Origin of the sequence: Pseudomonas sp. QC2 (assembly GCF_002859085.1) — a bacterium.
GTDB lineage: Bacteria > Pseudomonadota > Gammaproteobacteria > Pseudomonadales > Pseudomonadaceae > Aquipseudomonas > Aquipseudomonas petroselini.
The window spans coordinates 113,448-170,382 of record NZ_PKKS01000009.1 but is presented as its reverse complement, the minus strand read 5'-3'; the positions used below and the strand labels follow the sequence as shown (position 1 = coordinate 170,382).

Annotated in this window: 52 protein-coding genes and 1 pseudogene (2 of these 53 only partly in view); 19 read left to right on the top strand and 34 right to left on the bottom strand. The window is 63.4% G+C overall.

Features of this window, described 5'->3' with window-relative positions:
- From QCBJ_RS09450 to QCBJ_RS09435, 4 genes are all read right to left on the bottom strand, one after another.
- Window positions 1-291 carry the beginning of a glucose/quinate/shikimate family membrane-bound PQQ-dependent dehydrogenase gene (locus QCBJ_RS09450; RefSeq protein WP_102060653.1) on the bottom strand. The gene continues 2,118 nt to the left of window position 1, outside the view, so only the first 291 of its 2,409 coding nucleotides appear in the window; its start codon is at window positions 289-291; its stop codon lies off the left edge, out of view.
- Window positions 292-561: 270 nt separating this feature from the next.
- The gene (locus tag QCBJ_RS09445; protein ID WP_046035381.1) at window positions 562-1,308 is read right to left on the bottom strand and encodes an IclR family transcriptional regulator; all 747 of its coding nucleotides are present in this window, start codon (window positions 1,306-1,308) and stop codon (window positions 562-564) included.
- A gap of 90 nt (window positions 1,309-1,398) precedes the next feature.
- Window positions 1,399-2,718 (bottom strand): MFS transporter, encoded by a 1,320-nt coding sequence (locus tag QCBJ_RS09440; RefSeq protein ID WP_012723535.1) that lies wholly within the window; start codon window positions 2,716-2,718, stop codon window positions 1,399-1,401.
- Between the two features lie 82 nt (window positions 2,719-2,800).
- Window positions 2,801-3,778: a hydroxyacid dehydrogenase gene (locus QCBJ_RS09435; RefSeq protein ID WP_102060652.1), complete on the bottom strand. Its 978-nt coding sequence runs from the start codon at window positions 3,776-3,778 to the stop codon at window positions 2,801-2,803.
- 316 nt (window positions 3,779-4,094) lie between these two features.
- Between QCBJ_RS09435 and QCBJ_RS09430 the strand changes: the two genes are divergently transcribed.
- Window positions 4,095-4,769 carry an RraA family protein gene (locus QCBJ_RS09430; protein WP_102060651.1) on the top strand — a complete coding sequence of 225 codons (675 nt, stop codon included), beginning with the start codon at window positions 4,095-4,097 and terminating at the stop codon, window positions 4,767-4,769.
- Window positions 4,766-5,986, top strand: a complete 1,221-nt coding sequence (locus QCBJ_RS09425) for an MFS transporter (protein WP_102060650.1) — start codon at window positions 4,766-4,768, stop codon at window positions 5,984-5,986. Before QCBJ_RS09430 ends, QCBJ_RS09425 begins: the two co-directional genes overlap by 4 nt.
- A gap of 30 nt (window positions 5,987-6,016) precedes the next feature.
- Here the strand turns inward: QCBJ_RS09425 and QCBJ_RS09420 are convergent, their stop codons facing one another.
- Complete coding sequence (locus QCBJ_RS09420) at window positions 6,017-7,060, bottom strand: LLM class flavin-dependent oxidoreductase (protein ID WP_064052580.1); 1,044 nt, start codon at window positions 7,058-7,060, stop codon at window positions 6,017-6,019.
- A gap of 188 nt (window positions 7,061-7,248) precedes the next feature.
- Between QCBJ_RS09420 and QCBJ_RS30685 the strand changes: the two are divergent.
- Window positions 7,249-8,337, top strand: a pseudogene (locus tag QCBJ_RS30685) (cache domain-containing protein); the annotation flags it as partial.
- A gap of 90 nt (window positions 8,338-8,427) precedes the next feature.
- On the top strand, window positions 8,428-9,195 hold the full coding sequence (locus QCBJ_RS30680; protein ID WP_371916663.1) for a methyl-accepting chemotaxis protein: 768 nt from the start codon (window positions 8,428-8,430) through the stop codon (window positions 9,193-9,195).
- Window positions 9,196-9,476: 281 nt separating this feature from the next.
- On the opposite strand, the gene QCBJ_RS09410 is transcribed toward QCBJ_RS30680, so the two are convergent.
- Entirely contained in the window at window positions 9,477-9,962 is a 486-nt protein-coding gene (locus tag QCBJ_RS09410) for a flavin reductase family protein (protein ID WP_012723540.1), read from the bottom strand.
- A 321-nt stretch (window positions 9,963-10,283) separates the two neighbouring features.
- Between QCBJ_RS09410 and QCBJ_RS09405 the strand changes: the two genes are divergently transcribed.
- Window positions 10,284-11,690, top strand: a complete 1,407-nt coding sequence (locus QCBJ_RS09405) for a cytosine permease (protein WP_102060648.1) — start codon at window positions 10,284-10,286, stop codon at window positions 11,688-11,690.
- Here QCBJ_RS09405 and QCBJ_RS09400 read toward each other — a convergent pair.
- The 7 genes from QCBJ_RS09400 to QCBJ_RS09370 form a co-directional block, all read right to left on the bottom strand.
- Window positions 11,678-12,244, bottom strand: a complete 567-nt coding sequence (locus tag QCBJ_RS09400; RefSeq protein ID WP_012723542.1) for a sarcosine oxidase subunit gamma — start codon at window positions 12,242-12,244, stop codon at window positions 11,678-11,680. The genes QCBJ_RS09405 and QCBJ_RS09400 overlap by 13 nt on opposite strands.
- A 3-nt stretch (window positions 12,245-12,247) precedes the next feature.
- Entirely contained in the window at window positions 12,248-15,145 is a 2,898-nt protein-coding gene (locus QCBJ_RS09395; protein WP_102060647.1) for a 2Fe-2S iron-sulfur cluster-binding protein, read from the bottom strand.
- Window positions 15,142-15,441 carry a sarcosine oxidase subunit delta gene (locus QCBJ_RS09390; protein ID WP_012723544.1) on the bottom strand — a complete coding sequence of 100 codons (300 nt, stop codon included), beginning with the start codon at window positions 15,439-15,441 and terminating at the stop codon, window positions 15,142-15,144. Before QCBJ_RS09390 ends, QCBJ_RS09395 begins: the two co-directional genes overlap by 4 nt.
- A gap of 13 nt (window positions 15,442-15,454) precedes the next feature.
- Window positions 15,455-16,696, bottom strand: coding sequence for an FAD-dependent oxidoreductase (locus tag QCBJ_RS09385; protein ID WP_093546961.1), 1,242 nt, complete (start codon window positions 16,694-16,696; stop codon window positions 15,455-15,457).
- Complete coding sequence (folD, locus tag QCBJ_RS09380; protein WP_012723546.1) at window positions 16,678-17,583, bottom strand: bifunctional methylenetetrahydrofolate dehydrogenase/methenyltetrahydrofolate cyclohydrolase FolD; 906 nt, start codon at window positions 17,581-17,583, stop codon at window positions 16,678-16,680. The genes QCBJ_RS09385 and folD overlap by 19 nt, the downstream gene beginning before the upstream one ends.
- On the bottom strand, window positions 17,580-18,446 hold the full coding sequence (gene purU / locus QCBJ_RS09375; RefSeq protein ID WP_064052586.1) for a formyltetrahydrofolate deformylase: 867 nt from the start codon (window positions 18,444-18,446) through the stop codon (window positions 17,580-17,582). Before purU (QCBJ_RS09375) ends, folD begins: the two co-directional genes overlap by 4 nt.
- A gap of 421 nt (window positions 18,447-18,867) precedes the next feature.
- A complete protein-coding gene (locus QCBJ_RS09370) occupies window positions 18,868-19,467 on the bottom strand; it encodes a helix-turn-helix domain-containing protein (RefSeq protein WP_027603577.1) in 600 nt (199 codons plus the stop codon).
- Window positions 19,468-19,749: 282 nt separating this feature from the next.
- Between QCBJ_RS09370 and glnT the strand changes: the two genes are divergently transcribed.
- From glnT to QCBJ_RS09345, 5 genes are all read left to right on the top strand, one after another.
- The gene (gene glnT, locus QCBJ_RS09365; protein WP_012723549.1) at window positions 19,750-21,084 is read left to right on the top strand and encodes a type III glutamate--ammonia ligase; all 1,335 of its coding nucleotides are present in this window, start codon (window positions 19,750-19,752) and stop codon (window positions 21,082-21,084) included.
- A 22-nt stretch (window positions 21,085-21,106) separates the two neighbouring features.
- Window positions 21,107-22,015: a glutamine amidotransferase family protein gene (locus QCBJ_RS09360; protein ID WP_012723550.1), complete on the top strand. Its 909-nt coding sequence runs from the start codon at window positions 21,107-21,109 to the stop codon at window positions 22,013-22,015.
- A gap of 11 nt (window positions 22,016-22,026) precedes the next feature.
- Complete coding sequence (locus QCBJ_RS09355; RefSeq protein ID WP_102060646.1) at window positions 22,027-22,701, top strand: protein glxC; 675 nt, start codon at window positions 22,027-22,029, stop codon at window positions 22,699-22,701.
- Window positions 22,702-22,715: 14 nt separating this feature from the next.
- Entirely contained in the window at window positions 22,716-24,038 is a 1,323-nt protein-coding gene (locus tag QCBJ_RS09350; protein WP_012723552.1) for an FMN-binding glutamate synthase family protein, read from the top strand.
- Window positions 24,039-24,219: 181 nt separating this feature from the next.
- Complete coding sequence (locus QCBJ_RS09345) at window positions 24,220-25,545, top strand: ammonium transporter (RefSeq protein ID WP_043205169.1); 1,326 nt, start codon at window positions 24,220-24,222, stop codon at window positions 25,543-25,545.
- A 1,147-nt stretch (window positions 25,546-26,692) separates the two neighbouring features.
- Here the strand turns inward: QCBJ_RS09345 and QCBJ_RS09335 are convergent.
- From QCBJ_RS09335 to QCBJ_RS09295, 9 genes are all read right to left on the bottom strand, one after another.
- Window positions 26,693-27,628, bottom strand: coding sequence for a bifunctional 5,10-methylenetetrahydrofolate dehydrogenase/5,10-methenyltetrahydrofolate cyclohydrolase (locus QCBJ_RS09335; protein WP_177410654.1), 936 nt, complete (start codon window positions 27,626-27,628; stop codon window positions 26,693-26,695).
- 73 nt (window positions 27,629-27,701) lie between these two features.
- Complete coding sequence (locus QCBJ_RS09330) at window positions 27,702-29,381, bottom strand: APC family permease (protein ID WP_102060644.1); 1,680 nt, start codon at window positions 29,379-29,381, stop codon at window positions 27,702-27,704.
- Between the two features lie 74 nt (window positions 29,382-29,455).
- Window positions 29,456-31,765, bottom strand: coding sequence for a DUF1989 domain-containing protein (locus QCBJ_RS09325; RefSeq protein ID WP_102060643.1), 2,310 nt, complete (start codon window positions 31,763-31,765; stop codon window positions 29,456-29,458).
- Window positions 31,766-31,767: 2 nt separating this feature from the next.
- Window positions 31,768-33,135, bottom strand: a complete 1,368-nt coding sequence (locus QCBJ_RS09320) for an NAD(P)-binding domain-containing protein (protein ID WP_102060642.1) — start codon at window positions 33,133-33,135, stop codon at window positions 31,768-31,770.
- A 20-nt stretch (window positions 33,136-33,155) separates the two neighbouring features.
- On the bottom strand, window positions 33,156-34,022 hold the full coding sequence (gene purU / locus QCBJ_RS09315; RefSeq protein ID WP_012723558.1) for a formyltetrahydrofolate deformylase: 867 nt from the start codon (window positions 34,020-34,022) through the stop codon (window positions 33,156-33,158).
- A gap of 30 nt (window positions 34,023-34,052) precedes the next feature.
- Window positions 34,053-35,183, bottom strand: coding sequence for an aminomethyltransferase family protein (locus QCBJ_RS09310; protein ID WP_102060641.1), 1,131 nt, complete (start codon window positions 35,181-35,183; stop codon window positions 34,053-34,055).
- 30 nt (window positions 35,184-35,213) lie between these two features.
- Window positions 35,214-36,230, bottom strand: a complete 1,017-nt coding sequence (locus tag QCBJ_RS09305) for a DUF3445 domain-containing protein (RefSeq protein WP_102060640.1) — start codon at window positions 36,228-36,230, stop codon at window positions 35,214-35,216.
- An 11-nt stretch (window positions 36,231-36,241) separates the two neighbouring features.
- On the bottom strand, window positions 36,242-37,171 hold the full coding sequence (locus tag QCBJ_RS09300; protein ID WP_102060639.1) for a PDR/VanB family oxidoreductase: 930 nt from the start codon (window positions 37,169-37,171) through the stop codon (window positions 36,242-36,244).
- Window positions 37,168-37,614, bottom strand: a complete 447-nt coding sequence (locus QCBJ_RS09295) for a dimethylamine monooxygenase subunit DmmA family protein (RefSeq protein ID WP_012723562.1) — start codon at window positions 37,612-37,614, stop codon at window positions 37,168-37,170. The genes QCBJ_RS09300 and QCBJ_RS09295 overlap by 4 nt, the downstream gene beginning before the upstream one ends.
- 250 nt (window positions 37,615-37,864) lie before the next feature.
- On the opposite strand from QCBJ_RS09295, the gene QCBJ_RS09290 reads away from it, so the two are divergent.
- From QCBJ_RS09290 to QCBJ_RS09280, 3 genes are read left to right on the top strand one after another with little or no spacing between them, the layout of a single operon-like run.
- Complete coding sequence (locus QCBJ_RS09290) at window positions 37,865-38,911, top strand: ATP-binding protein (protein WP_043206208.1); 1,047 nt, start codon at window positions 37,865-37,867, stop codon at window positions 38,909-38,911.
- Window positions 38,880-39,539, top strand: a complete 660-nt coding sequence (locus QCBJ_RS09285; RefSeq protein WP_046035758.1) for a response regulator — start codon at window positions 38,880-38,882, stop codon at window positions 39,537-39,539. Before QCBJ_RS09290 ends, QCBJ_RS09285 begins: the two co-directional genes overlap by 32 nt.
- A complete protein-coding gene (locus QCBJ_RS09280; protein ID WP_102060638.1) occupies window positions 39,540-40,280 on the top strand; it encodes a PAS domain-containing protein in 741 nt (246 codons plus the stop codon).
- Between the two features lie 114 nt (window positions 40,281-40,394).
- Here the strand turns inward: QCBJ_RS09280 and QCBJ_RS09275 are convergent, their stop codons facing one another.
- From QCBJ_RS09275 to ribBA, 5 genes are all read right to left on the bottom strand, one after another.
- Window positions 40,395-41,549, bottom strand: a complete 1,155-nt coding sequence (locus QCBJ_RS09275) for an ABC transporter ATP-binding protein (protein ID WP_012723566.1) — start codon at window positions 41,547-41,549, stop codon at window positions 40,395-40,397.
- 17 nt (window positions 41,550-41,566) lie between these two features.
- Complete coding sequence (locus QCBJ_RS09270; protein ID WP_010567348.1) at window positions 41,567-42,376, bottom strand: ABC transporter permease; 810 nt, start codon at window positions 42,374-42,376, stop codon at window positions 41,567-41,569.
- 6 nt (window positions 42,377-42,382) lie between these two features.
- The gene (locus tag QCBJ_RS09265; RefSeq protein WP_064052598.1) at window positions 42,383-43,300 is read right to left on the bottom strand and encodes an ABC transporter permease; all 918 of its coding nucleotides are present in this window, start codon (window positions 43,298-43,300) and stop codon (window positions 42,383-42,385) included.
- Entirely contained in the window at window positions 43,297-44,322 is a 1,026-nt protein-coding gene (locus QCBJ_RS09260; RefSeq protein WP_027603596.1) for an ABC transporter substrate-binding protein, read from the bottom strand. Before QCBJ_RS09260 ends, QCBJ_RS09265 begins: the two co-directional genes overlap by 4 nt.
- Window positions 44,323-44,550: 228 nt before the next feature.
- Window positions 44,551-45,660: a bifunctional 3,4-dihydroxy-2-butanone-4-phosphate synthase/GTP cyclohydrolase II gene (gene ribBA / locus QCBJ_RS09255; protein WP_102060636.1), complete on the bottom strand. Its 1,110-nt coding sequence runs from the start codon at window positions 45,658-45,660 to the stop codon at window positions 44,551-44,553.
- A 69-nt stretch (window positions 45,661-45,729) separates the two neighbouring features.
- On the opposite strand from ribBA, the gene QCBJ_RS09250 reads away from it, so the two are divergent.
- On the top strand, window positions 45,730-46,023 hold the full coding sequence (locus QCBJ_RS09250; protein WP_012723570.1) for a DUF1330 domain-containing protein: 294 nt from the start codon (window positions 45,730-45,732) through the stop codon (window positions 46,021-46,023).
- Between the two features lie 129 nt (window positions 46,024-46,152).
- Here QCBJ_RS09250 and QCBJ_RS09245 read toward each other — a convergent pair whose 3' ends face one another.
- From QCBJ_RS09245 to QCBJ_RS09220, 6 genes are all read right to left on the bottom strand, one after another.
- Window positions 46,153-46,716, bottom strand: a complete 564-nt coding sequence (locus QCBJ_RS09245) for an NUDIX hydrolase (protein WP_093546739.1) — start codon at window positions 46,714-46,716, stop codon at window positions 46,153-46,155.
- A gap of 2 nt (window positions 46,717-46,718) precedes the next feature.
- Entirely contained in the window at window positions 46,719-47,471 is a 753-nt protein-coding gene (locus QCBJ_RS09240) for a GntR family transcriptional regulator (protein ID WP_012723572.1), read from the bottom strand.
- 143 nt (window positions 47,472-47,614) lie between these two features.
- Entirely contained in the window at window positions 47,615-48,100 is a 486-nt protein-coding gene (locus QCBJ_RS09235; RefSeq protein ID WP_102060635.1) for a flavin reductase family protein, read from the bottom strand.
- Window positions 48,101-48,112: 12 nt separating this feature from the next.
- Complete coding sequence (locus QCBJ_RS09230) at window positions 48,113-49,594, bottom strand: aldehyde dehydrogenase (protein ID WP_012723574.1); 1,482 nt, start codon at window positions 49,592-49,594, stop codon at window positions 48,113-48,115.
- Window positions 49,591-50,424, bottom strand: coding sequence for an alpha/beta fold hydrolase (locus QCBJ_RS09225; RefSeq protein ID WP_043205174.1), 834 nt, complete (start codon window positions 50,422-50,424; stop codon window positions 49,591-49,593). The genes QCBJ_RS09230 and QCBJ_RS09225 overlap by 4 nt, the downstream gene beginning before the upstream one ends.
- Window positions 50,425-50,466: 42 nt before the next feature.
- A complete protein-coding gene (locus QCBJ_RS09220; protein ID WP_012723576.1) occupies window positions 50,467-51,057 on the bottom strand; it encodes an amino acid synthesis family protein in 591 nt (196 codons plus the stop codon).
- 187 nt (window positions 51,058-51,244) lie between these two features.
- Between QCBJ_RS09220 and ltnD the strand changes: the two genes are divergently transcribed.
- The 5 genes from ltnD (at window position 51,245) to otnI (ending at window position 56,529) form a co-directional block, all read left to right on the top strand.
- Complete coding sequence (gene ltnD, locus QCBJ_RS09215; protein ID WP_256581479.1) at window positions 51,245-52,219, top strand: L-threonate dehydrogenase; 975 nt, start codon at window positions 51,245-51,247, stop codon at window positions 52,217-52,219.
- A 10-nt stretch (window positions 52,220-52,229) separates the two neighbouring features.
- Window positions 52,230-53,522, top strand: a complete 1,293-nt coding sequence (gene otnK, locus QCBJ_RS09210; RefSeq protein WP_012723578.1) for a 3-oxo-tetronate kinase — start codon at window positions 52,230-52,232, stop codon at window positions 53,520-53,522.
- On the top strand, window positions 53,519-54,163 hold the full coding sequence (locus tag QCBJ_RS09205) for an aldolase (RefSeq protein ID WP_102060634.1): 645 nt from the start codon (window positions 53,519-53,521) through the stop codon (window positions 54,161-54,163). Before otnK ends, QCBJ_RS09205 begins: the two co-directional genes overlap by 4 nt.
- A 104-nt stretch (window positions 54,164-54,267) precedes the next feature.
- Window positions 54,268-55,728, top strand: a complete 1,461-nt coding sequence (locus tag QCBJ_RS09200) for an SLC13 family permease (protein WP_102060633.1) — start codon at window positions 54,268-54,270, stop codon at window positions 55,726-55,728.
- Window positions 55,729-55,743: 15 nt separating this feature from the next.
- Entirely contained in the window at window positions 55,744-56,529 is a 786-nt protein-coding gene (gene otnI, locus QCBJ_RS09195) for a 2-oxo-tetronate isomerase (RefSeq protein WP_102060632.1), read from the top strand.
- 302 nt (window positions 56,530-56,831) lie between these two features.
- Here otnI and QCBJ_RS09190 read toward each other — a convergent pair whose 3' ends face one another.
- Window positions 56,832-56,935, bottom strand: the final stretch of a protein-coding gene (locus QCBJ_RS09190; RefSeq protein WP_046035749.1) for a DeoR/GlpR family DNA-binding transcription regulator. Its footprint extends 718 nt past the window's final position; 104 of the gene's 822 nt are visible here — the last part of the coding sequence; its start codon lies beyond the right edge, outside the window; its stop codon occupies window positions 56,832-56,834.

Below are 56,935 nucleotides of genomic sequence, written 5' to 3'. Positions count from 1 at the left end.
GAACACCCGCGAGAACAGCGGCCAGAACACCAGGCCCACGTCGGCCACGGCCCAGATCGCGGTGCCCAGCAGAAACGCCGCGAATAACCACGCGCCGGCCGGTTTGCGCAGGGCAATCAGCAGGCCGGAAACGGCCATCACCGCACCGCCGACCAGGAAGTACCAGGAACCTCCCAGGCTGACCAGTTTAACGCCGCCGACGGCAAGCGCGAGGCCGAGCAAGGCGATGATCACGCCCAGGCCCAGGAGTAAGAATCTAGAGACGCCAGTGGCGCGCGATGCTCGTTTCATATCGAAAAGACTCGAGTGAGAGAGGGCAAAGACGCGATTTTAGCAAGATAAGTAACTGGTTAGTACATTAGAGTCCTGCAATAGACTATTACAGGTTCTGCGAGGGTAGGCTGAGGCTAAATGTCGCGTGTGTTGAGAGAGTGTAGGCAAGCTTGGAGGAAAATGTGGGAGGGGGCTGGCGCCCGATGGCAATGGCTCAGTTACCCAATAAGTTGACTGACACACCGTCATCGGGGCACGCCCCCTCCCACATTTGAGCCGGGTAGGGCTTCAGCCCGTGGTGGTTTTTTTGCTGCGAGGTTTTTTCTGTGGGGTTTCTCCACCCGCCAGTGCATCGCCACCCAGGCTGCGGGTCAGCTCAACGGCGGCCTGCTGGAACAGCGGATGCAGGGTTTGCGCCTGTTCTGCAGTCAGGCGGCTGGCCGGACCGGACAGCACCAGGGCGCCGATCAGGTTTTCCCCGGGGCCGAAAATCGGCAGGGCCATCGACGAGGCGTGGGGGTCGGTGGCGCCGTGGGAGAAGATCGGTTTGATCATCCTGGCGGCCAGGGAATAGGGGGTGCGCAAGGCTTCGGCACCGGCGGCGCCATCCATGGGGCGGGTGTCGCCCGGTTGCAGGTGCAGGCGCAGATGGTGGGGCGAATTGACCCGGTACAGGCACATCCGGTAGGCGCCATGGCGCACATAGAACGAGGCGGTTTCCCCGGTTTCCTGCGTCAGGCGGTGCAGCAGCGGGGTAATGTGGCGCTCCAGGTCGAGGCCGTCCTGATACACCGTGTTCAGTCGCATGATCTCGGTGGCCAGTTGATAACGGCCATCGGCCAGGCGCGTGATCAGGCCGTGGTCTTCCAGGGACACCATCAAACGCATGATGGTGCTTTTGATCAACCCGGTGCGCGCCGCCAGCTCGGCCAGTTCCAGCGCGGTATCGCCCATTTTGAACGCCGTGAGCACGGTCAGCACCCGATCAGCCGAAGCAACCCCGGTGACTGCGGGGCGCGGGCGGGTTTTTACCATGGGGTTGCTCCTTGTGGTTGGGCGGGTACGCTGCAAAATACTGGCATTGCCCGCGAGGGGCAATGCCAAGCAATTGACTGCGCAGCGATTTCAGGACAAAGCCGGCGCGCCGGCCAATTCCTTCATCTGCTTGCGGCCCATCAACAACACCATCACCGCGCCGGCCGCACACAGCGCTGCCAGTGGCAAGAGTGCCAGGGCATAGCTGCCGGTGGCGTGATGAATCGTGCCGTAAACGTTGACCATCACGCCCCCGCCAATCAGGTTGGCCATTGCCCCCACGGCGGCCAGGCCGGCAGCGGCGGTGGAGGACGAGAGCCAGGTCGACACCAGCGCCCAGAACGGCCCCTTCATCGAATACGCGCCAATCAGCACCATGGACAGCATGATTACCGTGGCCACCAGCGACGACGTGACCAACGCCAGCAGCAAGCCCGCAGTGATCAACAGCAAGGTGGTCGCGGTGTGCCAGCGGCGCTCACCGGTCTTGTCGGAGCTGCGCCCCCACAGAATCATAAGGATCGATGCGAGCCCGTAGGGGATGGCATTGACCAGGCCGATTTCCAGGTTGTTCAGGCCAAAGGTCTTGAGCAATTGCGGGGCCCAGACGCTCATGGTGCTGCCGGCCGCCGAGGCGCCCGAATAGATCAGCGCCAGCACCCAGATGTGCTTGTGGCGCAGCAGTTTCCACAGAGAGATATGCCCGATGGCGGTCTTGCGGCTGCGCTCTTCATCGAGACGGCCGGTGAGCCAGCCGCGTTGCTCGCTGCTCAGCCATTTGGCCTGCTCGGGGCGATCGGTCAGCACGAACAGGCAAGCGATACCCAGCAGCACCGCCGGGATGCCTTCGATGATGAACAGCCAGTGCCAGCCTCGCATGCCAAACCAGCCGTCCAGGCTCAACAGCAGTCCGGACAGCGGCGAGCCGATGAAGTTGGCACCGGGAATGGCGACCATGAAAATCGCCACCATGCGCCCTCGGTATGCCGCCGGCAGCCAGTAGGTGAGGTACAGCAGCACGCCCGGGAAAAACCCGGCTTCGGCCGCGCCCAGCAAAAAGCGCATCACGTACAAGGAATTGGCGCCGGTCACAAACGCGGTGCCGGCGGAAATAATCCCCCAAGTGATCATGATCCGCGCAATCCATACCCGCGCGCCGAACCGTTGCAAGGCCAGGTTGCTGGGGACTTCCACGAGGAAATACGACACAAAGAACAAGCTGCTGGCAAAGCCGAAGATCGCCGGGGTGAGGCCCAGGTCCTGGTTCATCTGCAGGGAGGCCATGCCGATGTTGCCGCGATCAATGATTGCCAGCAGGTAGCAGAGGATCAGGAACGGCAGTAGCCGCCACGCCACCTTGCGCATGGTTGAGCGCTCAATGGCGCTGATGTCGGTGGAACTGGTAGACATGACTCTCTCCCATTTTGTTTTTTTTGGAGAAGCGTGATGAGCCTGTCCTTCTTTACGCGAAGGCCGGGCGATGTGCGTTCAATCAGTCTGCGAACAGTTGGCGATTAACCACTGCGCGCGGTTCCAGCGCGTTGCCGTCCCAGAAATCGATGATTTGTTGCAAGGCCAGCAGGCCCACGCGATCCCGCGCTTCGGCGGTGTTGGCGCCCACGTGCGGGGTGGCCACCAGGGTCGGCAGGCCCCACAGCGCGGAGTCAGCCGGTGGCGGTTCGGGGTTGAAGGTGTCGAGGCCGGCGCCGGCGATCTGGCCGGTGCTCAGCGCCTGCACCAGCGCTTCGGTGTCGATCAGCTCACCGCGCGCGGTATTGATCAGGATGCTGCGCGGGCGCATGCGCTTGAACTGTGCCGCGCCGAACAGGTTGCGGTTCTGCTCGGTCAGCGGGCAATGCAGGCTGATGATATCGCAGCTCTCCAGCAAGGCGTCGAAGTCCTCAGCGCGCTCGACGTTCGGCAGGTCCGGCAGGCTGCTCAGGTACGGGTCAAAGACCTTGACGGTCATGCGCAGCGGGGTCACCAGGTCCATCAGGATTCGCCCGATGGCGCCCAGGCCGACCAGCCCGAGGGTCTTGCCGGACAGCTCGATGCCCACGCTGGTGGCTTTGTCCCAATGCCCGTCACGCATGCGCGCATCGAGCAGTGCGGTCTGGCGCGCCACGCTGAACATCAGTGCCAGTGCGTGCTCGGCCACCGATTGCGCATTGGCGCCCAGGGCGATGGTCACCGGGATGCGGCGCTCGGCGGCGGCGGCAATGTCGATGGTGTCGTAGCCCACGCCGTGCTTGGCGATGATCTTCAGCGCGGGCGATGCGTCGATCATCGCTCGGGTCAGTTTGCCCTGGCGCACGATGATTGCGTCGGGTTGCTCGCGGGCAATGATCGCAGTGAGTTCGTCGGCAGGTGCATAGGGCGTGGTGGGGATCACGCGTACGCCGTGGGAGGCGGCGTGGGCCATGGCGTCGGGGGTGAGTTCCGGGCCGGTCAGCAGCAGGGTTCGGGTCATTGTGCGCACCTTGGTTTTCTTATCTGTGTGCAGTTGAGGACTCGTCGTAGCGCTCAACAGTGATTGAAAGCTACCATAATGAAATGGCGTTTCAATAAATAATTTTTGCTCTGAAACAAAAAACTCACTGTTACGGTTGTCTGCGACCCAGTGATTACCCATGTTTTATAGAGTTTAAGGTGCGATTTGTGCTACTCGTCGCCTGCCGAATGGCTGCGAAGGGTGTCTTGTCAGTTTTAAAAGGTGGTGTTAATTTTGAAATATCGTTTCATTTTGAACAAATAACACTTAATAAAAACCACCAGAGGAATGCCCCATGTCCATCGGATTCAGAGTGCTCAAGCAGCAACGCAAGGTCGCTGCCGAGTGGGTCGAGCGTTACCGCACCGTGCCGGTCGCCAACATCAGCGATTCGATGAATCGGATGACCGCCGGTGGCGCCAGCCTGCAGCCGATGCACCACAAGGGCGTACTGGTGGGGCCAGCGCTGACCGTCAAGGCGCGCCCCGGCGACAACCTGATGCTGCATCACGCGCTGGATATCGCGCAGCCCGGTGACGTGATCGTGGTGGATGCCGGCGGTGACCTGAGCAACGCGCTCATCGGCGAAATGATGGTGGCGTACGCGATCAAGAAGGGCGTGGCCGGCATTGTGATCAACGGCGCGATTCGCGATGCGGCGAGCATCGGCGCCGGTGACTTTCCGGTGTTCGCCGCCGGTATCACCCATCGCGGCCCTTACAAGGATGGTCCGGGCGAGGTCAATGTACCGATTGCGCTCGGTGGCATGGTCATCGAGCCCGGAGACCTGGTGATCGGTGATGAAGACGGCTTGCTCTGCGTGCCTTTCGATCAGGTCGGCGAGGTGTATGATCGCGCCTACGCCAAGCATGCCGCTGAACAGAAGCAGCTTGAACAGATCGCGCTGGGCGAGAACGACCGCACCTGGGTCCTGAAATCGCTCACACAAAAGGGCTGCGAGTTTATTTGAATCCTGCTTCCCCCTCCCGCTGGCCGGCGCCTGTACGCGCGCTGCGCCATCGCAATTTCCAGATCTACTTCGTCGGCCAGGGCCTCTCCACCCTCGGCAAGTGGGTGCAACAGGTCGCGCTGTCGTGGCTGGCCTACCACCTGACGGGCTCGGCCGTGCTGCTGGGGGCGATTGCGTTTCTGACGCTGTTGCCGCAGTTGCTGGTGGGCCCGCTGGCGGGGGCCTGGTCGGACCGCCACGACAAGCGCCGCCTGCTGATGGCCGTGCAGGCCACGCTGGCCCTGCAATCCCTGGCCTTGGCCGTGCTCACGTGGCAGCAGTGGATGGGCCGCGAAGTGATCATCGCCATGGCGCTGTTGCTGGGGTTGCTCAACGCCCTGGAAACGCCGCTGCGCCAAGCCTTGATCGCCAGTTTTGTCGACGATCCCAAAGACCTGCCCAACGCCCTTGTGCTCAATGCGATGCTGATCAATGCCGCACGTTTTATCGGCCCGCCGTTGGCCGGTTTGCTGATCAACTGGAGCGGCGAGGCTGGTTGCTTCCTGCTGACGTCCATCGCCTTCGGCATGTTGCTGATTGGCCTGGGCAAGGTGCAAAGCCGGGCGCAGGCCAGGGCCCAAGGTTCCACGGCGCAAATTTTCCGCGAAGGTTTGCACTACCTTTGGAGCACGCTGGCAATCCGGCGGCTGCTGATCAGTGTGGTGATGGTCAACCTGTTGGCCTCCTGCTACACGGTGCTGCTGCCGATTCTGGCCAAGCACGTGTTCAGCGGCGATGCGCAAACCCTCGGCTGGTTATGGGGCGCGGCGGGTGCCGGTGCGTTTGTGGCCACGATTTTCCTGGCGTTCGCCGGCAGTCACTCGCGGCTCAGCCGCATCATCGTGCTGGGTACGTTGGTGTGTGCGATGTCGCTATGTGCGGTGGCCGCCAACCCGCCGTTGGGGTTCACCCTGGCGGCGCTCGCCGGGCTGGGGTTCGGGATTACGGTCAGTAATGTCAGCAGCAACATGACCCTGCAAAGCGCCGCGCCGGAAACGCTGCGGGGCAGGGTGATCGCGTTTTACATCGCCATGCGTTTCGGCTTTGAAGCCATCGGCGGGTTGTTGGCCGGCCTGTTGGCGGCGGCGCTGAGCGTGCAATGGACATTGCTGCTGGCGGGGAGCTTGTTGGGGGGTTATCAGTTGGTCAGTTGGCACTTGGGCCGCAGGCGTGGTTGAAAGCAACCAGTGGCCTGCGGCTGGGCTGACTCAACGAAACGCCGGCACCACCTGCTCGATAAACAGCGCCAGCGACTTCTTCTTCTCGGCATGGGGCAGGCTGTTGTCGCACCAGAAGCTGAACTCATCCACCCCCAGTTCCTGGTAGTAGCGGATGCGCGGGATGATTTCTTCGGCGGTGCCGATCATCGCGGTCTTGTGCAGGCTGTCCAGTTCGAACTCCGGGCGGGCGGCGAATTTTTCTTCCGGGCTCGGCGCCAGGAAGCCATTCACCGGCACCTCTTTATTGCCGAACCAGGCATCGAAGGTGCGATAGAACTTCGAGATCGCCTTGGCCCCGACTTTCCAGCCGTCCGGATCATCGGCGGCATGCACGTGCGTGTGGCGCAGCACCATCAGTTGCGGGCGTGGTACGCCGGGGTTGTTGTCGAGGGCGGCCTGGAATTTGTTTTTCAGGTCGAGGACTTCTTCGTCACCCTTCATCAGCGGCGTGACCATCACGTTGCAGCCGTTGGCCACCGCGAAGTTATGCGAGTCCGGGTCGCGGGCGGCGATCCACATCGGCGGGTTGGGCTGCTGGATCGGCTTGGGCACGCTGGTGGAAGTGGGGAATTTCCAGATGTCGCCGTCGTGGGCGTAGTCGCCTTTCCACAACGCACGCACCACCGGCACCATCTCGCGCAGCGCCTGGCCGCCGCTGGAGGCGGGCATGCCGCCGGCCATGCGGTCGAATTCGACTTGGTAAGCACCACGGGCCAGGCCGACTTCCATGCGCCCGTTGCTGATCACGTCGAGCAAGGCGCATTCACCCGCCACCCGCAACGGGTGCCAGAACGGCGCGATGATGGTGCCGGCGCCCAGGTGAATGGTAGTGGTCTTGGCCGCGAGGTAAGCCAGCAGCGGCATCGGGCTCGGCGAGATGGTGTATTCCATGGCGTGGTGTTCGCCAATCCATACGGTACTGAAACCGCCGGCCTCGGCCATCAGGGTCAGTTCGGTCAAGTCTTCGAACAACTGCCGGTGGCTGACACTTTCGTCCCAACGTTCCATGTGTACGAACAGGGAAAACTTCATGACGCTTACCTCGGATCTATTGTGATCGGCCTGTCGGCTGCGGGCCCTTAAGTACTCTCGCCACGTTGAAGCATGCCAGTGATGACGGCTGTTCGGCGGATTGATTGTTGGTATACCATAATACGGAATATCCGCAAAACTTTTCTCTCCAACGGTCGCACCGTCACCTCACAAGGAAAGCGAGCTAGATGAACATAAAACAAAAACTGATCCTGGCCTTTGCGGTGATCGCCAGCCTGCCGGTAGTGCTGGTGGCTGTGCTGATCATCCTCAATGTGCGTCATGAGGCACGGGATGGCTTTATCGACAGCAGCGGGCGCGAGATCCGCCAGGTCGACAACGCGATGCAGTTGTTTTTCGAAGGCATCAGCCAGAACGTCAGCTACCTGGCCGCGCACCCGCAACTGCAGAGTATCAAGGGTGATGTGAAACGCTACCTGGCCAGCGATGCCGCGCAAGTCGCACCCGGCGAGCGCGACGAGCAGGTGTTCAAGCTGTTCGAAGGCTTGGCCCAGAGTCATTCGGCCTACACCTACCTGTCCCTGGGCACCGAGGACGGCGGTTATGTGTTCTGGCCCGGCGACCCCAAGCTGGCCAGCTACGATCCGCGCACACGCCCCTGGTACAAGACCGCCATGGCCCAGCCGGGCAAGACCCTGCGCACCGAGGCCTATTACTGGGCTGCCGACGATGTGGTGCTGGTCAGCACCGTGCAAAGTTTCAACGACCGCCAGGGCAAGGTGAGCGGGGTGGTCAACATCGACGTGTCCCTCAAGCAACTGACCGACCTGGTCAAGCAGATCAGGCTGGGCGAAAGCGGCTACCTGATGCTGATGGAAGCCAACAACACGGTGCTGGTGGACCCGAATGACCCGTCCCATAATTTCAAGCCTCTCGGCCAACTGGGCGATGGCTATCGTCAGTTGAGCGAAGCCGACCAGGGCCTGGTGCAGGTCGAGCTGGCGGGTGAGCGCTATATGGCGCTGGTGTGGCCGTCCAAGGCCTTGGGCTGGCGGTTTGTCGGGTTGATGCGCGAGAGTGAAGTGATGGCCGGCGCGGCGCGCCTGACCTGGCTGATTGCAGCCATCGCGCTGGTGTGTGGTGTGCTGTTTGCGGTGGCGGGGGCCTGGTTTGCCGGGCTGATCGTCAAGCCGATTCGCGGCGTGGCGAGCGGCCTGGAAGGCATCGCCCAAGGTGAAGGTGACTTGACCGCGCGCCTGGAAGTGAAGGGGCGTGACGAGACGGCGCAACTGGCCGGCTGGTTCAACCAGTTCCTCGAAGCGATCCGCACGCTGATCCAGCGCATCGGGCAGGCGGCCGGGCAGATCCACAGCAGCTCCGGGAGTGCCACCGAAGTCTCGGTGGAAATGGCCGAAGTCGCCGAGCGACAGCGCGAAGCGGTGGATATGGTCTCGACGGCGTTTCATGAAATGGTTGCCACCTCCAACGAAGTCGCGCGCTCCTGCAGCCAGGCTGCCGACTCGGCCGACAACGGCCAGCGCCAGGCCCACACCGGGCAGCAACAGATCGACGCGGCGGTGAGCAGTGTCGGGCGCTTGAGTGTAGAGATCGGCCAATCCGCCCAGGCCATGGAGCAATTGGAAAAAGACAGCAATGACATCCAGTCGATCCTCGGCACCATCCGCTCCATTGCCGAGCAGACCAACCTGCTGGCCCTGAACGCCGCCATCGAAGCCGCGCGGGCCGGCGAGCAGGGCCGCGGTTTTGCGGTAGTGGCGGACGAGGTGCGCGCGCTGGCCAAGCGCACCTCGGACTCCACCGGTGAAATCGACGGGCTGCTCGGCAACCTGGCGCGCCGCACTCATCAGATGGGCAAGCAGATGCATGCGAGCCTGGAGGTGTCCCAGGAAACGGTGGTGTCGATCAACGACGCACGGGCCAGCTTTGGCCTGATCCGTGAGTCGGTCGACGTGATCCGCGACATGAACACGCAAATCGCCACCGCCGCCGAAGAGCAGCACCAGGTGGCCGAAGACATCAATCGGCATATCAGCCAGATTCATGGGGATGCGCAATTAGTGGCAAGCTTGGCCGACTCTACACGCCAGGATGCGCAGCAATTGACGGCGTTGTCGCAGACGTTGAATCAGCTGGTCAGCCGCTTTCGAACCTGATTGATACCGCAGCCCTTTGGGGGACGTTCGAATGAGGGAGCGGGCAAGCCCTACTACCAGTCAGTTAAGAAGCAGCAAGAGCGAAAAGTAACCTGTGGCGAGGGAGCTTGCTCCCGTTGGACTGCGTAGCAGTCCCAGTTGTTTTAAACAAAGAGCTGGGGCCGCTTCGCGGCCCAACGGGAGCAAGCTCCCTCGCCACAGGTACAGTGTTTGCCTTAACTGACTGGCATTAGGGCAAGCCTCACATTTGATCTTCGGTGTTTTCAGAACGGTGTCGGGGATCAGGCCGGCAGTGGCAGGGCGCCCATCTTGCCGTGGCAATACACCAGTGGCCCGGCGTTCTGCCGGGGCACGATCAGGTTCTTCACCGCGCCGACCATGATCGCGTGGTCGCCGCCTTCATATTCGCGCCACAACTCGCACTCGATCACCGCCGTGGCATTGGCCAGGATCGGGTTGCCCAACTCACTGAGCGTCCATTCGATGCCCTGGGCCTTGTCCTTGCCTTTGCGCGCAAAGGCATAGGCTTCGGTTTGCTGCCCACCGGAAAGCACATGAATGGCAAAGCGCTTGTTCTTGATCAACACCGGGTACGAGTCGGAGCTGTAGTTGGGGCAGAACAGCACCAGGGCCGGGTCCATGGACAGTGAACTGAAGGCACTGGCGGTCAACCCGACGATTTGCCCCTCGTCATCGAGCGTGGTGATCACGGTGACACCGGACGGAAACGAACCCATCACTTGTTTGTAGATAGCGGCATCGATCATGGGACGGTCCTCTGCGGTAAAGCGGTTTTTATGAGTTTGTAGGTCTGATGGTATACCGTAATACAGTCGATGCAACCGCTTTTTCAATCGCCCGATGAACGTCAATTCTCGGGTTTATCACCCATAAATACGGGGGCTATGGCGGGAAATAACGGGGTGCGCTGTGGCACACTTGCGGATCAGATGCGCGCTAAGACTACGGATCAGTCTTGTGAAAATGTTGGAATACCATAATATGGTGTTCATCTGAGGGGCGGCCAAAGAGCTCCCCCGGTTTGGCGTCAAACAACTATAAGATCAGACAAACGCGAGTTCATTTCCATGCCCCAGATGTCCCGGCAAGACCCCCTGATCGAGCATCACACGGTCGATTACGTCCCCCTCGCAGAGCGCCATGGAAAGGCCCGCGACCTGTTCACCTTATGGTTCAGCACCAACATCGCGCCGCTGCCGATCGTCACGGGCGCCATGGTGGCCCAGGTGTTCCATCTCAATCTGGCGTGGGGGCTGCTGGCGATTGCCCTCGGGCACCTGCTCGGCGGCATCGTGATTGCCCTCGCATCGGCCCAAGGCCCGCGCATGGGCATCCCGCAGATGGTGCAGAGCCGTGGCCAGTTCGGCCGTTACGGCGCGCTGCTGATTGTGTTCTTCGCCGCGCTGATCTACATCGGTTTTTTCATCTCCAATATCGTCCTGGCCGGCAAGTCCATCGTCGGCATCGTGCCGTCGGTGCCGGTGCCGGCGAGCATCCTGATCGGCGCCCTCAGCGCCACCGCCATCGGCGTGATCGGCTATCGCTTTATCCATACCCTCAACCGCATCGGCACCTGGGTGATGGGCAGTGCTTTGCTGGCCGGTTTTATCTACATTTTTGCCCATGACCTGCCGGCAGATTTCCTTACCCGTGGCGGCTTCAACGCAGCTGGCTGGTTGGCTACCGTGTCGCTGGGGGTGATCTGGCAGATCAGCTTTTCGCCCTACACCAGTGACTACTCGCGCTACCTGCCGGCGGACATTGGCATCACCCGGCCGTTTCTCGCCACCTACCTGGGCGCGACCCTCGGCACCATCCTGTCCTTCGCCTTTGGCCTGGTCGCTGCACTGGCCACGCCCGAAGGCACCGAAGCCATGGTCGCGGTCAAGCACGCCACCGGCTGGCTGGGGCCGATCCTGATGGTGCTGTTCCTGCTCAATATCATCAGCCACAACGCCCTGAATCTGTACGGCGCGGTGCTGTCGATCATCACCTCGGTCCAGACCTTCGCCAGCCACTGGACCCCCAGCATCAAGGTGCGCGTGGCGCTGTCGGGCGTGATCCTGGCCGGTTGCTGCGTGGTGGCGTTGGGCGCGTCGGCGGACTTCATCTCGCAATTTATCGGCCTGATCCTCGCGCTGTTGCTGGTGTTGGTGCCGTGGGCGTCAATCAACCTGATCGACTTCTACGTCATCAAGCGCGGGGTCTATGACATTGCCTCGATCTTCCAGGCCGATGGCGGGGTGTATGGGCGTTTCAACCTGCATGCGATCGTGGCGTACTTCATCGGCATCATCGTGCAACTGCCGTTTGCCAATACGTCGCTGTATGTGGGGCCGTGGGCCAACCTGGTGGAAGGCGCGGACTTGTCGTGGCTGGTGGGGTTGGTGGTGACGTGCCCGTTGTATTACTGCCTGGCGACACGTCAACACACCCAAAAGGTCAGGGCGGCGCGGTTGGGCTACACCGACTGACCCACCCCGCCGAACTCCTCCAGCGCATCCCGCAACGCGCCCTCGAAGTATGCCTTCGAGGCGCGATCCCAGAGGATATGAAACGCCGGCAGCTCCCCACTGCCTGTGTGGATGACAATCGCATTGACCCGCGCCACCGAGGTCTGCGCCACCATCCCCGGCTTGAAGGCCGGAAAACTGAGATCCACCCCGCACAGCTTCGCCATCACCTGCGCAATCACCTCCCCGCTGAGCCGCACACAGGCATGGCTGTCCTGGCGTGGCAGCAGGTAGTTGGCGCGGTGGTCCAGTTCCCAACGCGCTTCTTCATCGGCAATCCGTTGCCCCTGATCCTGCGGGCTGCCCAGCACCAGGTATTCGTTCTGCGACAGGCGCGCCACCCAACTGCCGTCCGCTTGCGCGCAGGCTTGGTTGGGCCCGCCCGGCAACGTGAAGCCGCGCGCCGTGAGGTACTCGGCGCTTTGTGCGCCGCGAAAGCCGACCCGGGGCAGGTCGGTCTGGTCCTGCAGTTGGCAGGGCGGCGTGAACAATTCGTGGGCCTTCAGACTGGTCATGGCTTAACCCTCCTGGCGTTGGTTAGTGGGGTCGAAGAACGGCAGTTGCACCACCTCGGCCTGGACGACGATGCCGCCTTCGACGCGAATCGGAATGCGCTGCCCCGGTGTGCTTTGGTCGATCCCGGCGTAGGCCAGCCCGATGATGCGGCCCAGGCTGGTGGAGTATTCGCAGGAGGTGACGTTGCCGCTGATGTCCGCGCCGTTGAGCACCAGGTGGCCTTCCAGCGGTTGCACACTGCCCTTGGGCAGGCTGAAGCCCACCAGTTTGCGTTTCAGCGGCTGGGCTTCGAGGATGTCCACCGAGCGGCGGCCGACGAAGAACGGCTTGGTGCGGCTGACTGCCCAGCCCATGTCGATTTCCGCCGGGTGGGTCATGCCATCGGTGTCCTGGCTGATGATCACGTGGCCTTTTTCCAGGCGCAGCAGGCGTTGGGTTTCCACGCCGAAGGGGCGAATGTCAAAGGCCTTGCCGGCCGTCATCAACGCGTCCCACAACGCCAGGCCGTGGCGTGCCGGTACGTGGATTTCATAGCCCAGTTCGCCGACGAAACCCACCCGCAGCAGGCGTGCCTTGATCCCGGCCACCGTACCCTGGCGCACGCCCAGGTAGGGGAAGCCTTCGGCACTGAGGTCGAGATCGCTGCATACCTGTTCCAGCACCTTGCGCGAATCCGGCCCGGCCACGTTCACCGCACAGATCGCGGCGGTGACGTTGGTCACGTCCACGTCCAGGCGCCACTGCGCGTTCCACTTGAGCATCTGCTGGTAAATACGATCGACGCCGCTGGTGGTGGCGGTGACGTAGAAGTGGTTGTCGGCCAGCCGCGCGCACACGCCGTCGTCGATCACCACGCCGTGTTCGTTGGTCATCAGCGCATAACGCGAACGGCCCACCGGCTGCTTGAGGAACGCGAAGGTGTAGAGGCGGTTAAGCAATTCGGCGGCGTCCGGGCCGCGCACGTCGAGGCCGCCGAGTGTGGACACATCGATCAGCCCGACCTTGTTGCGCACGTGCAGCGCTTCGGCCTGCATGCACGCTTCGCGGTCCTGGGCCTTGCCGTAATAGGCCGGGCGCTGCCAGATACCGGCGGGCATCATCTTCGCCCCGGCTTGCACATGGCGCGCGTGCATCGGCGTTTGGCGGTAGGGGTCGAAGGCGCGTCCGGCGACATGCGCGAGTTTCTCCGCCACGAACGGCGGCCGTGCGGTGGTGACCCCGGTTTCGCTGATAGTACGCTGGGTCGCCCAGGCCACCAGCCGTGCGGTCGGCAGCGCTGAGTGGCGCCCCTGGGACGGGCCCATGCCGACCGTGGAATAACGCTTCACCAACTGCACATCGCGGTAGCCAATGCGGGTGGCGTTGACGATGTCCGCCACCTGCAGGTCTTCGTCGAAGTCGACGAAATCCTTGCCCTTGGGGTGCGGGAAGATCGGCCAGGGGAAGTTGACCTGGGCTTCTGGGCGCAGCGCTGCGTGCGGGCTGGTGCTGTTCAATCCGAGGGCGAGCAGGCTGCCGGCGGCGGCGTTGGTCGCATCCGCCAGCACATTGTCCAGTTGATGCCGACCGTTTACGGAGCCGGCCACGCCCAGATTGCGCGGCAGGCCACTGAGGCTGAACTCTGCCCGCGAGTCTTCATAGGCCAGCTTGCCACCGGCCTGGCACAGCAACTGATAGACCGGCATATAACCGGCCGACATGCACAGCAGGTCGCAGTCGATCACTTGCCCGCTGGCGCTGACCTGGCCCTGGCCAGTGATCTGGCGCACGTCGACGCCCTTCACATGGCGCAGGCCTTTTTCATGCAGGGCCTCGAACACCGTACTGTTGCTCAGGCACGCGATCTTGCGCTGGGCCAGGGCACTCGGCAGGGCTTTGTCCGCCGGGGCGTGACGCAGGTCGATCACGGCGGCCACGTCCACGCCCTGGTCATGCAGGTCGAGGGCGGCCAGGTAGCCGTCATCGTTGCCGGTAAGCACCACCGCGCGCTTGCCGGGCTTGACCGCATACAGCTTCATCAGGCGTTGCGCCGCGCTGGTGAGCATCACCCCCGGCAGGTCATTGTTGCGGAAGACCACCGGTTGGTCGAACGAACCGCTGCACACCAGGCACTGCTGCGCGCGCACTTTGTACAGGCGCTTGCCCTGGATCACCGGCAGGTAGTTGTCGGTGAACCAGGCATTGCAGGTGGCGTCGGTGAGTACCTGGATATTCGGGTGTTGCTGCACCGCGCCCAGCAACTCGCGGCGCAAGGTGTCGGCGCGGGTGCCGGCAATATCGAAGCGCGCGTAGGTCAGCGACCCGCCGAGGATCGGTTGCTGCTCGATCAGCAGCACCTTGGCGCCGGCATTCGCGGCGGTCAGCGCGGCCTGCAAGCCAGCGGGGCCGGCGCCGATCACGGCGAGGTCGGTAAACAGGTAGGCCTTGTCGTAGTACTCGGGTTGGAACGTCAGGTCGAGCACGCCCAGGCCGGCCTTTTTGCGAATGATCGGCTCCCAGACTTTCCACATGCCCTTGGGCTTGTAGAACGAACGGTAGTAGAAGCCCACCGGCATGAACTTGGAGAACTTGCCCAGGTAGGCGTCCTTGTCGTTGTCCAGCGAGCCGTTGACGTTCTGCGCCGTCACCGCCAAGCCGGCGGACAGCGCGTGGGCGTCGGCTAATACGTTGGGTTCGCGAGGCAGTTGCACCAGGCTGTTGGCGTCCTGGCCGGCCATGGTCAACGGGCCGCGTGGGCGGTGGTATTTGAACGAGCGCGACATCAGGAAGCGCCCGTTGGCGAGCAGGGCGCTGGCGATGCTGTCGCCCTGCAAACCTTGGTAGGGCAGGCCGTCGAAGCTGAAGTCGAGTGGCTGGTCACGCTGGATCAGCAGGCCCATGGGGGCGGGGAGGCGGTTCATCCGGCGATCTCCTTGGCGGTGGTGAAGTCGACGCGGGTGGTGAACACTTCGCGCGGATCGAAGGTGCGCACGATCTCGTCGGTGACCGTGTGGCGCTCGGCGAGGAACCAGTAGCTGGACGGTGTGTGCATCCACCATTCGCGCACCACGCCGGCAAGGTTATCGGTGTTGAACACGTAGTCGGCCCATTCGGCATCGCTGCAGGTCAGCGGGTCGGGCATCGGTTTGAATTCACCGCCGTAGGTGAACTCGCTGATATTGCGCGGCCCGTTGAGCGGGCAAATCATGATTTTCATCGTCTGCTCTCCGTCAGTGGCTGGCCGCTGTGGCGCCCATTTCGTTGACTTGCTGGAAGGTCGAAAAGCGCTCGAGACCGAAGGGTTTGATCAAGTCCGGCACCTTGCCGCCGCTGGCGACCAGCTCGGCCATGGTCTTGCCGCAGATCGGCGTGGCCTTGAAGCCCCAGGTGCCCCAGCCGGCGTCGAGGTAGTAATTCTTCACCGGCGACAGGCCCATGATCGGGCTGTAGTCGGGGGTCATGTCGGTGATCCCGGCCCACTGGCGCATCAACTTGGCGTTGGCCAGGAACGGGAACATCTCGATGGCATGGGCCAGCAGGCTTTCCTTGAGGTCCAGGGTCGAGCGCGTGTTGAACAGCGGGTACGGGTCGGAACCGCCACCGAACACCACTTCGCCACGGCTGGTTTGTTGCACGTAGCAGTGCAGCGCCGAGGAACTTACCAGCGGATCGAGGAACGGCTTGAACGGCTGGGTGACCATGGCCTGCAGCGGGAACGTCTGGATCGGCGAGCGGATGCCGGCCTTGGCCATCAGCAGCGAGCTGTGCCCGGCAATCGCCTGCACCGCGCAACCACACTTGATGGTGCCGCGATTGGTTTTCACCGCGGTGATGGCGCCGTTTTCGATGATCAGGTCCTGCACTTCGGTAAGCTGGTGGATTTCCACGCCGCGCTTGGCCGCCTGCTTGGCGTAGCCCCAGGCCACGGCATCGTGGCGCGCGGTGGCGCCGTCGATATGCCAGAGCCCGGCGATCACTGGCAGGTGGCCGGGGTCGAGGTTAAGGCTGGGCACCAGCTCGCGGATCTGCTGGCGATCGATCATCTCGGTACGCCCGCCGAAGTGCTTGTTGACCTCGGCGCGCTGGCGGAACGAACGCACGGTGGCGTCGGTGTGGGCCAGGGTCAGTTGGCCGCGCTCGGAGTACATGATGTTGAAATCGAATTCGTTGGACAGCGACTGGAACATCTTCACCGACTCGGCGTAGAAACGAACGCCTTCGCTGGTGAGGTAGTTGGAGCGGATCACCGCCGTATTGCGCGCGGTATTGCCGCCGCCCAGGTAGGCCTTTTCCAGCACCGCGATATTGGTGATGCCGTGGTACTTGGCCAGGTAGTAGGCCGTCGCCAGGCCATGGCCACCGGCGCCGATGATCACCACGTCGTAACTCGACTTGAGAGCCTTGGGCGGTGGCAGGTCCACCTCCACCGGGTACTCGGAACTCAGCCCGTATTTCAATAGATTGAATGGCATACGGCCTCCGATTGGCTGCGTAGGGCGTGGTGTTGCGCCTGGGCGGCGGCCACGGTGTTTTTCATCAGGAAGGCAATGGTCATCGGCCCGACACCGCCGGGCACCGGGGTGATGGCGGCAACATGGGGCAGGGCGCTGTCGAAGTCGACATCACCCACCAGGCGGCTGCGGCCGTCGTCGTCGATGCGGTTGATACCGACATCGATCACCACTGCGCCGGGTTTCAACCAGCTCGCGTCAATCAAGCGAGCGCGGCCCACGGCAGCGATCACAATATCGGCCTGGCGGCACAGGGCCTGGGCGTCGTGGCTGCGTGAGTGCAGCACGGTCACCGAGCAATCCGCCTTGAGCAGCAGCGCGGCCATGGGCTTGCCAACGATGTTCGAACGGCCGATCACTACCGCGTGCTTCCCGCGCAGGTCGCCGCAGGTGTGTTCCAGCAGGTACAGGCAACCGCTCGGCGTGCACGGCGTGAGCACCGCGCGCCCCTGGCTGAGGCCGCCGACGTTCTGGCTGTGAAAACCGTCGACGTCCTTGTCCGGCGCGATGGCCTCCAGGGCGCGCAGTTCGTCCATCTGCGCCGGCAACGGCAATTGCAGGAGGATGCCGTGGATCGCCGGGTCGGCATTTAATTGGCCGATCAGGATCAACAATTGTTCGGTGCTGGTATCGCTGGGCAGGCGATGCTCCACGGAGCGGATGCCCACCTCTTCGGCGCGCAGGATCTTGTTGCGCACATACACCTGGCTGGCCGGGTCGTTGCCCACCAGGATCACCGCCAGCGCCGGTTGAATAGCCTGCCCATGCAGGCGCGCCACGTCTTCGCGCACTTGCAGCAGCACCCGTGCGGCGGCGGCTTTGCCGTCGATCAGTTTATGCGCGTTCACCGGAACACCACCGTTCTGTCCTGATTGAGGAAGACCCGGTGCTCCAGGTGGTACTTGACCGCCTTGGACAGGGCCACGGTTTCGGTGTCGCGACCGATGGCGACCAGGTCGTCAGGCTTGTACACGTGGTCGACGCGCTGCACTTCCTGCTCGATGATCGGGCCCTCATCCAGGTCGCTGGTCACGTAGTGCGCGGTGGCACCGATCAACTTCACGCCGCGTTGATAAGCCTGGTGATAGGGCTTGGCACCCTTGAAACCGGGCAGGAACGAATGGTGGATATTGATCGCCCGCCCCGACAGTTGCCGGCACAGGTCGTCGGAGAGGATCTGCATGTAGCGCGCCAACACCACCAGTTCGGTGCGGGTGTCGTCGACGATCTTCATCAACTCGGCTTCCTGCGCGGCCTTGTTGTCCTTGGACACCGGCAGGTAGATAAAGCGAATGCCCTCGCGCTCGGCCATCGGCCGCAGATCGAGGTGGTTGGAGACGATGGCGGTGAGGGTCATGTCCATCTCGCCCTTGTGGTATCGGTAGAGCAGGTCGGTGAGGCAGTGGTCGAACTTGCTCACCATCAGCATCACGCGCATCGGCTCGCGGGTGTCGTGCAGCTCCCACTGCATGTCGAAGGCCTGGGCGACATCGGCGAAGCCGTCTCTGATCTCTTGCAGGTTGCCCGCATGGCCATCGTTGAAGCGGAACACTGCACGCATGAAGAAGCGGCCGCTGAAGTCATCGTCGAACTGCGCCATCTCCCCGATGTAGCACGCCTTGTCCGCCAGGTAAGTGGTGACGGCAGCGACAATGCCGGACACCGCGGGACAAGTGACCTTGATGATGAAATGGTTTTTTTCGTGTTGCATGACACGTCCTCGGGATGATGGCGGCAGCTCATCGCATAGCGAAAAAATGTCTGAGGACAGCAGGCTCATTCCTTGAGCGCGTTTTCTTGTGGGGAATAAAATATTCCTGAAGTGGCTTTATAGGGGAATGAGGGCGGGGCGTCTAGGGGTTTTGGGAAAGATTTTTAACTGGTGGGAATTTTTTTGCGGGGGCGACGGGAAGGTCGAATGCGATCAAAGGTTGGCGCTGGCTTGCCTGCGATGATCACAGGTCTCTGCAAAACTGTAGTGAGCGGGCTTGCCCCGCGCTGGGCGGCGAAGCCGCCCCCATAAAGACATCGCCGAGTTCCAGATAAGACCAAGTCGCCTGGTTTGGGGCGGCTTCGCCGCCCAGCGCGGGGCAAGCCCGCTCACTACAAGGTGCTCATGCGCCGTTCGTGCATCACTCTTTGTCGTTGCCGTAGTTCATGATCGACAACAACCGAATCGGCACCCGCACCAACTCCTCGGGCCCATGGGGAATCTCGCCCTCAAATGTCAGGCTGTCCCCGGCCTCCATGCGATACAACTGGTTGCCGTGGCGATAAATCAGCTCCCCTTCAAGCAGGTGCAGAAACTCGGTCCCTGGGTGCGCAAACGTAGGAAACTCCTCACTGGCGTCATCCATGCTGACCATGTACGCCTCGAAGCTCTTCTTCGGCCCGCGCGTATGGTTGAGCAGGTGATAGGTATGCCCCTTCTCCGTCCCCCGGCGCACCACTTCCATGCCTTGGTCGGCCTTGACCAGCAAGGCGCTGCCATCCTGCTGGTCGTATTCGCTGAATAATTTCGAGAGCGGCAGCCCGAGCACGTCGCACAGGCGGCTCAACGTATCGAGGCTGGTAGAGACCTGGGCGTTCTCGATCTTGCTCAACATGCCCTGGCTGATATCGGCAATTTTTGCCACGTCAGATAACTTCAGGTCCTGGGCCTGGCGCTGGCGTTTGATCTGCAGCCCCAGGTATTGCTCGAGCTTGAGGCGCGGGGCGGTTTCGGTGGACATGATCATCGGCTCCTGCACGGTTTCCGTTCAGTAATATTATTTTTGCACTGGGAAAGTGCAAAGTCTGGCGCTTAAAGGCCACCCCGCTGTACGTATTCCTGCAGGGAAAAGAATTTTCCCATATATACAGCACAAAAGCGCTTTCACCGGCACATCAAACAGCCGTCCGCGAATCTGGCAAGGGTATTGCATTCCTGCAGGGAAACTAACTTTCTTTTTAGGAATAAAAAGACAGCCTAGGCCCACCCACACGGTTTTGCCTTTCGCGAGGAGTGACACGCAATGTTGCCAGCAGAAACCCAGCGCATCATCGACAAGCACGGGATCAAGTACGTGCTTGCGCAGTTTGTGGATATACACGGTGCGGCCAAGACCAAGTCGGTGCCCATCTGCGGGCTCAAGACGGTGGCCGAAGAGGGCGCGGGGTTTGCAGGGTTTGCCATCAGCGGCATGGGCATGGAGCCCCACGGTCCGGACTTCATGGCGCGCGGCGATCTGTCGACATTGACCCCGGTACCCTGGCAGCCAGGTTATGGGCGTGTGGTGTGTGTCGGCCATGTCGACGGCAAACCCCACCCCTACGACAGCCGCTACGTGTTGCAGCAACAAGTGCAGCGCCTGCAGGACAAGGGCTGGACGCTGAACACCGGCCTCGAACCCGAGTTCAACCTGATGCGCCGTGACGAGCAGGGCACGTTGCAATTGGTCGACCCCAGCGACAACCTCGACAAGCCTTGCTACGACTACAAGGGCCTGTCGCGTTCGCGGGTGTTCCTCGAGCGCCTGACCGAAGCCTTGCAGGCGGTGGATTTCGAGGTCTATCAAATCGACCACGAAGACGCCAACGGCCAGTTCGAGATCAACTACACCTACAGCGACGCCCTGACGTCCGCCGACCGTTTCACCTTCTTCCGCATGGCCGCCGGCGAGATCGCCAATGACCTGGGCATGATCTGCTCCTTCATGCCCAAGCCCGACCCGAAACGCGCCGGCAATGGCATGCACTTTCACCTGTCGATCAGCAGCGCCGAGAACAAAAACCTGTTCCATGACGCCAGCGACCCGAGCGGCATGGGCTTGTCGACACTTGCCTATCACTTCGCCGCCGGCTTGCTTGCCCATGGCCCGGCGCTGTGTGCGTTCGCCGCGCCCACGGTCAACTCGTACAAGCGCCTGGTAGTCGGCAACTCGTTGTCCGGCGCCACCTGGGCCCCGGCCTTTATCGCGTTTGGCGCCAACAACCGCTCGGCCATGGTGCGCGTGCCGTACGGTCGCCTGGAATTTCGCCTGCCGGATGCCGGCTGCAACCCCTATCTGGTCAGCGCCGCGATCATCGCCGCGGGCCTGGACGGTATCGATCGCCAGCTGGAAATCGACCACGTCTGCAACGAAAACCTCTACAGCCTGAGCCTCGAGCAGATCGCCGAGCGCGGCATCAAGACCCTGCCGCAATCCCTCAAGGAAGCCTGCGACGCACTGGAAGCCGACGCGCTGTTCGCCGAAGTGCTTGGCCCGCAGATCGTGGGCGAGTTCATCAAGCTCAAGCGCATGGAGTGGGTGGAGTACAGCCGCCATGTGAGCGACTGGGAAATCCAGCGCTATACCGAATTTTTCTGACACCGTGTGACGGAGACTTGTTATGTGTGGAATCGTAGGCCTGTACCTGAAGAATCCGCAGCTGGAACCCCAGCTCGGCAAGCTGTTTGAACCCATGCTGCAAGCCATGACCGACCGTGGCCCGGACAGCGCCGGTTTCGCCATCTACGGCGATGAAGTCGCCGATGGCTGGGTCAAGCTGACCCTGCAAGCCACCACCGAAGCCTTCGACTGGAAAGGCTTGATGGGCGAGCTGGAAGGGCGCCTCGGCTGTTCCCTGGATTGGTTCCAGAACGCCAGCGCCGCTGTACTTAAGATCCACGCCGACGAAGCCCCGGTACGCCTGGCCCTGGCCGAACTGGCGCCGAGCGTGCGCATCATGAGCGCCGGGCAGAGTATCGAGATCCTCAAGGGCATGGGGCTGCCGCAGGAGATTTCCCAGCGCTTCGGCCTGGCAAACATGCAGGGCAGCCACATCATCGGCCATACGCGCATGGCCACGGAAAGCGCGGTGACCATGGAAGGCAGCCACCCTTTTTCCACCGGCGCCGACCTGTGCCTGGTGCACAACGGCTCGCTGTCCAACCACTTCCGCCTGCGCCAGGAACTCAAGCGCGAAGGCATCCACTTCGAAACCGACAACGACACCGAAGTCGCCGCCGGCTACCTGACCTGGCGCCTGCAACAGGGTGATTCGCTCAAAGAGGCGCTGGACCATTCCCTGGAAGACCTCGACGGCTTCTTCACCTTCGCCATCGGCACGCGCAACGGCTTTGCGGTGATCCGCGACCCGATTGCGTGCAAGCCGGCGATCCTCGCCGAGACCGACGACTACGTCGCCATGGCCTCCGAGTACCAGGCGCTGTCGAGCCTGCCGGGCATCGAGAATGCGCGGATCTGGGAGCCGGCACCGGCCACGTTGTACATCTGGGAACGCGAGTCAGCAGCTTAAGGAGCGCACACATGAAAACCATCGATCTTTCCACCGCCACCGTGCGTGACCTCAACCAGGCGTTGCACGCCCAGGCCATCGACAACGAGTGGCGCGTGACCCATTCCAACGGCAAGCACAACCTCGCCGTGGGCGTGAACCAGGCCGTGTCTATCGATATCGAGGGCCACGTCGGTTATTACTGCGCAGGCATGAACCAACAGGCCTCGATCACCGTGCACGGCAATGTCGGCGTGGGCTGCGCCGAGAACATGATGTCCGGCTCGGTGCGCGTCAAAGGCAGCGCGTCCCAGGCGGCCGGGGCCACCGCCCATGGCGGTCTGCTGGTGATCGAGGGCGACGCGGGCGCGCGTTGCGGGATTTCCATGAAGGGCATCGACATCGTCGTCGGCGGCAGCATCGGCCATATGAGCTGCTTCATGGGCCAGGCCGGACGTCTGGTGGTGTGCGGCGACGCCGGCGATGCGCTGGGCGATTCGCTCTACGAAACCCACATCTACGTGAAAGGCACGGTGGAGTCCCTGGGCTCGGACTGCGTCGAAAAAGAGATGCGCAGCGAACACCTGCACGAGCTGCAGGAACTGCTCGACCGCGCCGGTTTCGCCCACCAGGCGGCAGATTTCAAGCGCTACGGCTCGGCCCGTCAACTCTACAACTTCAAAGTCGATAACGCCTCCGCGTACTGATCAGGAGCTCCACCATGACTGAACAAACCCCTCCGGTCCTGCGCGAGTCGGCCACCTTCGACCGCCTGACCATCCAGGAAATCCAGCGTGCCGCCGAAACGGGCATCTACGATATTCGCGGCGGCGGCACCAAGCGCAAGCTGCCGCACTTCGATGACTTGCTGCTGCTCGGCGCCAGCGTGTCGCGCTACCCGCTGGAAGGCTATCGCGAGAAGTGCGGCACCGATGTGATCCTCGGCAATCGCTTCGCCAAGAAGCCTATCCACCTGAAGATCCCGGTGACCATCGCTGGCATGAGTTTCGGTGCGCTGTCGGCCAACGCCAAGGAAGCCCTGGGCCGTGGCGCGACCATCGCCGGCACCAGCACCACCACCGGTGACGGCGGCATGACCCCGGAGGAGCGCGGCCAGTCCCAGCACCTGGTGTATCAGTACCTGCCGTCGCGCTACGGCATGAACCCGGATGATCTGCGCAAGGCCGACGCCATCGAGATCGTCCTCGGCCAGGGCGCCAAGCCCGGCGGTGGCGGCATGCTGCTCGGCATGAAAGTCACCGAGCGTGTGGCCGGCATGCGCACTTTGCCCATCGGCGTGGACCAGCGCAGCGCCTGTCGCCACCCGGACTGGACCGGCCCCGATGACCTGGCGATCAAGATTGCCGAGCTGCGTGAAATCACCGATTGGGAAAAACCGATCTACGTGAAAATCGGCGCGAGCCGGCCGTATTACGACGTGAAGCTGGCGGTCAAGGCCGGCGCCGATGTGATCGTGCTCGACGGCATGCAAGGCGGCACCGCCGCGACGCAGGAAGTGTTTATCGAGCATGTGGGCATTCCGATTTTGTCGGCCATCCCGCAAGCGGTACAGGCTTTGCAAGAGATGGGCATGCACCGCAAGGTCCAGTTGATCGTGTCGGGCGGGATTCGTAATGGTGCCGATGTGGCCAAGGCCATGGCGATGGGCGCGGACGCGGTGGCCATCGGCACGGCGGCGCTGATTGCCCTGGGCGACAACCACCCACGGCTGGACGCGGAACTGAAAAAGATCGGCTCGGCCGCCGGCTTCTACGACGACTGGCAGAACGGCCGCGATCCGGCGGGCATCACCACTCAGGACCCGGAGCTGTCCAAGCGCCTCGACCCGGTGGAAGGCGGGCGGCGGTTGGCCAACTACCTGCGGGTGATGGTGCTGGAGGCACAGACCATGGCGCGTGCGTGCGGCAAATCGCACCTGCACAACCTCGACCCCGAGGACTTGGTGGCGCTGACCGTGGAGTCGGCCGCCATGGCCCGGGTACCGCTGGCGGGGACCCGTTGGGTGCCGGGCTCCGGTTACTAGCGGACCCCTGTAGTGAGCGGGCTTGCCCCGCGCTGGGTGGCGAAGCCGCCCTTAAACCAACCGCCGCATTTCTACCTCAATGAATGCGGCGGCTTTATTGGGGCGGCTTCGCCACCCAGCGCGGGGCAAGCCCGCTCACTACAACCAGGTACTTCCCATTTCTTTTGCAGGAGCTTTGAACATGGTCAATCGTCTTCTTGGCAAATCCCTCTTCGGTTTATTAGTGGCCGGTGCCTTTGCACCCTTGGCGTACGCCGCTGATGCACCCACCTTGAACACCGGCAGCACCGCCTGGATGGTCACCGCCGCCGTGCTGGTGCTGTTCATGTGCTTGCCGGGGCTTGCGCTGTTCTACGGCGGCCTCGTCCGTGCGAAAAACATGCTTTCGCTGTTCACCCAGTGCTTCGGCATCGCCGGGTTGGTGGGCGTGCTGTGGGTGATCTACGGCTACAGCATGGTGGTCGACACCACCGGCATGGTCGAAGGGCAGGTGACCTTCAACAGTTTTGTCGGCGGCCTCAGTCGCGCCTTCCTGGCGGGCATGACCCCGGAAAGCCTGGTGGGGGATATTCCGGAAGGGGTGTTCGTGACCTTCCAGATGACGTTCGCCATCATCACCCCGGCCCTGATCGCCGGCGCCTTTGCCGAACGCATGAAGTTCTCGGCGGCGCTGCTGTTCATGGCCATCTGGTTCACCCTGGTCTATGCCCCGGTGGCGCATATGGTCTGGGGCGGTTCGGGGGCCTTGATGCATAACTGGGGCGTGCTTGATTTTGCCGGCGGTACCGCCGTGCACATCAATGCCGGTGTAGCCGCGCTGGCCGCGTGCCTGATCCTCGGCAAGCGCAAGGGCTACCAGAACACGCCAATGCCTGCGCATAACCTCAGCCTGACCATGGCCGGCGCGGCGATGCTCTGGGTCGGCTGGTTCGGCTTCAATATCGGCTCCGGTGGCGGTCTCAGCGGCACCTCGGGCATCGTCATGCTCAACACTCAATTGGGCGCCTGCGCCGGGATTCTTGGCTGGATGTTCACCGAGTGGTTCAAGGTCGGCAAGCCGAGTGCCTTGGGGCTGGCCAGTGGTGCATTGGCCGGGTTGGTGGGAATTACACCGGCGTGCGCCTATGTGGGCGTCGGCGGTGCGTTGGCCATCGGCTTGCTGTGCGGGGTGTTCTGTTATTTGAGCGTGACGGTGTTGAAGCGGCGCTTCGGCTACGACGACAGCCTCGACGTGTTCGGCTTGCACGGCATCGGCGGCATGATCGGCGCGGTGTTGACCGGTGTGTTCTGCGTACCGTCCATGGGGGGCCTGGTGGAAGGTGTGACCATGGGGGGGCAGGTGGTTGCCCAGCTTAAGGGGGTGCTGCTGACCACGGTGTACTGCTTTGTGATCAGTTGGATCATCCTCAAGGTGGTCAATGCCCTGGTCGGGTTGCGTGCCCATGAGTCGGTGGAGGAGATGGGGCTGGACCTGGCCGAGCATAATGAGCGGGCCTACAACCACTGATCATTTTCCCGCCGGCGGCCTGACAGCCGAGCGGCATCTAACGGTTAGGCCGCGATCCAAATGTGGGAGGGGGCTTGCCCCCGATAGCGGTGTGTCAGTCGATTCATCAGGTGACTGATTCAGCGCCATCGCGGCCTCGGTATCTACACCACTCTGGGTATGGCGCTGGACCTGTGGCGAGGGAGCTTGCTCCCGCCGGCGGTCTGACAGCCGAGCGGCATCTAACGGTTAGACCGCGATGCAAATGTGGGAGGGGGCTTGCCCCCGATAGCGGTGTGTCAGTCGATTCATCAGGTGACTGATTCAGCGCCATCGAGGCATCGGTATCTACACCACTCTGGGTATGGCGCTGAACCTGTGGCGAGGGAGCTTGCTCCCGCCGGCGGTCTGACAGCCGAGCGGCATCTAACGGTTAGACCGCGATGCAAATGTGGGAGGGGGCTTGCCCCCGATAGCGGTGTGTCAGTCGATTCATCAGGTGACTGATTCAGCGCCATCGGGGCCTTGGTATCTACACCACCCTGGGTATGGCGCTGGACCTGTGGCGAGGGAGCTTGCTCCCGCTGGCGGCCTGACAGCCGAGCGGCATCTAACGGTTAGACCGCGATCCAAATGTGGGAGGGGGCTTGCCCCCGATAGCGGTGTGTCAGTCGATTCATCAGGTGACTGATTCAGCGCCATCGGGGCCTCGGTATCTACACCACTCTGGGTATGGCGCTGAACCTGTGGCGAGGGAGCTTGCTCCCGCTGGCGGCCTGACAGCCGACCAGGATGCTGGAGTGGAATGAGTACATATCCGTTGCTGCGGTAACGGCTGCTAATGGTTTCGCTCTTACAGCGACTCACTTTTGGAGAGGCCCAAAAGTAAGCAAAAAGCCTTCGCCCCACCACTCGGCACCTCGCCCAGGCTCGGTGTGCCCGTAATCCGACATTGATTTGGGGGGCCGCCGCCACGCGCCATCCATGGCGCGGGGCGGCTAAACCGGCATCCCTGCCGGTTTACCCCCCAAATCAATGTCGAATTCCGGCCAGCGTGGTTGACGGGGCGCCTGAGATCAAGATCAAGAGCTAAAGCAAGATCAAGGGCGGCTCGCTTCGCATCGTGGTTACCGTTGTGGATACCTATGCGCCGACAGCGGTCTGTCAGTCAGCTTGGTTGTAGCTGAGCCACGACCATCGGGGGCAAGCTCCCTCCCTCATTTGCCTTGCTGCGTTGCAGCTGGCTCGCTACCAGGGTGTTCTTCAGCAAGTAAGCTATCGTCATCGGCCCCACACCGCCGGGCACTGGCGTGATCGCGCTGGCCACGGTGCGTGCGCTGGCGTAATCGACATCCCCCACCAACCGCGTGCCGGTCTCGGTCGTGATGCGGTTGATGCCCACATCGATCACCACTGCGCCGGGCTTGAGCCAACGGGCATCGATCAACTGGGGTCGGCCCACGGCGGCGACGACGATGTCGGCCAAGCGGCACAACGCCGGTGCATCGACGCTGCGCGAGTGCACCACGCTGACCGAGCAGTGGGCTTGCAACAGCAAGGTCGCCATGGGTTTGCCGACAATGTTCGAACGACCGATCACCACCGCGTGCAAGCCGCTCAAGTCGCCGCAGGTTTCGTGCAGCAGGCGCATGCAGCCGCTGGGTGTGCAGGGCGTGAGCACCTCGATGCCTTGCACCAGGCCGCCGACGTTTTCGCGGTGGAAGCCATCGACATCCTTGATCGGGTCGATCGCGTGGATCACCGCCGCTTCGTCGATCTGCGCCGGCAGCGGCAATTGCACCAGGATGCCGTTGACCGATGTGTCGGCATTCAACTGGGCAAGCAGGTCGAGCACCTGCGTCTGGCTGGCATCCTCCGGCAGCCGGTATTCCAGGGAGCGAATCCCGACGTCCTTGGCCCGCAGCAGTTTATTGCGCACGTAGACGTGGCTGGCCGGGTCGTCGCCCACCAGCAATACTGCCAGGGCCGGGTAGATCTGCTGTGAGGCAAGCAGCAGGACCTCTTCGCGAACCTCATCGAGCACCCGCGCAGAGATGGCCTTGCCGTCAATAGCGCGGGCAAGCGGGGGGAGAGAACTGGTCAAAAGCGTCACCGTTGTCTGGGGAATCAAGGCGCTGAGGGATAAGAATCCCTCAGCCATAGGCAGGCCAGAAGGCTCAGGCTACCAGTTGATGGCAGGCATACACCACCAGCACACCGGCGACCAGCGTGGCATAGGGCAGCCAGCCGGCGCGGCGTTGGCCGTCATCGGCCTGGATATACAGGTCAGTGACCATGGCGGCGGGGAAGCGGCCCTTGTCCTGCACATAGTGGCGGTAGCAGAACACCGGCAGGATCAGCAGTGCCAGCAACAAACCGGTGACCAGCGTGCCCGCGCCCCAGATGTCCGCGCCCAGGCCCATGCAGGCCAGGTTGACGAAACTCAGCACGCCGCCGGCCGCCAGCAGTACGGTGGGGGCTTTGTACGGGCGCACCCAGTCGGGGCGGTCAAGGCGGTGGATCCAGCCGGCATTGAGGTTGAGGAAGTTGAAAATGATGTAGCTGACGTTTGAAGCCGCAAGCACGAATACATAGTCCGACATCAGCAACAGCAGCAGGTTGAACGACAGGTCGGTCCACATCGCCGCCGTCGGCGCGCCATGTTCGTTGGTGCGCCCCAGGTACTTGGGCAGCCAACCGTCCACCGACGCCTGGTACAACGTTCGCGACGAACCGGACATCGAGGTCATGATCGCCAGCAACGTCGCCAGCACCAGCATGATCAATACGATATTGGCCACCACCTTGCCGCCGCCGATGCTGTCGGCCATCACCTGGCCAACGCCCATGCCGCTGTAGATCGCCGGCGAGAGCAGGCCGCTGTACACCGCGGGCGTGACGACTGCGCCGCTGGCATCGAGCACCGCTGGCGTCACCAGTTGCCCCAGCCCGAGGCTGCCTTGAAACGCCAGCGGCACCAGGGTGAACACCAGGATGCACAGCAGGCCGGCGTAGAAGATCGCCTTGAAGGTGTCGCGCTTGGGGTCCTTGAATTCGCGGGTGTAGCACACCGCCGTTTCAAAGCCGTAGGTGGACCACGCCGCCATGAACAGCCCGCCGGCCATCAATGACCAGCCGGACATATCCCATGGCCCATCGATGACTTGCCCGGCTGAGTCATGGGCCAAGGGGTACAGCGGCAGGAAGTTGGCCTGGGTCGCATCCCCGGTGAACAACGGCACCACGCCCACCAGCAGCAGCGGAATCAACGAGGTGACGCCGAGCACCAGGGTCAGCCGTGCCGAGCGCAGGATGCCGCCGTGCTGCACGGCAAACACCGTGAGCAAAATCAACAAACCAATGGCGAACGTCGCGTTGATGCGCAACGACAGGCCGCTTTTCACCCAGCCCAGGTCCAGCAGCGTCAGTTGCCAGGTGTTGATCAACGCATCGGCGGGAAACAGCGCCGTGAGGATATACCCCGCTGCCAGCCCCGAACCGATGGACAGCACCGGTGACCAAGCCAGCCAGTTGCACCACACCGACACCGGTGCGATCAGTTTGCTGTAGCGCACCCAGGCCACCGCGCCGTACACCGAGGCGCCGCCGGATTTGTGCGGGAAAAGCCCCGCGATCTCGGCGTAGGTGAAGGCCTGGATAAACCCGAACAGGATCGACACGATCCACACGATCCACGCCGGTTTGCCCACCGTGGCGGCAATCGCACCGATGGAGAACAGCACCAGCGCGGGTACGCCACTGGCGACCCAGAATGCCCCGCGCCAATCGATCTTGCGGTGCAGGCTGCCCACCGAGCCGGCAGCCTGCGGTACAGCCTCGAACGTCGTCGCTTCCATCTTCGTATTCCCATGTCTGAATAGCGGTTAGGTTGGGGCAGTCAAAATGCGCTGGCACTCCCGTTTCGGGACGATCAGCTGCGCACCCGGCTTTTGTCCGGGTCGTAGAAAATCGCGGCGCTGACCGTGGCGCTGATGCGCTTCTGCAGGCCATCGACTTTGCCGATCTCAAGTTCAGTGCCGGGCTCGGCGCAGCTCACGTCGACCCGGCACAGCGCGATATTGCTGGCCAGCAGCGGTGAGCGGCAGGCACTGGTGATCACCCCGACCTGAGCGCGGCCCTGGTACACCGGGTCGCCGTGGTGGGCGACCTCGTTGCCGCTCAGGTGCAGGCCGACCAGTTTGTGGCTGGGGTGGGCGCTGCGCCGTAGCAGGGCGTCGCGACCGATAAAGTCATCCGTCTTGCTCTTGAGCGGCACGCTGAAACCGATACCGGCCTCGAACGGATCGGTCTGGTCGCTGAACTCGTAGCCGGCGAAAATCAGCCCGGCTTCGATGCGCAGCAGGTCCAAGGCTTCAAGGCCCAGGGGCACCAGGCCCAAGGGTTGGCCGAGTTGCCAGATGCGGTCCCAGACCTGTACGGCGTCTTCGGGCTGGCACCACACCTCAAAGCCCAGTTCGCCGGTGTAGCCGGTGCGGGAGATCATCAACGGGCAGCCGTCGAAACCGTCCAGCCGACCGACCAGGAAGCGAAACCAGCCGAGGGTCTCCACACTCGGTTGCGTGGGCGGGGTCCAGACCATCTGCTTGAGCAGCTCGCGACTCAGCGGCCCTTGCACCGCCAGGTTGTGAATCTGCTCACTGGCCGACTTGACCCACACCTTCATGCCCAGTTTCTGTGCCTGCTCGCGCAACCACACGCCGGCGTAGTCTTCGCCGCAAATCCAGCGGAAGTTGTCCGGGCCCAGGCGCAGCAGGGTGCCGTCGTCGAGCATGCCGCCGTGGGCGTGACACATCGCCGAATACACCACCTGGCCCACCGCCAGGCGCCGTACGTCGCGGGTCAGGCAGTACTGCAACAGGGCTTCGGCGTCGGGGCCGATGATTTCGAATTTGCGCAGGGCGGTCAGGTCCATCACCGCCACCCGTTCGCGGCAACCGAGGTATTCCTCAGTCACGCCGTAACCGTCGTAGCGCAGTGGCAGCCACCAATTGCGGTAATCGGTGAAGCTGCCGGTGAGGGCGCGGGTGCGTGAGTGGAACGCGGACTCACGGGTGAGGATCGGGTCGGCATCCGCCGTGGTTCGAGTGCTCATGGCGATGGAAAAACGCTCCTTCTCGCTGTAGATGCGGACATGGATATCGGTCGGGTTCCAGCCGTTGGCCGGGTCAATGTCATCCGGGCACGAGGTACTGCCGCACAGCAGGTCGTTCATGGCCCGCAGCAGCACGTAATCGCCGGGCCGCGACCAGGGTTCATCCAGGGTCATCTGCTGGTGCGCATCGATGCCGGTGTTGAAGAAGAAATTGATCGCCGGCCAGCCGTTGCGCGCCTGCACGCCATGGGGCGCAAGGACGCGGCTGAGGTTGTCGCTGCAGTTGTCGTGCCCGAAATAGCCATGGGTTTCGTAGTAGCGCGCCGCGCAGGCCAGGGCGAATGAATCGTGGCGCCCGACCGTGTCTTGCACCACCTCCAGCATCGGTTGCATATGGCGGTCGAAAAACTTCGAGAACAGCCCCGGTGCCGGATACGCGCTGCCGTTCAGCGTGCGCGTGACGGTCTGGTCCAGGTCCAGTTCCACGCCGCGATCCAGGGCTCGCCGGTCGAGGGCGACGAAGTCCGAACACTGGCGGCCCGCGACGTCCAGCACCTGGATGTACTGCCCCTTGGCGACGGTGTAGCTGTGGGCCGTGCCCGCGCGCAGGGTGAATTCGTCGAGTACATCGCCCAACGGCTCGGGCAGGGCGGGTACCAGCAGCGGCGACGGGTTGGCCCGTGTCACTATCAGGCGCAGCTCGCTGGGCCGGTATTGCCGGTCGACGGCCGTAGCCTCGGCGGGGGCGGCGACAACCACCAGCAGCGCGTGCTCGGCGACAAACTGCCGGCTGTGGCCGGGCGGGCTGTCGGCGTCCCATAGCGAGGCGGCCAGCGGCAATGCCTGTGCGTCGATGCCGCGCCGCTGGAGCGCCTGGCCGATACGCCCAGGCACACGGCAAGCCGTTGACGCGTTCAGCCCCCAGCTTGCCAGCGCGCTGCGACCGCCAGCGTCGAGGGCCAGCAGTGTGCAGGTTTGCCGGCCTTCGACGTCGATCACGTGCAGGCCGTCGCCGGGTTGCAAGTCGACCAGGGTCACACCGCCGGCGGCCACGCGGTAGCGTTCCAGGTTCGGCGCGCGGGCAAACAGCCCGGGCTCTCGGGGATGGGAAACACGGGGTGCATTCATCATCAGCCGACCGACTTGATGGGGGTCGTGGGCTCTCCCAAGTAGGCCGCCATCGAGTCATCCAGGGCCTGCAACCACGGCGTGTGGTGCGGCGGCGACTGGGTGCCGGTCATCAGCGAGCGATAGGACTTGTCGCGATAGCCCATGATGTTTTCCGCCTTGTCATGCTTCCAGTGCAGAAAGGTTTCGTTGACGGCGGCGATGTCGAAACTCGGGTAGTCGGTGGCGTCCACCAGTTGCTGGATGTAGGCGCCCTGGTACTCGAACATCTGCTGGTTGGTTTCCAGGGCCTGTTCCCGTGCGTGCCACGCTTGGCTGTCGGCGACCATGTCAGCGTGGCCGGGCAGTGGTATGCGCCCGAGGATCACATCGCGGGCATACCAGGCCTGGGCGTCGAACATGTTGAAGGAGTACCACTGGTCCTGCATGCCCAGGTAGATCAGGCGGGGGTTGGGTTCCCAGAACACGCCCTTGTAGAGGTTCATCGGCCACAGGCGGTTGTCGGTCTTGAGGCTCAGTTCGTCCGGCAGGAACGGGAAGTGGTGCTTGTAGCCGGTGCACAGGATCACCGCGTCGATGTGCTTGCTGCTGCCATCGACAAAGTACGCGCGGTTGTTTTCCAGGCGCTGGAGCAGCGGTTTTTCTTCCCAGTTATCCGGCCAGGCATAGCCCATGGGCGCGCTGCGGTAGCAACTGGTGATGCTGCGCGCGCCGTATTTGTAGCATTGTGAACCGATGTCCTCGGCCGAATAGCTGCTACCGATAATCAGCAGGTCCTTGTTCTTGAACTCCAGCGCCTCGCGAAAATCGTGGGCATGCAGGATGCGCCCGGCAAACTGTTCGAAGCCTTCGAAGTACGGCACCTTGGGCGTGGAGAAGTGGCCGCAGGCGTTGATCACATAGTCGAATTCTTCGCAGGTCAAGGTGTCGCTGGTGTAGTCGTGGGCGTAGAGGGTGAAGCGTTGGCTCTGTGCGTCGAAGGTGACTTGGCGCACCACATTGTTGAAGCGGATGTAGTCGCGCACGCCGGCCTTTTCCACGCGGCCCTTGATGTAGTCCCACAGCACTTCACGCGGCGGGTAGGAACCGATGGGCCGGCCGAAGTGCTCTTCGAAGGTGTAGTCGGCGAACTCCAGGCATTCCTTGGGGCCGTTGGACCACAGGTAGCGGTACATGCTGCCGTGCACCGGCTCGCCGTTCTCGTCGAGGCCGGTGCGCCAGGTGTAGTTCCACATGCCGCCCCAGTCCTGCTGTTTCTCGAAGCACACCAGTTCGGGGATGGCGGCACCTTTGTCGCGGGCCGACTGGAACGCGCGAAGTTGCGCCAGGCCACACGGGCCGGCGCCGATGATTGCAACACGTAGGGTCATGAGCGTGCCTCCTGAAGGGTTCAGCGAAAGATCACTGTCTTGTCCTGGTTGATGAACACCCGGTGTTCCAGGTGGTATTTCAGGGCTTTGGAAAGGGCCACGGTTTCGGTGTCACGGCCGATGGCAACCAGCGAGTCGGGCAAGTGGGTATGGTCGACGCGCTGGATTTCCTGCTCGATGATCGGGCCCTCATCCAGGTCGCTGGTGACGTAGTGGGCGGTGGCGCCGATCAGCTTGACGCCACGGTCATAGGCCTGGTGGTAGGGCTTGGCGCCCTTGAAACCGGGCAGGAACGAGTGGTGGATATTGATCGCCCGGCCCGACAGTTGCTGGCACAGGCCGTCGGACAGGATCTGCATGTAGCGTGCGAGCACCACCAGGTCGGTCTGGGTGTCTTCGACGATGCGCATCAGCTCGGCTTCCTGGCGGGCCTTGGTGTCCTGGGTGATCGGCAGATAGATGAAACGAATGCCTTCGCGCTCGGCCATCGCCCGCAGGTCCAGGTGGTTGGAGACCACGGCGGTGATGTGCATGTCCATCTCGCCCTTGCGGTGGCGGTAGAGCAGGTCGGTGAGGCAGTGGTCGAACTTGCTGACCATCAGCAGCACGCGGGTCGGTTGGCGTGAGCTGAACAACTGCCAGTGCATGTCGAAGCCACCGGCGAGGTCGCCGAGGCCGTTGCGCAGGGCACCGATGTCGCCGCTCACGCCGGTGTTGAAACGGAACACCGCGCGCATGAAAAACTGCCCGGTGAACTCGTCGTCGAACTGCGCCAGCTCGCTGATGTAGCACTGCTGTTGGGCCAGGCACGCGCTGATCGCGGCGACAATCCCGGACGCCGCCGGGCAGGTGATCTTGAGGATGTAATGTTCGCGGGAGGCGTCCATCGAAGGCTCCTGAATTCAGTGAAGGAAGGCTTAGCCCTTGGCCGTGCGCTTGGTTTTTTGCGGGTCGTCGAAGGGCAGGGCGTGGGTGCTGGCGCTGGCCTCAAGGCTGCCGCGTACCTGCAAGGCAATACCGGGTTCTGAGCAGGCGACGCTCATGCGCGCGATGGCCATCGAGCGTTTGCTCAGGCGCGAATACATGCCGCAGGTGATCACGCCGACTTGCTGGTTGCCTTGCCATAAGGTGTCGCCAGCCTCGGCGGCGCGGACGCCCTCAAGCAGCACGCCGGTGATCTTGAAACGCTCCAGGCCGCGCAGGCGCAGGTGTTCTTCGGCGCCACGGAAGGCGTGCTTGCCGGGCGAGACGGTGAAGTCCAGGCCCATTTCCCAGAGGGTGTCGCCGGCCTTCTGGTCGGCGAAGGGGTACATCTGCGAGTTGTCGTAGGGGAAGAACATCAGCGAGCTTTCCACCCGCAACCAGTCCAGGGCGGTGAAGGCGCAGGGGATGATCCCCAGGCTCGCCCCTTGTTCAAGGATGCTGTCCCACAGGAACGGCGCATCGGCGGCCTTGCAGAAAATCTCGTAGCCGCGCTCGCCGGTGTAGCCGGTGCGGGAGATCATCACCGGGCGGTCGAACAGGCGGGTTTGCAGGTGATGGAAGTACGCCAGTTGGCGGATGCCGGGCACGTGTTCGGCGAGGAAATCCACCGCCAACGGACCTTGCAGCGACAGGTCGTGCAGGTCGTCATCGAACAGCACCGCTACTTGCCGGCCCTGGGCCGAGCGCACGAGCATTTCATGCCCGGTGCCGGCGCCATGCACCACCATGAACGCATTCGGACCGGTGCGATAGACGATGCAGTCATCGACGAACTTGCCGTCCTCATCGAGCATCGAGGCGTAGACCGATTTGCCGGGGTAGAGCTTGGCGATGTCGCGGGTGGTGGCCCACTGCAACAGGCTCTCGGCGTGGGGTCCCACGTAGTGGACTTTTTTCAGCCCCGACACGTCCATCAACCCGGCGCGGGTACGGATCGCCTGGTGGTGGTCGGCGAGGTCACTGCTGTAGGTCCAGGCAGTGCCCATGCCGTTCCAGTCTTCGAGGTGGGAGCCGAGGGCGCGGTGCCGTTCGGCCAATGCAGAAATACGCCATGAGTGGGTCATGTGAGGTTCCTTGTCGTAGAAGAGGGGGCGTCAGGCCTGTGGGTCGAACTGGCTCAACCACTCGACCAGCGTGTGGCGGTAGCGGGTCATGCCCTTGTAGTCGGCGATGGGGTCGGGCAGGTCGCGCAGCACGCGGTGCAGGCGACAGCCCCAGCCAGGTTGTGTGACCAGCTCGTCCAGGCTGATCAGGTAGGTACGGATGCTGAACATCACCGCGTGGCTGCGCGGCAGGCGCGCCATCACTTGCAGCTCGACCCGCAGGTGTACCTGCTGCCCGACGTTCTCGGCGGTGATCTGGCCGCGATCGGCGCCCCATTCATGGAAGGTTTCCGGCGACGAATCCAGGCGCGGGTTGATGGTCAGGGTCCAGTTCAAGCGCCGTACCGGCTGGCCGACCTGCACGTTGAGCAGGTACTTCAGTGCGCGCTCGAACACGCCCATCTGATGGGCCATGGGCACCGGTGCGTGCCATTGCTTGAAACTCATGCCGGCGTCGAACGCCAACGACCAGTCGGCCGGGCTGGTGACCAGGCCGGCGTCCATGTACAGGTCGCCGTCGCGCTGGTCGAGCAGGGCGAAATCCCCCTGCACCTGGCGGCCGATGTACTCCAGCGGCGCGCAGGGCAGGCTGGTGGCATCGCCGAAGATGAAGGGCTGGTCGATGTCCAGCAGGTGGTTGCGCCACTGCCAGCGCTCGCCGTCTTGCACCAGGCTGAACCACTGCGGGTAGTCGGTAGCCAAGTGCTCCATGATCATCTGCAGTGCATCCCAGGCGGCCACTTGCATGTGTGGCATCACCAGGTAGCGGCGCGGGTCCTTGTCCAACACCAGGGCGCGCTCGGCCATTTCCGAGCGGTAGTGCTCGTCGATGTCGAAGGCGTGCTCATAGATCGAGCCGGGGTCGCGGGAGATGGCCGGTTCGATGTTCACCGAGTACAGGTAGCTGTCCTCGGTAAAGGGAAAGGGAAAACGGCGGATCGCTGCCGGGCTGTTGCGAAAACTGAAATCGTCGCGATAGCTCAGCACGGGGCTCGTTTGCAGGGGCATGGCACTCACTCCTATAGGTCCAGCGAAACGCAGGGGCCGCTGCCGCGCGAGACGCAGGGCATCAGAAAGTCGGCCTGCTCGGCCGGGCTGAGGAAGCTGTCACGGTGTTCGATGGTGCCGCCTTGGTGGCGCGTGATGCATTGCCCGCAGACCCCGCCACGGCACAGGTTGGGCACTTGCAGGCCGGCCTGTTCCAGGGCTTCGAGCAGGCTTTGCTCGGCCTCGACCCGCAGGCGTCGGCCGCTGCGCAGCAGGTGCAGGTCGAACGGCTGGCCGGGTTGTGCGCCCTTGAAGGCTTCCGAATGCACGCGCTTGAGCGGCCAGCCGAGGCGTGTGGCGTGTTGCTCAACCGCCTCGAGCAAGGGCTGCGGACCACAGGTGTAGACGTGGCTGCCCAGCGGCCGGTTGCCGAGGATTGGGTTCAGGTCCGGGCGCCGTTCGTAGGCGTGCAGGCGCGGGCCGAGGCGGTGTTGCAGCTCGTCCAGATACGCGTCGCTGAGGCCCCGGCGGAACAGGTAATGCAGTTCGAAGTCGGCCTGCTGTTGTTCCATTGCGGCGATATAGGCCATGAACGGCGTGATCCCGATCCCGGCGGCGATGAGAATATGCAGGCGCGCGGTGCCATGGGGCGCGAACAGATTGGCCGGCGGCGAAATCTGCAAGGTGTCGCCGACCTGCACCTGCCTGTGCAGGTACTGCGAGCCACCGCGCGAGGCGTCTTGCAGGCGCACGGCAATGCGATAGTGCTGGGGGTGCGCCGGGTCGCTGGTGAGTGAATAGGCGTTGCGCACCGTGCCTTCGGCCAGCGGCAGGTGCACCTGCACATGGCTGCCGGGCGAGAAGCCGGGCAGGCTGCCCGTGGCGGGCGTCAGGGTGAATTCGCGAACGACGGGCGTGAGCATGCGTGCTGCGCTGACCTGGACGTTGAGGGCCGCGCTCATGGCTGGAACCCCGCGTAGGGCTGGTCAGGGTTGATGCACACGCCGAGGTACGCCCCCAGGCGCCGGGAAAAATGCGTGCGGACCTCCAGCCCGACGTGGCAGCCGATGCAGTTCAACAGCGGCGCCGGCCCGGCCGCCTGGGTCAGGCCGCAGTGCGCGCAATACACCTGGCGCAGGCCCGGCGTGGTGCAGGTCATGTCGATCTCGTCGTCTTCCAGGCCCGCGGCACGGGCCTCGCCGTGCACACGCCAGATAAAGGCTTCGTCGCCCAGCAGGTAAAGCCGGCAACCCACGGTGGCGCTGGCCAACGCGTGTTGCAGTCGCCGCGCAAAGTCAGGGTGTTCGCCGTTCAACAGCACGGGCATGTGCAGTTCGCTGATGAACGCTGCGCGGGCGGCGGCGGATTGCATCACCACGATGGGGCGGCTGCGGGTAGGCGTCATGCGGGCTCTCCACGGTGCGTTTTTGTTTCCTGTTGGGAGAGATACTTTCCTATGGGGAAAATCTTCTCAATCTGGAAAAAGGGCTATGCCTTTGGAGATAAGCCTTGTGCGCCGACCATTCGGGGCATGGAAGTTGCTGGGCTTCTTGACCACGCAGAGCAACCGGACGGGGAGTTATCAAAGAGTGCTGACACGACCAAAAGGCTGGCCGCTCTGGTTGGGGCCTGTACGCCCCGAACAGGCGCGCAGCGTGCGCAGGTTGTTGGCCGGGTTGCCCCTGCACGCTGACGGTGCCTTGTCGGGTTTCCTGGACCGTTTCGACGCACTGCTGCCGCCTGCCAGGCTTAATTTGATCCTCGGCGGCGAAGACCTGGGCCCGACGCGGCGAGGGGCGGTCGACGGCTGCCAGGCCGTCGCGCGCTGCCCCTGGCGCGACGCCAGCGTGACGGACGCTCCCCAAGCCTGCGGACCTTGCCGGCAAAGGGGCGTGCACCGTCTGGTGTGCGCCTTGCCCGAGGGTGAAAAGGGCGCATTGCTGCTCGACACCCCTCGGCGGGCCGGTACCAGTTGGCGCCGGATACTGGAGGAGGCGGCGCAGGCGGTAGGCGTGACCGTACGCCTGCGCTGCCACAACCGTGAGCAGCAGCGCAAACAGGCGACTTCCCGCCACGGCGCCCTGGCCCGTGAGCTGCACGATTCGGTGGCGCAGCAGTTGGGCTACCTGTCGTTCCAGGCCCATGGCTTGCAGTCGCAACTGGGCGAGCCGGCCCTGCAGGACCTGTGCACCGGCCTGAGCCAACTGCAACGCCAGGTGCGCGAGCTGATCACCAGTGCGCGCCTGACCATGGACGGGCGCTCGCTGCGCCAGGCCCTGGCTGACTCGGTCGCGGAGTTCTCGCGGCGTTGCATCATTGTCTTCGAACTCGACAACCGCCTGGCCGACGACGCCCTGAGCCCGGAAACCGAATTGCAGATTCTGCAGATCATCCGCGAGGCCCTGACCAACGCAGTGCGGCATTCCCACGCGCGCCACGTGCGGATCGAACTGCGCCAGACCCAGGAGGGCGACGCCTCTGTGTCGGTGGAAGACGATGGCATCGGCTTGATCCCGGCCTGCGACGAGCACAACCATTTCGGCCTGGCGATTATCCGCGAGCGCGCCGCCAGCATCGGTGCACGGCTGAGCATAGAGGCGATCCGCCCGCACGGGGTGCGTGTGCACCTTGGCCTGCGTCGTCACCACGATCTGCCACAGGGGAGTCTCGATGGACTGCACGACCTTATTACTGATCGATGATCACCCGTTGTTTCGCAAGGGCCTGGCGCAGTTGTTCGATGCCAGCGGCGACTTCGAAGTGGTGGGGCAGGCGGCCAGCGGCCGCGAGGGCATCAACCTGGCCGTGAGCCTGACGCCGCAACAGGTGCTGCTGGATTTGCACATGCCTGGCCTCAGCGGTTTGCAGGTACTGGACGAACTGCGCCAGTTGCGCCTGGATTGCCAGGTGGTGGTGCTCACCGCCTCCATGGACCGCGCCGAGTTGCTCACGGCCTTGCGCCTGGGTGCCAGCGGTTATGTGCTCAAGGAAACCGAGCCGGATGCGTTGCTGGCGTATATGCGCAACTGTCACAAGGGCGCGATCGTACTGGACTCGACCCTGATTGCCTTACTCGCTGACCAGGCTGAGCCATCGCCGTCGTGCGACCCCATCGACAGCGGCAACCTCACCGAGCGCGAAGGCCAGACCCTGGCGCTGATCGCCGCCGGCATGAGCAATAAACAGATCGGTCGCGAACTGGGGATCAGCGACGGCACGGTGAAAATCTACGTGCGCAGCCTGTTGCAGAAACTCGGCCTGCATTCGCGCCTGGAGCTGGCGGCCTGGGTGCACAGCGGCGCCTTGATGAAACACGAGGAGCGCCACTAGATGAGGGACAGCCCCGAAGCATTAGCGCCGCCGCCCATGGACGTGATGGATTGCTTTCCCGCCGCCTTAGTGCAACTGCGCGACAACGGCCAGATCGCCCACTCCAACCTGGCCTGGGCCGCGTTGATGGGCCCGCACGGCGCGGAGCGTAACCTGATGGACTACGTGCACCAGGAAGACCGCCCGCTATGGCGCCAGGCCTTGAATGAACTGCGCCGCCGCCCCGACACCTCATTCAACCAGCGCCTGCGTTTTGTGCACCCCAGCGGCGAATTGCGCTGGTTTGACATCAGCCTCAAGCGCGGCCCCCAAGGCTTCTACCTAGTGGCCGGGGACGTTACGGCCCACAAACGCCGCGAAATCGCCTTGCAGGCCAGCCAGCGCAGCAGCATGAGCTTGCTCGACAGCATGCCGGGCCTGATCTATCGCGGCCGCAACAACCGCGACTGGACCATGGAATTCGTCAGCGCGGGCTGCCTGCAACTCACCGGCTACCCCGCCGAGCGCCTGGTGGACAACCATGAGTTCACCTACAACAGCCTGATCCTGGCGCAGGATGCCGACTATGTGTGGCGCGAGGTGCAATACGCGCTGTCACGGCAGGAGCCGTTCGAACTCAATTACCAGATTCGCTGCGCGGATCAGTCGATCAAGCAGGTGTGGGAGAAGGGCGTGGGGATCTATGCCGATACCCGCGAAGTGCTGGGGATCGAGGGGGCGATTTTCGAGCGCAAGCTTTAACGGGTAAATGCACTTCAAATGTGGGAGGGGGCTTGCCCCCGATGAGGGAGTGTCAGTGAATGCATCTTTAACTGACACAACGCTATCGGGGGCAAGCCCCCTCCCACATGGGATTCAATGCGCGCCTGCGGCCTTGTTCAGGTCGCTTTCGGCCCACTCCGTATACACACACGCATCCGCCGTCGCCCAGCGCACACGCACCGGGTCGCCGGCCTTGAGCGGCATGCCGGCAGCGGACAGCGCCTTGACCGTCATCGACGTGCCGCCCAGGGTTTTCACGGTGCAGGTCTGGCTTTCGCCGAGGAACAGCACCTCGCCAACAATCGCCGACACTTCATTCCAGCCCGCCGCCAGCGGTTGTTCGGCGGCCTGTTCGACGCTCAGCGCCAAGGCTTTTTCCGGGCGTACCATCAGCAGCACATCCTGCTCGGTGTGCAGCCCGGTGGTCAGGCGGATCGACAGCGCCTGGCCTTCGAACGACGCCACTGCGTTGCCCTGGGCCTTGAGCTTGAGGAAGTTGGAGTTGCCGAGGAACGAGGCGACAAACGCGTTCGGCGGGTTCTGGTAGAGGTCGAAGCCGCTGCCCAGGCCGACGATCTTGCCGTGGCTGAAAATCGCGATGCGCTGGGACAGGCGCATGGCTTCTTCCTGGTCGTGGGTCACGTAGACGATGGTGATGCCCAAGCGCCGGTGCAGCTGGCGCAGTTCGTCTTGCAGGTCTTCACGCAGCTTCTTGTCGAGGGCGCCGAGGGGTTCGTCCATCAACAGGATGCGTGGCTCGTACACCAGCGCGCGGGCGATGGCGACCCGTTGCTGCTGGCCGCCGGACAGCTGCGAAGGGCGGCGATGCGCAAATTGCTCAAGCTGCACCAGCTTGAGCATGGCGTCGACGCGCTTTTCGCGTTCGGCGCTGGCCAGTTTGCGAATCGCCAGGGGGAAGGCGATGTTGTCGCGCACCGACAAATGCGGGAACAGCGAGTAACGCTGGAACACCATGCCGATGTCGCGCTTGTGCGGCGGCACGTTGACCAGGGATTGACCGCTGACCAGGATCTCGCCGCTGCTTGGCGTTTCGAAGCCGGCCAGCATCGACAGCGTGGTGCTTTTGCCCGAGCCGCTGGAGCCGAGGAAGGTGAGGAATTCGCCGTCCTGGATGTCCAGCGAGATGTTGTCCACGGCAGCGAATTCACCGTAGTGCTTGTTCAGGTTGCGCAGGCTGACCAGGGGTTGGCCGTGGCTCTGTGCGACATCGTTGATCACTGCACTCATGTTCTTCTCCTCGGCGCTCAGGCGCGGGTTTCGGTACGCCGGCGAACGGCGGCGGCAATCACCATGACCAGCACCGAGAGGCCGATCAGCAGCGTCGACGCGACGGCGATCACAGGCGTCAGGTCCTGGCGCAGGGTGGTCCACATTTTTACGGGAAGGGTTTGCAGGGTAGGGCTGGCCATCATCACGCTGAGCACCACTTCGTCCCACGAGACCAGAAAGGCGAACAGTGCGCCGGCTACCATCCCCGGGCGAATCGCCGGGAAGGTCACCTTGAACACTGCCTGCAAGCGCGAGGCGCCGCAGATCACCGCCGCGTCTTCAATCGACTGGTCGAACAGCTTCAGCGAGTTGATGATCGAGATGATGGTGAACGGCAGCGCAACGATCACATGGCTGACCACAAACGCGAACATCGTGCCGGTGTAGCCGAGCTTGAGGAACAGCGCGTACACCGCCACGGCGATGATCACCAAGGGCACGATCATCGGCAGGGTGAATAGGCCGTAGAGCAATTCGCGGCCGGGGAAGCGCCCGCGCACCAGGGCAAACGCGGTAGGCAGGCCCAGGGCGACGGCGAACACGGTGGTCAACACGGCCACCTTGAGGCTGGCCATGGCCGCGTTCATCCAATCGGCGTTGGAGAAGAACTGGCCGTACCATTTCAGCGTCCAGCCGGGCGGTGGGAACACCAGCCATTGCGACGAGCCGAACGACAGCAGCACGATAAACACAATCGGCAGCAGCAGGAAAAGGCCAATCAACCCGGTGGTGGTGTAGAGGCCCAAGCGCATCCTGCGGCTCATGGCATTGGGGGTCAGGAGCATGAAGGCTTACCTCGCGTTGCTGGCGCCAACCGGGGATTCCGGCTGGAGCTTCAGGTAGAAGTAGAACAGCACCAGCGTGATGAAGATCAGCAACGCGGCGCCGGCACTGGCCAGGCCCCAATTAAGGAACGATTGCACCTGCTGGATGATGAACTCGGGCAGCATCATGTTCTGCGCACCGCCGAGCAGCGCCGGGGTGACGTAGTAACCGAGGGACATCACGAACACCATCAGGCCGCCGGAAAACAAGCCCGGCCGGCACAGCGGCAGGAAGACGCGGAAGAAGTTGGTCCACGGGCTGGCGCCGCAGATCGAGCCGGCCTGCAGGATCATCGGGTCGATGGCCTGCATGGTCGCCTGCAACGGCAGCACGATGAACGGGATCATGATGTAGCTCATGCCGATCACCACGCCCGTGAGGTTGTGCACCATCTCCAGGGGCACATCGATGATGCCCATGGCCATCAGCGCCTTGTTGATCACCCCGGAGGCTTGCAGCAAGACCAGCCAGGAGTAGGTGCGGGCGAGCAGGCTGGTCCACATCGACAGCAGCACGATGTTGAGGATCCAGCGTCCCCAGCCGCGTGGCACCAAGGTGATCGCCCAGGCCAGCGGAAAGCCCAGCAGCAGGCTGAACAGGGTCACCAGGCCTGCCACTGAGAACGTGTTGAGCAGCACTCGGGCATAGGCGGAGTTGGCGAACAGCTGTTCATAGTTGCCCAAGCCCGGCACCGGCTCCAGCACGCCGCGCAGCAACAGGCCGATCAGCGGCGCCAGGAAGAACAGGCCGAGGAACAACAGGGCCGGGATCAGGTTGCTCGACCCCCGCCAGCGCTGCGCCAGGGACGGGGCCCCGGCCTTGGCCGAAACCGCGCCGGCAGCGCCAAGGGCGCTCCCGGTCGGTGTGGTTGCCGTCATTTTCATTTGACTAGCCATTCATTCCACCGTGTCGCAATGGCCGGGCCGTTCTTGGCCCAGTAGGCGAAATCGAGGGTGATCTGGTCCTTGACGTAGGCGGTCGGCAGGTTCGGCGCGAGCACCGAATCCAGGCGCTGCACGCTGTCGATGTTCACCGGTGCGTAGGCGGTCAGGTTGGAAAAATCCGCCTGGCCCTTGGCGCTGCTGGCATTGGCCAGGAATTTCATCGCGGCGGCCTTGTTTTTCGAACCTTTAGGCACGACGAGGATGTCGGCCATCACCAGGTTCTGCTTCCAGCTCACGCCCACGGGCGCGCCGTCTTCCTGCAGGGCGTGGATGCGACCGTTCCAGAACTGGCCCATGCTGACTTCGCCGGAGGCCAGCAGCTGTTGCGACTGCGCGCCGCCGCCCCACCAGACGATGTCTTTCTTGATGGTGTCGAGTTTCTTGAAGGCGCGGTCCAGGTCCAGGGGGTAGAGTTTGTCGGCGGGGACGCCGTCGGCCAGCAGCGCCAGTTCGAGCACGCCGGGGCTTGGCCATTTGTAGAGGGCACGTTTGCCGGGGTAGGTCTTGGTGTCGAACAGCGCGGTCCAGTCCTGAGGCTTACCGGCGCCGAGCTTGCCTTCGTTGTAGCCGAGCACGAAGGAGAAGAAGAACGAGCCCACACCATGGTCGGAGACGAAGCGCGGGTCGATCTTGTCGCGCTGGATCACTGAGAAATCGAGGGGTTCGAGCAGGCCTTCGGCGGCGGCGCGCAAGGCGAAGTCGGCCTCCACATCCACCACGTCCCACTGCACGTTGCCGCTTTCGACCATGGCCTTGAGTTTGCCGTAGTCGGTGGGGCCATCCTGGACCACGGTAATGCCGCTGGCCTTGCTGAACGGGTCGGCCCAGGCCTGCTTCTGCGCATCCTGGGTGCTACCGCCCCAGCTCACGAAATTGACGCTTTCGGCTGCCATGGCCGCGTGAGTGGCCGTAGCCAATAAACCCGCGAACAGCACCGCGGTTGCACGTTTGTTCAACACCATTTTCACGCCCTCATTTGTTTTGTTATTGAGCGGGCTTGGTAATGCCCGCCTATCGGGAGCAGTAGGTCCATCGGGAGCCTCTAATCGAGACCCCAAAAGGCGACCGTGCCAAGGGCTGTTATTGGTGCTCTCCCTGGCGGGCGCACTTGGCAGAAGCGTTCGGTCTATGGAATATCATATTATGGTATTCCAAACTTTGTGCAAGCATTTTGCCTTACCGGTTATCCGTCATTCGGTGAAGGGAATGCTCTCAGTCACCTCCAGGTCGTAGCCGGTCAGCCCGGCGTATTTGAGGGGCGGGCCGAGGTGACGCAGCTTGCCGACGCCGAGGTCCTGCAAGATCTGCGCCCCGGTGCCCACTTCAGAATAGATGCGCGACTGCGAACGGTTGAACTGGCGCGGCGCCTGGGTCAGTTGCGGCACGCGTTCCAGCAGCGCCTGGGACGACTCATGGTTAGCCAGCACCACCACCACGCCGCTGCCTTCAGCGGCGACACGTTGCAAGGCCGCCCACAGCGTCCAGTTGGACGGGCCGCTGTAGTCGGCACCGACCAGGTCGCGCAGCGGGTCGATCACGTGCACGCGCACCAGCGCAGGGGTATCGCGGCGCAACTGGCCCATGACCATGGCCATGTGGACGCCGCCGTCGATGCGGTCTTCAAAGGTGATCAGGCGGAACGTGCCGTGCACCGTCGGCAGGTCGCGTTCACCGATGCGCACCACGGTGCGTTCGGTGCTGAGGCGGTAGTGGATCAGGTCGGCGATGGTGCCGATCTTGATGCCATGCTTGCGCGCGAAGATTTCCAGTTCCGGGCGGCGGGCCATGGTGCCGTCGTCGTTCATCACTTCGACGATCACCGACGCCGGGGTGTGCCCGGCCAGGCGCGCCAGGTCGCAGCCGGCCTCGGTGTGGCCGGCGCGGGTCAACACGCCGCCGTCCTTGGCGCGCAGCGGGAAGATATGGCCCGGCTGCACGATGTCGGCCGGCCCGGCATTGACATCGACGGCCGCTGCCACGGTACGCGCGCGGTCGGCGGCGGAGATGCCGGTGGTGACCCCGCTGGCGGCTTCGATGGACACGGTAAACGCGGTGCTGAACACGCTGCCATTGCTTGGCACCATCTGTTCCAGGCCCAGGCGCTGGCAGTGTTCGTCGGTGAGGGTCAGGCAGATCAGGCCACGGGCTTCGCGGGCCATGAAACTGATAGTCTCGGCGGTGCAGCAGGCCGCAGGCAGCAGCAGGTCGCCTTCGTTTTCCCGGTCTTCGTCGTCCACCAGGAGCACCATCTTGCCTTGGCGGTAGTCTTCGATGATGTCTGCGATGCTGTTGAAGGACATGGAGAGTGCTCGATTTGTTGGTTGCATGTATTATGGTATACCACAAAAATTCAACAAGAGGATGTCACGATGAAGGCCTACTGGATTGCCCATGTGGATGTGTCTGATGCAGAGCAGTACACCCAGTACACCCAGCGCGCGCCGGCGGCGTTTGCAAAGTTTGGCGGGCGGTTCCTGGCCAGGGGCGGGCGCAGCGAGGCGATGGAAGGCGGGCCGTCACGGCAGCGTAATGTGGTGATTGAGTTTGAGAGCTATGAGCAGGCGGTGGCGTGTTACGCGTCTGCCGAATATCAGGAAGCGAAGGGGCACCGGGAGGGGGCAGGGGTGGCGCAGATTATTATTGTGGAAGGGCTGGCACCCTAGGTCATCAGGCCAAATGTGGGAGGGGGCTTGCTCCCGATAGCGGTAGTTCAGTCACTTCATGTATTGACTGACACACTGCTATCGGGAGCAAGCCCCCTCCCACATTTTGATCCGTGTTTGGCGGTGCGGTCAGCGGATGAAATGAATCTTGCCGCTGTCATCGTTCCCGATATAGATGCCATACACCCCAGCCTGGCGTTCCTCGATATACCGCTCGAGAATCTGCCTGATCGCCGGGTAGTAGATACTGTCCCAGGGAATATCCTCAGGCGCGAAGAACTTATAGTCCAGGGTCTCCGGCCCGAACTGGCCGGTGATCTCCAGCGCGATGGCGCGGAAGATGATGTAGACCTCGCTGATCCTGGGCACGCTGAAGATCGAGTAGGGCGATACGATCTCGGCACGTACGCCGCTTTCTTCCCACACTTCACGCAGCGCGGCCTGTTCGGTGGTTTCGCCACCTTCCATGAAACCGGCAGGCAATGTCCAGGTGCCGGGGCGGGGCGGGATCGCGCGTTGGCACAGCAGGTATTTGCCGTCCTGCTCGATGATGCAGCCGGCGATGATCTTGGGGTTGATGTAGTGGATATAGCCGCAGCCCCGGCACATCAGGCGCTCATGGGTATCGCCCGGTGGCAGCTGGTGACCGAGGTCACTGCCGCCGCATGTCGGGCAAAAGCTGGGGCTGGCCAAGGTCAGTGACCTATGCGCGGTTCTTTCAGCGCGATGGGCAGGGTGATTTCCGGAAGCTTGCCGGTTTCTTCCTGTTTGCGCTTGAGGTAGTCCAGGGCCACGGCGGCGGCGGCGCGCACGTGATCGACGCACGCCTGGTGGGCGGCCAGCGGGTCGCCGCTCTTGATCGCCTGGACCATGCGTTCCATTTCCTGGTTGCTGGTGCCGCGACGGTTTTCCTGGGACACCGAGGTGGCGCGCAGGTAGCTGATGCGGGCCTGCAACTGGCGCAGCTGGGTGGCCGCCACATGGTTGCCCGAACCTTCGAGCAGCACGTCGTAGAAGCCCTGCACCGAGTCGATGACCTGTTGCAGCTCGCCGTCCTTGAGGGCCTTGCGGTTTTCTTCGAGGGCTTTTTCCAGGGCCTTGATGTCCTTCGCCTTGGCGCGCAGGGTGAACAATTGCACGATCAAGCCTTCGAGCACGCAACGCAGTTCATAGATGTCGACGGCGTCGGCCAGGGTAATGATCGCTACCTGCGGGCCCTTGGCGTCGGCGAATTCCACCAGGCCTTCGGACTCCAGGTGACGCAAGGCTTCGCGCACCGAGGTGCGGCTGACCCCGAGGCGGTCGCACAGGTCGCGCTCCACCAGGCGGTCACCGGGCAGCAGTTGGAAGTTCATGATGGCGCTGCGCAGTTTTTCCAGCACGATTTCGCGCAGGGTGACCGGGTTGTGATTGACCTTGAAGCTGTCGTCGAGGGGCGCGCGTTTCATGGGGTCTGCTCTGAATTTAGCGGTTAACTGGAGGCCTCGGCCGGCCGGGGCCGATTGAGGGCCGAAAATCGTGCCCAAGTTTATCATGCTGCGTTCTTTAAGCGACAAACCCTCATGGCGCGCTCCCTCTGCCCCGGCGCGCCTCAGGCCAGGGGCGGCAGCGGGCCCAGCTTGCCCTTGTGGTAGATCATCGGCGTGACCGGTTCCTTGGGCAGGATCAGGTTCTTCACCGCGCCGACGATGATCGCGTGATCGCCGCCGTCGTATTCGCGCCACAGTTCGCACTCGATGATCGCCGTGGCCTTGGCCAGCAGCGGATTGCCCAGCTCGCTCAGGTGCCACTCGATGCCCTTGGCCTTTTCCTTGCCTTTGCTGGCGAACGCATAGGCCTCGGCGGTCTGGTCGGCGGACAGCAGGTGGATCGCGAAGCGCTTGCTGTCGCGCAGGATCGGGTAGGTGTCCGACGCATAGTTGGGGCAGAACAGCACCAGCGCCGGGTCGATCGACAGCGCGCTGAACGCACTGGCGGTAATGCCGACGATGCCGCCGTCCGGGTCGAGGGTGGTGACCACCGTGACGCCCGAAGGGAACGAGCTCATGACGTCTTTGTAAATGCCGGGTTCGATCATGGTCGGGGTCTCTTAACGCATCACGAAGGGATCAGGCATGGGCGCCTGGGAGAGGTTGATCCACACCGTCTTCAGCTCGGTGTAGGCGAGTACCGAATCGATGCCGCTTTCACGTCCGTAGCCGCTGTTCTTGAAGCCGCCGATGGGCGCCATTGCCGACACGGCACGGTAGGTGTTGACCCAGATGATCCCCGAGCGCACGTCCCGCGCCAGGCGGTGGGCGCGGCCGAGGTCGCGGGTCCAGATGCCGGCGGCGAGGCCGAATTGCGAGTCGTTGGCGATGGCCAGCGCTTCGGCTTCGTCCTTGAAACGGATGACCGAGGCCACCGGGCCGAACACTTCTTCCTGCATGATCTTCATCGAGTTGCGGTCGCATTCGAACAGCGTCGGCTCATAGAACCAGCCCTCGCCGAGGTTCTGCGGGCGTTTGCCGCCGGTGCGCAGGCGCGCGCCTTCGGCGATGGCATCCGCGACCAGGCCTTCGACCACGGCCAGTTGCTGCGCGGTGGCCATGGGCCCCATTTCGCTGGCGTCGTCCTGCGGGTTACCGATGCGGATGCGCTGGGCGCGTGCCACCAGGCGCTCGACGAATTCGTCGTAGATCTCATCCTGCACCAGCAGGCGCGAACCGGACACGCAGCTCTGCCCGGATGCCGCATAGATCCCGGCAATCGCGCCATTGATGGCGCTGTCGAGGTCGGCGTCGGCAAAGATGATATTCGGCGATTTGCCGCCCAGCTCCAGGGACAGCTTGGCGAAGTTCTCCGCGCTGCTGCGCACCACATGGCGGGCCGTGGCCGCGCCGCCGGTAAAGGCGATCTTGCGCACCAGCGGGTGGCGGGTGAGGGCGGCGCCGGTGCTGGGACCGTAGCCGGTGACCACGTTGACCACGCCCGGCGGGATCCCGGCTTCAAGGGCCAGGCGCGCCAGTTCGAGGATGGTCGCCGAGGCGTGTTCCGACGGCTTGATCACGATGGTATTGCCCGCCGCCAGGGCCGGCGCGAGTTTGATCGCGGTCAGGTACAGCGGGCTGTTCCACGGAATGATCGCCGCCACCACGCCCATGGCTTCGTGCACGGTGTAGGCGAACAGGTCCGGCTTGTCCAGCGGCAGGGTGCCGCCTTCGAGCTTGTCGGCCAGGCCGGCGGTGTAGTGGAAGAACTCCGGCAGGTAGCTGACCTGGCCACGGGTTTCGCGGATCAACTTGCCGTTGTCGCGGCTTTCCAGCTGGGCCAGTTGTTCCTTGTTGTCGGCGATCAGGTCGCCCAGGCGGCGCAGCAATTTGCCCCGTGCGGTGGCGGTGAGGCCACGCCAGGCCGGGCTGTCGAAGGCGCTTTGGGCGGCCTGTACGGCGCGCTCCACATCGGCTTCATCGGCGTCGGGCAGTTGCGCCCAGGGTTCGGCCAGGGCCGGGTTGAGGCTGTCGAAAGTCTTGCCGGACAGGGCATCGACCCATTCACCGCCGATGCACATCTGGAAGCGTGCGAGTGTCATGCAACGATCCCCTTGATTGGATTGTTTTGGGCGTACACCGTGTCGAGGAAGCCCAGCAGCAGCTGGTTGACCAGGCGTGGCGATTCTACCGGCATCATATGCCGTTGCTCGGCCAGCACTGCAACGGTGGCGCCGGGAATACGATCGGCCAGTTGCCGGGCCATTTCCGGGGTTGAACCGGGGTCGAGTTCGCCGGTGGCGACCAGGGTGGGGACGCGCAAACCCTTGAGGTCGTCGGCGCGGTACATGTCCTGGGTCGCAAACAGTTCGTAGGTGGTCAGGTAGCCCTGGGGGTCGTTGCCCGCCAGGGTTTCACGCAGGGCGGCGATCTGCGCCGGGTTGGCGGCCTGGTATTCACGGCTGAACCAGCGCGACAGCGCAGCTTCGGCATTCGCATCCGGGCCGTGTTCGGCGGCCTGGGCGGTGCGTGCGATCACGCCGGCACGCTGTTCGGGGCTGCGGTTGAACACGCTGTTGAGCACCACCAAGGAGGTGAGGCGCTCGGGGTAGTGCAGGGCAAACGCCCGGGCGACCAGGCCACCCATGGAAAAACCGATCACTGTGGCCTGGGGCAGTTGCAGGTGGTCGAGCAGCTCCAGCAACTGGTCGGCATACCCCAGCAGCGGCGTGCCGGCGGCCGGGCGCGGGCTGGCGCCATGGCCGAGCATGTCATAGCTGATCACGCGGTAGTTCGTGGCCAGGCCAACGACTTGCCCGCCCCACATTTCTTTATTCAGGCCCACGCCGTGGATCAAAACCACAGGCTGGCCTTGGCCGGTCGCCAGATAACTGGTGCCAGCCGGGGTGCGTTCAGCGGTGAGCCGAATCATGGAGCGCTCCTGCATGTTTTTTGTTGTGGTGGCCGGCCGTGCTTACTGGGCTTTTTCGGCCGCCAGCTCTTCCAGGTCGATATAACGGTTACCGATCCGTGGGTGCAGGCGGCCACCGTCGGCGCAACCCAGGACCACGACGATTTCGTCGGCACGCGGCGAATCTTCGATGTGCATTTCCAGGGTGATGTAGTGCGAACGCAGGCCTTCGTCGTCCTTGTGCATCATCGGGATCTGGATCGAAGTGCCCGGGCCGCCGCGCTTGTTGGTGAAGCTCAGGTAGCTCTTGGCCTTGACCGCTTCACGGTAGTGATTGCCGAAGCGCAGGGTGTGGATGATCGCGCTGGCGTGTTCGATCTCGCCATCGGCACCGACCACCGCTGCCTTGCCATACGCCTCGATGTTTTCGGCGCCGCCAATGATTGCTACCAGACGCTCGACCATCTGCGCGCCGAGGTCGGAGCAATTGGCGCGGATTTCCGGCTTGAGGTCTTCGACGAAACCACGACCCAACCATGGGTTCTTCAGCACCACCGCGAGGCCGACCATTTTCACCGGGGTGTCTGCGGCCTTGCCGCCTTCGATAAAGGTTTCTTCTACATAACTGACGATCTTGCGGATTTCGAAACTCATGAGCGGCTCCATCAGGTGTGGGGGAGTGGTTTGCGTATGATGGTATACCATAATACGCAAAGCACAAGCGTCGCAAATGAGTTTGCGTGGGGTGAGGCGATAAAGGGTGATGTGTGAAATTCTTTCGCTGGCGATGTTAAAAAATGTTAGATCGAAAAAATACTTCACATAATCTGTTCATTGGTGGATGATCAATTCCAATTCCAACGCGGCTCGCCGGTGTGGTGTCAGCCGCCGTTTTCCCCTGGAGTACCCCATGAATAATAAGAATGTCGGTGTGATCGGTTTGGGCGCGATGGGGCTAGGCATTGCCCGTTCGCTGTTGCGCGCAGGTTTCAATGTGCATGCCTGTGATGTACGCGAGGCGGTCACCCAGCAGTTCGCTGGCGAAGGCGGAGTGGCGTGCGCGTCACCGGCGCAGATGGCCGAGGCCTGTGATGTGCTCATCACCGTGGTGGTCAACGCCGAACAGACCGAAACCGTATTGTTCGGCGAAGGCGGTGCAGTGGCTGCATTGCGCCCTGCGAGCCTGGTGATCGGTTGTGCCACCGTGGCCCCGACCTACGCCGTCGACCTCGGCCAGCGCTTGGCCGACCACGGCCTGCTGTACCTGGATGCGCCGATTTCCGGCGGTGCGGCCAAGGCCGCCGCCGGTGAAATGACCATGATGACCTCGGGCCCGCAGGCCGCCTATGCCAAGGCCGATGCGGTGCTGGCAGGCATGGCCGGTAAGGTGTATCGCCTGGGCGACGTCCACGGCCTGGGTTCCAAGGTCAAGATCATCAACCAACTGCTCGCCGGTGTGCACATCGCGGCGTCCGCCGAGGCCATGGCTCTGGGCCTGCGCGAAGGGGTGGACGCCGAGGCCTTGTACGAGGTGATCACCCACAGCGCCGGTAATTCGTGGATGTTCGAGAACCGCGTGCCGCACATTCTCAAGGCCGACTACACGCCACTGTCGGCGGTGGATATTTTCGTCAAGGACCTCGGCCTGGTGCTGGATACCGCGCGTGCGAGCAAATTCCCGCTGCCGTTGTCCGCCACCGCGCACCAGATGTTCATGCAGGCCTCCAGCGCCGGTTTTGGCCGTGAGGACGACTCGGCGGTGATCAAGATTTTCCCCGGCATCGACCTGCCGACTGCCAAGCCCGAGCCGGTGTAAGGAACGCTTTATGACTAACCCCACCACGCGCCCGTTGCTGGGCTGCATCGCCGACGATTTCACCGGCGCCACCGACCTGGCCAACATGTTGGTACGCGGCGGCATGCGTACAGTGCAGAGCATTGGCATCCCCAGTCGCGAAGTCGCGGACGGGCTGGATGCAGACGCCATCGTCATCGCCCTCAAGTCGCGCACCACGCCGGTGGCAGAGGCTGTCGAGGAATCCCTGGCCGCGCTGGACTGGCTGCGCGAGCAGGGCTGCGAACAGATTTTCTTCAAGTACTGCTCCACATTCGACTCCACCGCCGCCGGCAATATCGGCCAGGTCAGCGAGGCCTTGCTCAAGGCGCTGGGCAGTGATTTCACCTTGGCCTGCCCGGCGTTCCCGGAAAACGGCCGGACGATTTTCCGTGGCCACCTGTTTGTGCAGGACCAGTTGCTCAATGAGTCGGGCATGCAGCATCACCCACTGACGCCGATGGGCGACGCCAACTTGGTGCGCGTGCTGCAACGTCAGACTGCATTGCCGGTCGGGCTGCTGCGTTACGACGCGGTTGCTGCGGGGGTGGACGCGACCCGTACGAAGATCGCCGAACTGCGCGCGCAAGGCGTGGGCATTGCCATCGCCGACGCGCTGTCGGACCAGGACCTCTACACCCTGGGCAGCGCCTGCGCCGACTTGCCGCTGCTCACCGGTGGCTCGGGCCTGGCCCTGGGGCTGCCGGGCAATTTCCGCCGCGCGGGTAAATTGCGCGACTTCGATGTGAACACGTTGCCCACGGTCAGCGGTGGCGAAGTGGTGCTGGCCGGCAGTGCGTCGGTGGCGACCCTCGGCCAGGTCGCGGCCTGGTGCGAGGCGGGCCGCCCGGCGTTGCGCATCGATCCCATCGCCCTGGCCGCCGGTGAGCCGGTGGTGGCGCAGGCGCTGGCCTTTGCCCGCGACAGTGCACACACCGTATTGATCTACGCCACCAGCACCCCGGCCGAGGTCAAGGCGGTGCAGCAACAGCTGGGTGTCGAACGCGCCGGCGCCCTTGTGGAGAACGCCTTGGGCGAGATCGCTGCCGGCTTGCGCGAGCAGGGTGTGCGGCGCTTTGTGGTGGCGGGCGGGGAGACCTCCGGCGCGGTGGTCAAGGCCCTCGGCGTCAACCTGTTGCAGATTGGTGCACAGATCGACCCCGGCGTGCCGGCCACGGTCAGCAGTTCCACCGAGCCGCTGGCACTGGCGCTGAAATCGGGCAACTTCGGGGGGCGCGAGTTCTTTGCCAAGGCCCTTGCGCACCTGGCCGGAGGTGCCCAATGAGCGGCACTGACGAACAGGCCCTGCGCGAAGAAATCTGCGACGTCGGCCACAGCCTGTATCAACGTGGCTACACCGTCGGCAGCGCCGGCAATATCAGTGCGCGCCTGGACGATGGCTGGTTGATTACGCCCACCGACGTCTGCCTGGGTCGCCTGGCGCCTGGGGCGATTGCCAAGGTCAACCTGAAGGGCGAGTGGGTGTCCGGCGACAAACCCTCGAAGACCCTGGCCCTGCACCGTCAGGTGTATGACCGCAACCCTACGGTGGGCGGGGTGGTGCACACCCATTCCACCCACCTGGTGGCGTTGACCCTGGCCGGGGTGTGGCGGGCGGACGATATTCTGCCGCCGCTCACGCCCTATCAGGTGATGAAGGTCGGGCACATCCCCCTGATCGGCTACCAGCGTCCGGGCTCGCCCGACGTCGCCGAGCAAGTGGCGCAACTGGCCAACAGCGTGCGAGGGGTGATGCTCGAGCGCCTGGGGCCGGTGGTCTGGGAAAGCTCGGTGGCCAAGGCCAGCTACGCCCTGGAAGAGTTGGAAGAAACCGCCCGGCTCTGGCTGATGAGCAACCCCCGGCCCGAGCCGCTGAGCCAGGCCGCCTTGGATGAACTGCGCGAGACGTTCGGCGCGCATTGGTAATGCCGTAGACCGACACTGCAAGCCCCCCCCCCCCGCGAGACCCGCCTGCGGAGCGTGACGGGAGCGGCTTGCGCCAAAAAACAATAACAACAGGACATTCTCGAATGAGCCCACTGATTTTGATGTTGACCGCCGGCGCGGGTATCGCGCTGCTACTGTTTCTGGTCCTCAAGTACAAATTCCAGCCGTTTGTCGCGCTGATGCTGGTGAGTATCGTGGTGGCGCTGGTGGCCGGGGTGAAACCGGCTGACCTGGTGGCGACGATCGAAGGCGGCATGGGCAAGACCCTTGGCCACATCGCAATCATCATTGCCCTGGGGGCGATGATCGGGCGGATCATCGAGCTGTCCGGCGGTGCCGAAGCCTTGGCCAAGTCGCTGATCGAGCGGTTTGGCAACAGCCGTACGCCGCTGGCGCTGACCATCGCCGGGTTCATCATCGGCGTGCCGGTGTTCTTTGAAGTCGGGGTGATTATCCTCATGCCGCTGGCCTACGGCGTGGCACGCCGGGCCCGCAAGCCGCTGCTGATGTTCGCGTTGCCGATGTGTGCGGCGCTGCTCACGGTGCATGCGTTTCTGCCGCCGCATCCGGGCGCCGTGGCCGCCGCCAGCCAACTGGGTGCCGACCTGGGCCGGGTGCTGATGTTCGGCCTGCCGATCACCGCGTTGCTGTGCTACGTCGGCTACCGCGTGGCGGGGCGCATGACGCGGCGTTTCTATCCGATGACCGATGACATCCGTGCCGAAGTCTATGGCCCTCACGTGACCAATGAAGACCTGCGGGCCTGGACCAACGGCAACCACCAGGCGGTGCAACAGAGCGCTGTGGCCGAGTCCCCTATGGGCCTGGAAGAGTCCACCAGCGCCATTGCCGCCAAGTTGCCGGCGGCGCCTGCGCCGGGGTTCGGGCTGATCGTCGGCCTGATCCTGCTGCCGATTGTCTTGATTCTGCTGGGTACCCTGGCCACCTCGCTGCTGCCGATCGAATCGGCGTTGCGTGGGGTGATGACTGTGCTGGGCGCGCCGTTGGTGGCGCTGCTGATCGACACCTTGCTGTGCGCCTGGCTGCTCGGCTCGCGCCGTGGCTGGAGCCGCAGCCAGGTCTCCGACGTGATCGGCTCGGCGTTGCCGGGCGTGGCCATGGTGATCCTGATTGCCGGTGCCGGTGGGGTGTTCGGTAAAGTGCTGGTAGACACCGGGATCGGCGCGGTGGTCTCCGACATGCTGCGCACCACCGGCCTGCCGGTGCTGGCCCTGGGCTTCTTGCTGACCATGCTGTTGCGGGCGGTGCAGGGTTCCACCACAGTGGCGCTGGTGACCACCGCCGGTATCATCAGCCCGCTGATCGCCACCCTCAACCTGACGCCCAACCACCTGGCGCTGCTGTGCCTGGCCATGGGCGGTGGCGGGCTGGCCATGTCGCATATCAACGATGCCGGCTACTGGATCTTCACCAAGCTTGCCGGGCTCAACGTGGCCGATGGTCTGCGCACGTGGACGGTGATCACCACCTTGCTCGGCACCTTGGGTTTCGTGATTACATTGCTGATCTGGCCTTTTGTCTGATTTCCAGGAGTTCCTATGCCTCGTTTTGCTGCCAACCTGAGCATGCTTTACCCGCAACATGACTTTCTCGAGCGCTTCAGTGCCGCGAAGGCCGATGGGTTTGACGCGGTGGAGTACCTGTTTCCTTACGAGTACGACGCGCAGGTGCTCAAGCAGCGCCTGAGTGATAACGGCCTGGTGCAGGCGTTGTTCAACGCACCGCCCGGTGACTGGGCTGCAGGGGAGCGGGGCATCGCGAGCCTGCCGGGGCGTGAGGCCGAGTTTCGCAGCGGCTTCGACCGCGCGTTGGAATACGCCGCCGTGCTCGGCAATGACCGCGTGCACGTCATGGCCGGTTTGCTGCCCTCGGAAAACCTGCGCCAGCGCCATCAGGCCGTGTACCTGGAAAACCTCGCCTACGCCAGTGCGGCGGCGGCTGAGGCCGGCGTCACCGTATTGCTGGAGCCGATCAACACCCGCGACATGCCGGGTTTTTTCCTCAACCGCCAGGACCAGGCCCACGCCATCTGCCGTGAAGTCGGCGCGCGCAACCTCAAGGTGCAGTTTGACTGCTACCACTGCCAGATCGTCGAAGGCGACTTGGCCACCAAGCTGCGCCGCGACTTCGACGGCATTGGTCATATCCAGATCGCCGGGGTACCGGACCGTCACGAGCCTGACCTGGGCGAGTTGAACTACGCGTACCTGTTCGAACTGATGGACCAGTTGGGCTATGACGGCTGGGTCGGCTGCGAATACCGGCCAAAGGGCGACACCTCGGCGGGCCTGCAATGGTTGCGGGACTGGAAAGGGGCTCGATAGTCGACGAGCCTGTGCGTCGGTTTGGTTCAAAGGTGGGAGGGGCGGTGCGACGATTCGACTTGCCCCTGATAGCGGTGTGTCAGCCGACACATCTACCCGCAATGCCGCCGCCATCGAAGCCTCGCTAACGCTCGACATCTCCCACAGGGGACCAGCGGTGACCCACTTCCCACCTGCCAACCGAACTCAAATGTGGGAGGGGGCTTGCCCCCGATAGCTGTGTGTCAGACAACACACCTGCCAACCCTGGCACCGCCATCGAAGCCTCGCTAAAGCTCGACCTCTCCCACAAAGGAAGGGCATCACGCCGGCAATGGATCGCCCGGTAGCATCAATTCAATCCCGCGCTTGCGGATGCCATCCGCCGCCGCCGGCGCCAGGCCGTCGTCGCTGATGATCACGTCGA

Coding starts and splice junctions, on each gene's coding strand:
- QCBJ_RS09445 (WP_046035381.1), bottom strand. CDS start 1,308: ATGGTAAAAACCCGCCCGCGCCCCGCAGTCACCGGGGTTGCTTCGGCT.
- QCBJ_RS09440 (WP_012723535.1), bottom strand. CDS start 2,718: ATGTCTACCAGTTCCACCGACATCAGCGCCATTGAGCGCTCAACCATG.
- QCBJ_RS09435 (WP_102060652.1), bottom strand. CDS start 3,778: ATGACCCGAACCCTGCTGCTGACCGGCCCGGAACTCACCCCCGACGCC.
- QCBJ_RS09430 (WP_102060651.1), top strand. CDS start 4,095: ATGTCCATCGGATTCAGAGTGCTCAAGCAGCAACGCAAGGTCGCTGCC.
- QCBJ_RS09420 (WP_064052580.1), bottom strand. CDS start 7,060: ATGAAGTTTTCCCTGTTCGTACACATGGAACGTTGGGACGAAAGTGTC.
- QCBJ_RS30680 (WP_371916663.1), top strand. CDS start 8,428: ATGGCCGAAGTCGCCGAGCGACAGCGCGAAGCGGTGGATATGGTCTCG.
- QCBJ_RS09410 (WP_012723540.1), bottom strand. CDS start 9,962: ATGATCGATGCCGCTATCTACAAACAAGTGATGGGTTCGTTTCCGTCC.
- QCBJ_RS09405 (WP_102060648.1), top strand. CDS start 10,284: ATGCCCCAGATGTCCCGGCAAGACCCCCTGATCGAGCATCACACGGTC.
- QCBJ_RS09400 (WP_012723542.1), bottom strand. CDS start 12,244: ATGACCAGTCTGAAGGCCCACGAATTGTTCACGCCGCCCTGCCAACTG.
- QCBJ_RS09395 (WP_102060647.1), bottom strand. CDS start 15,145: ATGAACCGCCTCCCCGCCCCCATGGGCCTGCTGATCCAGCGTGACCAG.
- QCBJ_RS09390 (WP_012723544.1), bottom strand. CDS start 15,441: ATGAAAATCATGATTTGCCCGCTCAACGGGCCGCGCAATATCAGCGAG.
- QCBJ_RS09385 (WP_093546961.1), bottom strand. CDS start 16,696: ATGCCATTCAATCTATTGAAATACGGGCTGAGTTCCGAGTACCCGGTG.
- purU (WP_064052586.1), bottom strand. CDS start 18,446: ATGCAACACGAAAAAAACCATTTCATCATCAAGGTCACTTGTCCCGCG.
- QCBJ_RS09370 (WP_027603577.1), bottom strand. CDS start 19,467: ATGTCCACCGAAACCGCCCCGCGCCTCAAGCTCGAGCAATACCTGGGG.
- glnT (WP_012723549.1), top strand. CDS start 19,750: ATGTTGCCAGCAGAAACCCAGCGCATCATCGACAAGCACGGGATCAAG.
- QCBJ_RS09360 (WP_012723550.1), top strand. CDS start 21,107: ATGTGTGGAATCGTAGGCCTGTACCTGAAGAATCCGCAGCTGGAACCC.
- QCBJ_RS09355 (WP_102060646.1), top strand. CDS start 22,027: ATGAAAACCATCGATCTTTCCACCGCCACCGTGCGTGACCTCAACCAG.
- QCBJ_RS09350 (WP_012723552.1), top strand. CDS start 22,716: ATGACTGAACAAACCCCTCCGGTCCTGCGCGAGTCGGCCACCTTCGAC.
- QCBJ_RS09345 (WP_043205169.1), top strand. CDS start 24,220: ATGGTCAATCGTCTTCTTGGCAAATCCCTCTTCGGTTTATTAGTGGCC.
- QCBJ_RS09330 (WP_102060644.1), bottom strand. CDS start 29,381: ATGGAAGCGACGACGTTCGAGGCTGTACCGCAGGCTGCCGGCTCGGTG.
- QCBJ_RS09325 (WP_102060643.1), bottom strand. CDS start 31,765: ATGAATGCACCCCGTGTTTCCCATCCCCGAGAGCCCGGGCTGTTTGCC.
- QCBJ_RS09320 (WP_102060642.1), bottom strand. CDS start 33,135: ATGACCCTACGTGTTGCAATCATCGGCGCCGGCCCGTGTGGCCTGGCG.
- purU (WP_012723558.1), bottom strand. CDS start 34,022: ATGGACGCCTCCCGCGAACATTACATCCTCAAGATCACCTGCCCGGCG.
- QCBJ_RS09310 (WP_102060641.1), bottom strand. CDS start 35,183: ATGACCCACTCATGGCGTATTTCTGCATTGGCCGAACGGCACCGCGCC.
- QCBJ_RS09305 (WP_102060640.1), bottom strand. CDS start 36,230: ATGCCCCTGCAAACGAGCCCCGTGCTGAGCTATCGCGACGATTTCAGT.
- QCBJ_RS09300 (WP_102060639.1), bottom strand. CDS start 37,171: ATGAGCGCGGCCCTCAACGTCCAGGTCAGCGCAGCACGCATGCTCACG.
- QCBJ_RS09295 (WP_012723562.1), bottom strand. CDS start 37,614: ATGACGCCTACCCGCAGCCGCCCCATCGTGGTGATGCAATCCGCCGCC.
- QCBJ_RS09285 (WP_046035758.1), top strand. CDS start 38,880: ATGGACTGCACGACCTTATTACTGATCGATGATCACCCGTTGTTTCGC.
- QCBJ_RS09280 (WP_102060638.1), top strand. CDS start 39,540: ATGAGGGACAGCCCCGAAGCATTAGCGCCGCCGCCCATGGACGTGATG.
- QCBJ_RS09275 (WP_012723566.1), bottom strand. CDS start 41,549: ATGAGTGCAGTGATCAACGATGTCGCACAGAGCCACGGCCAACCCCTG.
- QCBJ_RS09270 (WP_010567348.1), bottom strand. CDS start 42,376: ATGCTCCTGACCCCCAATGCCATGAGCCGCAGGATGCGCTTGGGCCTC.
- QCBJ_RS09265 (WP_064052598.1), bottom strand. CDS start 43,300: ATGAAAATGACGGCAACCACACCGACCGGGAGCGCCCTTGGCGCTGCC.
- QCBJ_RS09260 (WP_027603596.1), bottom strand. CDS start 44,322: ATGGTGTTGAACAAACGTGCAACCGCGGTGCTGTTCGCGGGTTTATTG.
- ribBA (WP_102060636.1), bottom strand. CDS start 45,660: ATGTCCTTCAACAGCATCGCAGACATCATCGAAGACTACCGCCAAGGC.
- QCBJ_RS09250 (WP_012723570.1), top strand. CDS start 45,730: ATGAAGGCCTACTGGATTGCCCATGTGGATGTGTCTGATGCAGAGCAG.
- QCBJ_RS09240 (WP_012723572.1), bottom strand. CDS start 47,471: ATGAAACGCGCGCCCCTCGACGACAGCTTCAAGGTCAATCACAACCCG.
- QCBJ_RS09235 (WP_102060635.1), bottom strand. CDS start 48,100: ATGATCGAACCCGGCATTTACAAAGACGTCATGAGCTCGTTCCCTTCG.
- QCBJ_RS09230 (WP_012723574.1), bottom strand. CDS start 49,594: ATGACACTCGCACGCTTCCAGATGTGCATCGGCGGTGAATGGGTCGAT.
- QCBJ_RS09225 (WP_043205174.1), bottom strand. CDS start 50,424: ATGATTCGGCTCACCGCTGAACGCACCCCGGCTGGCACCAGTTATCTG.
- QCBJ_RS09220 (WP_012723576.1), bottom strand. CDS start 51,057: ATGAGTTTCGAAATCCGCAAGATCGTCAGTTATGTAGAAGAAACCTTT.
- ltnD (WP_256581479.1), top strand. CDS start 51,245: ATGATCAATTCCAATTCCAACGCGGCTCGCCGGTGTGGTGTCAGCCGC.
- otnK (WP_012723578.1), top strand. CDS start 52,230: ATGACTAACCCCACCACGCGCCCGTTGCTGGGCTGCATCGCCGACGAT.
- QCBJ_RS09205 (WP_102060634.1), top strand. CDS start 53,519: ATGAGCGGCACTGACGAACAGGCCCTGCGCGAAGAAATCTGCGACGTC.
- QCBJ_RS09200 (WP_102060633.1), top strand. CDS start 54,268: ATGAGCCCACTGATTTTGATGTTGACCGCCGGCGCGGGTATCGCGCTG.
- otnI (WP_102060632.1), top strand. CDS start 55,744: ATGCCTCGTTTTGCTGCCAACCTGAGCATGCTTTACCCGCAACATGAC.